Source organism: Arthrobacter sp. ISL-48 (assembly GCF_018613805.1).
Taxonomy (GTDB): Bacteria; Actinomycetota; Actinomycetes; order Actinomycetales; family Micrococcaceae; genus Arthrobacter.
Window position 1 is genome coordinate 1 of the sequence record NZ_JAGGPL010000009.1, and the last position, 57671, is coordinate 57671.

Genomic DNA, 57671 nt, shown 5'->3' on the forward strand with positions numbered 1-57671 from the left:
AACGGGGGGTGCGGAGCAAGGGTTACGGCGGTCATAGCGTGGGGGAAACGCCCGGTCCCATTCCGAACCCGGAAGCTAAGACCCACAGCGCCGATGGTACTGCACCCGGGAGGGTGTGGGAGAGTAGGTCACCGCCGGACAACCATTAGGCTCAGGCCCCGACAACGTCGGGGCCTGACCCATTTAAAACCACCACCCCGAACATCCTGCACCGAACCCGGGGGACGCTCTCTCACTTCCTGCACCGAACCGGGGGACATAAAGCCTCCCCGGCCGGCCGTCGTCAGCCTCAAACCCGGGAGAGCGTCGCGGAAAAAAGCCGGCAGGAAGTGAGAGAGCATCCGCTGTGGGCGCAATTCCCCGCGATATCCCCGGAAAACTAGTGATTTAAGTCAAAAAAACGCGGAAACACGCGGAATTTGCGGACCTCAAGGGCCCAAGCTGGTAAGTTTTCGAACAGTGGCTTGTACGCATGCCGCGTTCAGGCTCCAGAAATCATGACCGTCCAGGAGGACATAAATGGCTAAGAACCGTAGTGAACTTGTTTCAGAGGTAGCGGGCAAGGCTGGCACCAGCCAGGCCGCCGTCAACTCCGTCCTCGATGCACTGTTCGAAGTTTTCGAGACTTCTGTCGCCTCGGGCGAGAAGATCACCATCCCGGGCTGGCTCGCAGTCGAGCGCACCGACCGTGCAGCACGCACCGGCCGCAACCCGCAGACCGGCGAGACCATCCAGATCGCAGCAGGCCACAGCGTCAAGCTGACCGCTGGCTCCAAGCTGAAGGCTGCTGTCGCCAAGAAGAAGTGATCTTCTTCAACAGCAGCAGTGGAGCGGCAACCTGAGGGTTGCCGCTCCACTGCTTTAAGCCGATTCGCCGCGCGGCCACCCGTAGCGGACAATGGATAGGTGCCTTCCGCAGCAAAGTCCCCTTCCGCAGCACCCCGGCCAGCTCCCGATAAAGGAGCGAAGGGCGTGGCTGCCAGCGCCTTGGGGATTTCCCGGCCGTGGCAGGTCGCGGGGCTTGCGGCCCTGTTTCTGGGGCTCGCGGCAGCGCTGCTGTTTTCCGGGGCGGCCGCAGCACGTGCAGTCTCGGACCCGGGGTCGATGGTCCGCTGGGGCCTCCCCATCAGTAAGGCCATCCACAACGTCTCCCTGGCCACAGTGATCGGCGGCCTGATCTTCGCCGTCGCCATCCTGCCCCGAACCTCAGGCCCGCGCTCCCGGGTCACTAACACGGTCAGCGACGGTGAGGCAGCCGAACACCCCGCATTCTCCCGCGCCCTTGCCGTTGCGGCGGCGGCCGGAGCCGCCTGGACGCTATCCGCAGTCGCCGTGCTGGTGTTCAGCTATTCTGACGTCGCCGGCCAAGGGATATCCGGTGACGCCGAATTCACCCGGGCGCTGGTGTACTTCATGACGGACATCGATACCGGGCGTGCGTGGCTCGCAGTAACCATCATCGCGGCAGTGGTGACCACCGCTCTGTTCGGCGTGCGGTCCCAGGGCGGCCTCGCGCTCACGCTGGTCCTGGCCTTGGTGGGACTTGTGCCCACGGCGCTGATCGGGCACTCGTCCAGTTCCTCGGATCACGAGGGTGCCATCAACTCCCTGGGCCTGCATCTGCTGGGTGTCAGCTCCTGGGTGGGCGGCATCGTCCTGCTGGCCTTGTTGTCCGGGATACTGACAGGCTCCAAGCCCGGGGGCGCCGCCGATATCACTGAGCCCACGCTGCGGCGGTTTTCGTCCCTCGCTGGCTTCGCCTTTGTCCTGGTCTTTGCGTCAGGCGTGATCAACGCGACCATCCGCATCACCAGCTGGAGCGACCTCTTCGGCTCCGCTTACGGGCAGCTGATCCTGGCGAAATCCGCTGCCGCCATGGTACTGGGCGGGGTCGGCCTGATGCACCGGCAATGGGTTATTCCCCGGCTGGGACTCAAGGGGTCCACGCTGTCCTCACGGCGGGTTCTCTGGCAGCTGGTTCTGGTTGAACTCCTGGTCATGGGAGCCACCTCCGGCATCGCCGTCGCGCTGAGCCAATCGGCCCCGCCGCAGCCCACCACTTTTGCGCCGGACGCATCTCCGGCCTTCATCCTTACCGGCTACGAGCTGCCGCCGGAGCTGACTCCCATAAGGTGGCTCACGGAATGGCGCCTCGACTGGCTCTGGATAGCTGTGGCGCTCTTCGGGCTTGTTTCCTATTTCCTGGGCGTCGCGAAGGTGCGGCGCCGGGGTGACAAATGGCAGTGGTTCCGGTCGGTGAACTGGGTGATCGGCCTGCTGGTGCTGACCTACATCACGTCGGGCCCGCCGTCGGTCTATGGCCGGGTTTTGTTCTCCGCGCACATGGTGGACCACATGGCGCTGACCATGGTGGCTCCCATCTTCCTGGTTCTCGGCGCTCCCGTGACACTGGCCCTGCGCGCGCTGCCCGCCCGTGGGGATGGCTCCCGGGGACTCCGCGAATGGTTGCTGGTGTTTGTGCACAGTAAGTTCTCGCAGCTGGTCACGCACCCCATTTTTGCAGCCGGCAACTTCGCGGGCTCGATCGTCTTGTTCTACTACTCGGACGCGTTCGGCTACGCCATGCGCGATCATCTGGGCCACGAACTGATGAACCTGCACTTCGCGGTGACTGGCTATATATTCGTGCTGAGCATGATCGGCACGGATCCGTTGCCGCGCCGGGCGCCCTACCCGATGCGGCTGCTCCTCCTGCTGGCCACCATGGGTTTCCACGCGTTCTTCGGCGTAGCCATCATGGGCGGCACAGGGCTACTGGCCGCGGATTACTTCGGCAATCTTGGCCGAACCTGGGGACAGTCCGCTCTGCTGGACCAGCAGACCGGCGGCGCGGTGGCCTGGGGCATCGGTGAGATACCCACCCTGCTGGTAGCCATCGGCGTCGCGGTCATGTGGTCCCGGTCCGATGAACGTGAGACCCGGCGTACGGACCGCGCGGCAGACAGGAATAACGACGCCGATCTGACCGCTTACAACGATATGTTTGCCAAATTGGCCGAACGCGACGCCAAGCTGGCCGAACGCAAAACAAAGCTGGAAGGACGCTGATGAGCGAAACCGTACGCACCCAACTCCGGGTACGCGCCTCCGAACTGGTGGGCCGTAACTGGCTGAATACCGGCGGCAAATCGCTTGACCTGGAAGCGTTGCGCGGCAAGATCGTGCTGCTGGACTTCTGGACCTTCTGCTGCATCAACTGCCTGCACGTCCTTGATGAGTTGCGACCGCTTGAGGATCAGTATTCTGACGTCCTGGTGACGGTGGGTGTGCACTCGCCCAAGTTCGAGCACGAAGCGGATCCGGTGGCGCTGGCTGCAGCCGTGGAACGCTATGAGATCCACCATCCTGTTTTGGACGACCCCGAACTGGACACCTGGAAGGCCTACACGGCCCGTGCCTGGCCGACCCTGGTGGTCATCGACCCCGAGGGCTACATCGTGGCGCACCTCTCGGGTGAAGGCCACGCGGACGGCCTGGCTGTGCTCGTCCCGGAACTGATCGCAGAACACGAGGCGAAGGGGACTCTGCACCGCGGTTCCGGCCCTTACGTTGCGCCGGAAGCCACCTCGGGAACGCTGCGGTTCCCTGGCAAAGCGCTGTACCTACCGGACGGGCGCGGTTCGGCGGGGGCTGCGGATGCGGGACGCCACGGTTCGTGGCTCGTGACGGACACCGGCCATCACCGCCTCGTGGAGTTGGCCACCGACTTCCAGACCGTATTGGGGACTTATGGTTCCGGCACGAAAGGATACTCGGACGGCCCCGCCGCCGGTGACGCAGCGACCGCCCGGTTCAACGAGCCGCAGGGCCTGGTCCTGCTGCCGGAGGACGTGGCTGCCAAGGCTGGCTACGACGTCGTGATTGCCGACTCGGTCAACCACCGCCTACGCGGACTGTCGCTCGCGGACGGGACAGCCACTACCCTTGCCGGCAACGGCGTCCAGCGGCTGCTGGAAACCGGGCCTGCCCGCGTGGACGAGGACGCCGTCGGCTTCACGGGCCAGCTCAGTGAGCACCCGCTGGAGGTTTCCCTCAGCTCACCCTGGGACGTTGTGTGGTCCAAAAAGCTCAACGCCGTGGTGATCGCCATGGCGGGCGTGCACCAGATTTTCAGCTTCGATCCCCTGACCGGCGCCGTGGCGATTGCTGCCGGCAACGGCCTTGAAGGCCTGCTTGACGGTGCGGCCCACGAGGCCTGGTTCGCCCAGCCGTCCGGCCTCGCCGAGGACGCAGACGGCAACATCTGGGTGGCGGATTCCGAAACGTCGGCGCTCCGCAAGCTGGTGATCGGCGACGACGGCACGGTCACCGTGGAGTCCGCCGTTGGCAAGGGCCTGTTCGACTTCGGCTTCCGCGACGGGGAGGCCTCCGAGGCAAGGCTCCAGCACCCGTTGGGCGTCACGGTTCTGCCTGACGGTTCCGTGGCGATAGCGGACACCTACAACGGGGCGGTCCGCCGTTACGACCCGGCTGCCGGCACGGTCTCCACCCTGGCCAGGGGCCTGTCCGAACCATCCGACGTGATCGTGGACCACACCGAGGCGGCCGGCACGGAGCCGCTGCTGGTGGTGGTCGAGGCGAACCAGCACCAGCTCGTGTACGTGCCCATTCCCAAGGAAGCGCAGCAGGTGGACGAGGGCGCAGTCCAGACCCACCGGCCCAAGAGCCCGGTTGCCCCCGGGCCGCTGGAACTGGCCGTCCGCTTCACGGCGCCCACGGGCCAGAAGCTGGACGACCGCTGGGGCGATCCCACGCAGCTGAAGATCTCTTCCACACCGCCCGAGTTGCTCGTGGCCGGTGGCGGCACGTCGGTGGGCCTGCTCCGGACGCTGGAACTCGCGCGGGACATTCCCGAAGGCGTGCTGCACATTACCGCCCGCGCTGCCGCCTGCGACGGACCCGAGACCGAGGACGGCGAGATCCCTGACCACGCCGCGTGCCACCTCTACCAGCAGGACTGGGGCATCCCGGTCTTGCTGACGCACGACGGCGACACGGAGTTGGTTTTGGACCTGCGCGGAATGGACTGATCACCGCCGTCGTACGTTCTTACAAAGGCTGCCGCCTGTGACCGACGTGTCACGGGCGGCAGCCTTTTGTGCGCTCGAACCGGGGCGGACCGCGGATTTCCGGGATTCTTGCTGCGGGTTGCCGGCAAAAGCCTGCCCGGCTTGACGCGGGTGCGGCGGGCCGCGCCTTCGGGGTTGTCCACATACACTGACGGCAGGATGACAGCGCATCCTGCCGCAGCGGCACGATGGCCACGTGGATGTTTTGAGGGCACTGGAGCACTGTGGCGGAGCAGCCCGCCGTCCTGCTTTGGCGCAGCTCGGGATCGACGACGCCACTCTGCGCCGGGCCGTCCGTGCTGGAATAATGCAGCCGGCACGCGGCCTGTATGCCCTTCCGACGGCGTCGTCCGAACTCGTCGCGCTCCTACAGAACCGCGAACTGCTGACGTGCGTCAGCGCCGCTCCTCATTATGGGCTCTGGTCGCTGCAGTCCCCCGGAACGCGGCATGTGTATCACCGCCGTGAGGAGGCAGCCCGGGACGCCGTCCACCACCCCGGCCTGCTCCTCCCGCCACAGGGCAGCCGGCCCGTGGCGGCGTTGGCTGACGTCCTCATTCACGCCCTGCGCTGCCTGCCGTTCGCTGAATCGCTTGTCATGGTGGAATGCGCGGTGTCGAGAGGCGACATGACGCTGGAATTCCTCCGGAAGCGACTTCCCGGCAGGCGCAACGGAAAGGAACGCGAAGTGTTGCGGTGGGTGGACCGGGGCGCCGAATCGCTGCTTGAAACGCTGGCACGCACCTACTTCCGCCAGGCCGGAATCCACGTGGAAACTCAAGCGCACCTGGATCGCGTTGGTTACGTTGACCTCCTCCTCGAGGGCTGGCTAATAGTGGAGTTGGACGGCCGGCACCATGCAGATTGGGCGCAGGTCAAGAAGGACCATCGCCGGAACAATGAGTCCGCGGTCCAGGGATTCACCGCGCTCCGCTATTACTACCAGGACGTTGTGTACAACCCCGCAGACATGGTGGCACAGGTCGTGATGGTCCTGGCCCGGCGGCGTTAGTTGCCGCCCGTCACCAGGAGCAGGGTTTTGGGCACATCGCAGGATCGAATCCGCGGGAATTCAAGGGTTTCCTGGGCTTGAGGACGTAAAAGTGTGCTGGGCGTGACGCCGGAGCCTGGGAGCCCGTGACCCAGCCGGAGCCTGGGCGCCCGTGACCCAGCCGGAGCCTGAAAGCCTAGTAGGTCAGGAGAGGGGTGACCTTGATGGTGTCACCGGCCACGTCCAGGCGAGTTGTGAAGCTGAAGTCCACCTCTGCGCTTAGCGGGAACCAGGCCCCTGTGAAGGAGTTCTGCTGGAGCGCCTCCACCTTCGCCTTGCCGTCCAGCGGTGAAACCACCCAGCGGCCGTCAAAGGGTTCGATGGATACCTCGGGGTAGGCCGTGACGGTCCACTTGATGGTCCCGTCCTTCACCACGTTGTTGCTGGCGAAGTAGAACGGGCAGTCTGGCTGGAGTTTCTGCTGCTTCACGGCGTCGGCCGCGCAGCCGTCCAGGAATTCCCTGACCTTCGCGGCCACGTCATCCTTCAGGTCCTTCGTCGCCTGCGTCAGCAGGTTCAGCGGAGCCACGGGGACGTCGCGGGACGTTACGGTGGCACGGGTAGCGGGGGCGGCGAAGTACTCGCCGTTCAGCGACGCTTCATACTCGCCCGGATAAAACACGGCAAAGGAGTTCCGGCCGCTGGGCATGTTCACGGCTACCCCGTTGACCGTGGCCTCACTGGAATTCACCACAGTGATGTCCAGGGTGGGCAGCCGCGACGGCACGAAAGCCCAGGTGTTGAAGAAAAGCCACTCCGTGCCGGTCTTCTCCAGCAGGAACTCGGTGCGCAACCGGCTGCCGTCGATGGTGTATTCCACGGGCACCACCACCTGGTTGCCGGAGCGTTCCTCGGCGTCGCCGAGGTTCACATTCGCAAGGCGCGAAGAGGCCGTTTTCAGTGCGGTACCGTCCAGCATGGCCGCGTTGCCGGGGGGAACCGCGGCGCGCAGGATGCCCAGAGCCTTACCCCCGTCGCCGTCGTGTAGTGCGTCCAGATATTCGCGGACCGGCTGCTGCGGACTGGCGACTGTGTTGTTCACCAGGTTCACCGCCACGATGGCTGCGGCCACTGCGAGCATGAGGCCCAACAGCCATCCGGCCGCTATCCTCACCAACGCTTGACTCATCTGCACGTCCCTTACGTTACCTGCAAGGCCGGCGAATGCTGATGTTGCCACCGGCCCCTGCGGCGTCGGGTGGCGGTTTCCGGAAGGTCCGACGCCGGCGGATGAAGCTCTCTCGTGTCGCCGGGTTTTGCTTAGCGGCGGCGCCGGGACGACGTGCCGAAGACGCCTCGGAGCAGTTCCCGGCCGAGCTGGGTGCCCATCGAACGTGCCATGCTTTTCAGCTCGCCGCCAAGTGCTCCACCAAGTGCCCCGGCGAGGTCGTCCATCATGCCGCCGGCCGCCGGCGCAGGCTGCTTTGGCGGCCGCCGTGTCCGGCCTGAGCGGGAGGGAGAAGTGTCACCTGAGGCAGCGTCGGACCAAGCAGCGTCCGGCGAAGAAGTCTGTGTTGGCCGGCTGCTGGGCCTGCCGAGGATCTCTTCCTCGATCCTGCGGGCCTCGGCGTCGACGTGGGCCTCGCTGGCACTCCCGGGCACCGGCGGTCCCCCCGGTGCCGCTGGCCCGGTCGGGGCAGCCGCCTTGCCCCTGAGTTCCTCGTAGGCCGAGACATTGTCCACGGCCGTTCCGTACTTGGCCAGCAGAGCTGATCCGGCCACCGTGCTTTTGACGAGTTCGTCGGCACTGGGTCCCATGACTGATTCGGGCGCCCGGAGCCTGGTCAGCGCCACGGGGGTGGGGGCGCCTTTCTCGTTCATGACGGTGATGACTGCCTCCCCGATTCCGGCGGATGTCAGGGTTTCCGCAAGGTCGTAGTCGCTGACCGGGAAGGTGGACACGGTGGCTTTGAGAGCCTTGGCGTCCTGCGGGGTGAAGGCGCGGAGGGCGTGCTGGACCCGGTTGGCGAGCTGGCCAAGGACGTCCGCCGGTACATCCTTGGGCGTCTGGGTGACAAAGAAGATGCCCACGCCCTTGGACCGGATGAGCCTGACCGTGGTGGTGACGGCGTCGAGGAATGCTCTGGAGGCGCCGTGGAACAAAAGGTGGGCCTCGTCGAGGAAGAACACCAGCTTGGGTCTGTCCAAATCGCCCGCTTCGGGCAAGTCTTCGAAAAGGTCCGCAAGCAGCCACATGAGGAACGTGGAAAAAAGCATGGGCTTGGTCTGGAGGGTCGGAAGCTCCAGGCATGTGATCACGCCGCGGCCGTCAGGGGCCGTTCGGAGCAGCTCCGCGGTGTCGAACTCCGGCTCCCCGAAGAACCTTTCCAGGCCCTGGGCCTCCAGGTTCACCAGTTCGCGCAGGATGACCCCGGCGGTGGCCTTGGACAGGCCGCCGAGTTCCTCCAGCTCATCCTTGCCTTCCTCCGAGGTCAGGAACTGGATCACCGCGCGGAGGTCCTTCAGGTCGATGAGCTCCAGGTTCTTTTGATCCGCGAAGTGGAAGACCAGCTGAAGGCTGGATTCCTGGGTGTCGTTGAGCTCCATGACCCGGGACAGCAGAAGGGGGCCGAAGGACGTGATCGTGGCGCGGACCGGAATGCCATTACCGTCGCCGCCCAGGGCAAGAAACTCCACGGGGAATGTCTTTCCGGCCCAGGCCTGGCCGATGCTATCTGTGCGGGCACGGAGTTTCTCGCTGCCCACGGCGGCCGTCGCCAGGCCCGAAAGATCGCCCTTGATGTCAGCGAGGAATACGGGGACCCCGGCGGTGGACAGCTGCTCCGCCATCATGTGCAGAGTGACGGTCTTGCCGGTGCCTGTGGCGCCAGCCACCAGTCCATGCCTGTTCATCATGGCCAGCGGCAGCCGGACCTGGGCTTCCTTATGGAGTTCGCCGTCAATGATGGCTGCGCCGAGCTCGATGACTGCGCCTTCCAGGGCGTAGCCCTGCTGGATGGTGGCAAGTTTCTCTGCTGTGGTTTTTGAGGCCATGCCGCCAGCTTAGCTGGGGCCCCGGCAGATCCTTCGTGAACGCCAGCCGCCCCTCGACACAGTTCGGGGGCGCCGCTAGGTTGTTGAGGAGACCGAAGATCCCGGAATCCCCAACGCTGGAGGCTCCCATGGCTGAACGACTGGTAGCGGACCTGATCGTTGATCGGCTCAAGGCCTGGGGCGTGGAACGCGTCTTTGGCTACAGCGGCGACGGCATCAACGGTTTCATGGGCGCGCTGCGGCGGGCGGGAGCAGACGTTGAATTCGTGCAGGCCCGGCGTGAGGAGACAGCCGCGTTCATGGCGGTGGGGCACGCAAAATACACAGGGAGGGTCGGCGTCGTAACCTCCACCCAGGGCCCGGGCGCCGTCCACCTGCTCAACGGCCTCTATGATGCCAAGCTCGACGGCGTGCCAGTGGTGGCGATTGTGGGCCAGCAGTCCCGCAGCGTGCTGGGTTCGGCCTACATGCAGGAGATCGATCTGGCCACGTTGTTCAAGGACGTGGCGGCGCAGTTCGCCCAGCTGGTCAGCACCCCGGAGCAGCTGCCCATGGTGTTGGACCGGGCCTTCCGGACAGCCCTCTCCACCCGCTCGCCCTGCGTGGTGATCGTCCCGCACGACATCCAGTCAGCGCCCGCCCCGGACCTGGAGCAGGGACACGGGATCGTGGTCACGGCGCCACGCTGGAGCCCACCGGTGGCCGTGCCGCGTGAGGAGGACCTGGCAGCCGCTGCTGACATCCTCAACGCGGGCCGGAAAGTGGCGCTGCTGGTGGGCCAGGGTGCCCGGCACGCCAGCGAGGAAGTACTGGCTATCGCGGAGAAGCTCGGGGCAGGGATCTCCACCAGCCTGCTCGGCAAGCCGTATGTGGACGAGACGCTGCCGTTCGCCGTCGGGACAATGGGCCACCTGGGCAGCACGGCAAGCGCCCACCTGCTCGCAAACTGCGACACCCTGCTGATTGTCGGCTCCAATGATCCCTGGACCGAGTTCTATCCTCCTCCCGGCGCAGCCCGGGCCGTCCAGATCGACCTCGACGAACGTAAAATCGGCAACCGCTACCCGGTGGAAGCCGGCCTGCCGGGCGATGCCGCACCGACCCTTCGGGCCCTCACCGACAGGCTGACGCCGCGTGATCCCGGGCCATGGAGGGAGGAGATTGAACATCAGGTCCGTCTATGGCGGGAACTGGCTGCCGAGCGGGCAGGGATAAAGGGGCAGGCCGTCAATCCCGAGCTCGTCGTGCGGGAGCTCAGCGGAAGGCTGCCGGACAACGCACAGCTCAGCGTCGACGTCGGCAGCTGCGTCTATTGGTACGCCCGGCAGTTGGTTCTGCCCCGCGGCGTGCCCGCCCACCTGTCCGGGACCCTGGCCAGCATGGGTTGCTCCATCCCTTATGGCATCGCGGCGAAGCTGGCCTGTCCGGACCGGCCGCTTGTGGCCCTGGCCGGTGACGGTGCCATGCAGATGGCGGGGGTGGCCGAGCTGATCACAGTGGCACACCGTTGGCGGCAATGGCAGGATCCGCGGTTCATTGTGTGCGTGTTCAACAACCGCGACCTGGCGGAGGTGACGTGGGAACAGCGCGAGACGGAAAGTGAACCAAGGTTCGGCGACAGCCAGGACATCCCGGACTTCCCGTACGCGGGCTATGGCGAGCTGCTGGGCCTGACGGGGATCAGGGTTGAAGCTCCCGAGCAGCTCGCCGCTGCCTGGGATCGCGCCTTTGCGGCGGATCGGCCGGTGGTGATCGAGGTGCTGACCGATCCGGACGTTCCGTTGCTGCCACCGTTTCCCGCGGGCGCGGAGAAAGCCGAGAGCATGCGGGCCGCCCTCGCCGCAGAGGGTGAGGGCGGCCGCGGAGCTTCCCGGCTGCTGGACATCTACACCGCCCAGGAAGGGAAAGTCTAGCTACTTTTGATGAGCGGCTCACGGATGCACAGGCATTGCCTCAAGCAAAAAAGCAGCCTGCAGAAATAACCCGGGTGCCGGCGTCGTTGTCTACATTGTGCCCGCCCGACCAGGCAGGCACAGACGACGCAACGCTTTGAAAGGCCGGCACTGACGTGACGCTTCCCCTCTCCATTCTTGATCTGGCAACCATCGGCAAAGGCCAGACGGCGGCGGAGAGTTTCGCGGGCAGCGTTGCCATGGCGCAGCGCGCCGAGAAGCTGGGGTACCGGCGGATCTGGTACGCCGAGCACCACAACATGTCCTCCATCGCGTCCTCGGCCACCAGCGTGCTGATCGCCCACGTGGCAGCACATACCGAGAGCATCAGGCTGGGCGCCGGCGGAGTGATGCTGCCCAACCACTCGCCGCTGACCATCGCCGAGCAGTTCGGCACCCTGGAGACCCTGCACCCGGGGCGGATTGACCTCGGCCTGGGCCGCGCCCCCGGGAGCGATCAGAACACCATGCGTGCCCTCCGCCGGGATCCGATGTCCGCGGACAGCTTCCCCCAGGATGTCCTGGAACTGCAGGGATACCTCACCGGCCCCACCCGGATCCAGGGCGTGGAGGCAACGCCGGGCAAGGGCACCAACGTGCCCCTTTACATCCTGGGATCGTCCCTGTTCGGCGCGCGCTTGGCGGCCCAGCTTGGCCTGCCTTATGCCTTCGCCTCCCACTTCGCGCCCAACGCCCTGCAGGAGGCCGTCGCCGTCTACCGCCGCGAATTCAAGCCTTCAGCCCAGTTGGAGTCTCCTCACGTGATCGCCGGAGTGAACGTCATCGCGGCGGATTCCGCGTCCGAAGCGCAGGAAACCTTCCATGCCACCAAGCGCGCCCGTGTCTCCCTGTTTTTCGGCGGCGGGCGGGAGTTCACCGACGACGAGGCGGACATGGTCCTGGACTCCCCGCAGGGGCAGCACGTGTCCCAGATGATGACGTATTCCGCCGTCGGAACCCCTGATGTGGTGATGGATTACCTCGACGAGTTCGCCAAACACTCCGACGCGGACGAGCTCATCGTCGCGCACCAGAGCACCGGAACCGCCGACAGGCTTCGTTCCGTGGAGCTGCTCGCACAGGCCGCCGGGCTCGCGCGGGTCTAGAAACCGGCCGGCCAGCGCGCCCTGCCGTCACGCCCGGCATGCTTTTGGAAGGCACGACGGCGGTCGGCCGCGGATTGTTCCGGCCGGCACCACCGGGCGGCGCAAAACCCTGCTCTGCGTGACGCGCCCCCGGCCGCACCGAACATCCCGCCGCCGGACTTAACACCCCCGCAATCACCGGGACACTCGGGTGAAACTGCCTGCCCGGAAAATGAACAGTGCCCCCTCCGGAGCGCCGTTACGGAATTCCGGAGAGGGGCACCACCCGGTAGTCCGCCAGGAAATCCAGCGGCTGCTGTCCCGGGCAGGTTCTGCCTCGAGGGGTGTAAGGGATGCCAACTCCGTTGAACCAGAGCGTTGCGGACTCCGCGCTGCTGACCAGATCGCTCCCGCTCGGCCTGCTCCGGGCGTTCGTTCAATCCGATGCGGCCGACGACGGGCTCACCCCCACGCTCCTGGCGGAGCTGAAGGTGCTGGCCCGAGTGCCTGGCCTGCTGGTGGCGTGCAACTACGGCGGAACCCTGTGCGACGCCGAAGGAATTTCCACTGAAACCCTGCCATTGGGGAGCGCCGCCATTGCCCTGCGCGCCCTGGCCGCGCTGCCGAACACCCATGCCGCCGTCATTTCCGGGCGCTCGCTACGAGACCTTGCTGCGGTGTCACGCCTGCCGGCGGAAGTGCACCTGATCGGATCGCACGGCTCGGAGTCGGACATGGGCTTTGCCCACGTGCAGTCCCTGGCCACCGAAGCGGCCCTCCAGAAAGTGGCCACGGCATTGTCCGAGGCAGTCGGCTTCCAGAAGGGCATCTGGATTGAACGAAAGCCCGTGGCCGTCTCGGTGCATACCCGCCCGGCCACGGCGGACGTGGTGGAAGCCGTGACAGCGACCGCGCGGGAAATCGCCCGCGCCCATGGGTTGTTCTTTATCGTGGATGGCTCCGTCCTGGATCTCTCGGTGGTGGAACCGTCCAAGGCCGAGGCGCTGGAGAACCTCAGATCCCGGCTCGGGGCCAGCGCGGCGATGTACGCCGGGGATGCCTACAGTGATGAGCTGGCGATTGGAACGCTGCGGGGCCCTGATATGGGCCTGAAAGTCGGCCATGGGGAGACAGCCGCCGCCCACCGGCTCCGCGACCCGGAATCCTTCGCCCGGGTCCTTGCCATCCTGTTTGAACTGCGCCGCGCCTGGCTCTTCGGCGAGGACGCGGTGGGCCTGGAGCGGCACTCAATGATCGGCAACGGTTCCTCAACGGCCCTGGTCACGCCCGACGCCAAGATCTGCTGGATGAGCCATCCTCTGCCGGACTCGGGGTCCCTGTTCGCCCATATCCTGGGCGGCGACGCGGCAGGGCACTTCTCAGTGGAACCGGTCAAGACTTCCCAGGTGCTGGGCCAGCGCTACGTGGACAGCACCATGATCGTGGAAACCAGATGGGCGGATGTGACCGTGACGGACTACCTGGAGCCGGCACCGGATGGCATCACCAGCCTGGTCCGGGTGCTCTCCGGCAGTGGAGCCGCCAGGATCGTGTTTGCGCCCAGGCCGGACTACGCCAACGCCCCGTTCAGCATGGAGGTCCGGGGCGGCGAACTGCACGTGGTGGGTACGTCCGATCCCATCATCCTGCTGGCCCCCGGCGTCCGCTTTGCCATTGCCTCGGACGGCCGGCATGCCACGGCCACGGCTGTCGTGAACCTGCAGGACGGTCCCGTGGTGCTCAACATGCGCTGCGGCGACACTGAGCCGCAGGAGGCTGACCCTGGAGGGGAGACGGAACGGCGCGCCGAGGTGGCACACCATTCGCGCCGTTGGGTACAGGACCTGGAGCTGCCCGGGGTCAAACCGTCCCTGGTCCGCCGCTCCGCGCTGGTGCTCCGTGCCTTGGTCCACGAACCCACCGGCGCCGTGCTCGCCGCGCCTACGACGTCCCTGCCCGAAGGGATCGGCGGGACCCGGAACTGGGACTACCGCTACTGCTGGCTGCGGGACGGCTCCATGACCGTGAACGCACTGGTGGATCTAGGCTCCACCGGGGAGGCTACGGGGTTCCTCAGCTGGCTGGGCCGGATTCTGGAACACGCCCCGGGCCCCGAATGGCTGCACCCGCTGTACTCCGTTACGGGGGCGGCGCTGTCCACCGAGGCCGTGATCGACAGCCTGCCAGGCTACGCCGGATCCCGGCCCGTCCGGATCGGAAACGCCGCGGACCACCAGGTCCAGCTTGACGTCTTCGGGCCCGTCGCCGAGCTGATCCACGCCCTCAGTGAGCGGGAGGGCAGCCTCGCCGATGACCACTGGGAGCTCATGGTGCAGATGGCTTCCGCGGTGCTGGCCCGCTGGCACGAGGCTGACCACGGCATCTGGGAGGCCCGGCGGGCACCGCGCCATCACGTCTACACCAAGGTGATGTGCTGGGTGACCCTGGACCGGGCGCTGCGCACCGCCGCCCGGCACGGCAGGGCTCCGGAACCTTCCTGGGAAACCACGGCCACCACCATCCGGGACGAGGTGCTGCGCGAGGGGTGGGACGAATCGGCGTCGTCCTATACCGTCGCGTATGACAGCCCAGACCTGGACGCCGCCGTCCTGCACATCGGACTCTCCGGCCTGCTGGACGTCACGGACCAGCGCTTCCTTGACACCGTCACCGCCGTGGAACGGGAACTCCGGGTGGGGCCCACCGTTTTCCGGTACAGGTACGACGACGGCCTGCCGGGACTGGAGGGTGGCTTCCATATCTGCACCACGTGGCTCATTGAGGCGTACGTTGCGGTGGGCAGGATCGAGGAGGCCTGGGACCTGTTCGACCAGCTGGTGAACCTCTTCGGGCCCACGGGCCTGCTGCCGGAGGAATACGACCCCGGCACCGAAACGCACCTGGGTAACCATCCCCAGGCCTACTCGCACCTGGGGTTCATCCGCTGCGCGCGCATCCTCGATCAACACCAGCCCATGGTCAGGCCGGCGCGGTCCTGAGCTCCCGGCCACCGGCGTCGAGCTGGCCATCCGAGATGAGCCACTGCAGACCCTCCGCAATCGCCTGGAGCGAGGTCTTGCGGGGGGAGTAGCCCAGCTCCCGCTGCGCCTTTGCGATGCTCATCGAAGGGCTTCGGCTGATGTGGTCATAGGAGGCCTCGGCATTGCCGGGGGAGGTGCTGGACCTGAACTCCTCGAACGGCAGGAACCGGAGGTGCGCCTCCTGCCCGAACCACGCGGCTGCCGCTGTGGCGATGCCCCGCAGCGTCAGCGCTTTTTCGGAGACAACGTGATAGCTGTTGCCTACGCACGCCCCGGGACGATCGAGCGCCCGCTGGAATGCCTGTGCAACGTCATCGGCGTGCACGTGGTGCACCGTTTCCAAAGCCGAAGTTCGGTACGTCCACGGGCTGCCCTGTCGCTAGCCTGTGCCAGACGTCGAGGTCGAAGTTTCCGGCGGCGTTGACCATGGCCCATCCTGGTCCGGTGATGTGCCCGGGATGGAGCACCGACGCCGGGAGGCCTCCCGGCGTCCGCGATTCCGCCAGCAGCAGTTCCTCGATCCGGGCCTTCTGGATTCCGTAATCACCGAATGGATTCCGCGCATCCTCCTCGCGGGTGGGAACCTCCGTTCCCGGACCGTGCACCCAGATGGTGCCGCAGCTGAGCAGCAGCTGCACCCGGCCCCGGAGCGCGGTGATGAGCTGTTCGGCCGAGTCCGGCGTGAAACAGAGCATGTCAATGACGATGTCGGGCCGTAAGTCGGCGATCATGCCGGCGAAGGTTCCCGCCGCATCGCCCTCGGCGCGGTCGATGGCAATGAGCCGGATATCCTTCCAGGCAGGATGCTCCCTGTAGGGCCGCCTGAGAGCGCGGCTGACGGCTATGACTTCATGCCCTGCATCCGCCAGCCGCGGCACGAGGTACCCGCCGACGTGGCCGGTGGCTCCGATAATGACTACGCGGGACATGGGGTTCCTTTTATTTGGAGGTGTTATTTGGAGGTGCCTTGGGAGACCGATCCCTGGAGTTGCCGTTGGAATATCACGTAGATGATAAGCACCGGCACGACCGTGATGACGACAGCGGCGAACAGGGCACCGAAGTCGACTGCGTACCCGGCCTGGGAGGCGAAGGCTGCGAGCCCCTGGGACAGGACGTAATTCTTGGTGTTGGTGTTCAGCGCCACGGGAATAAGGAACTGGTTCCAGAGTCCGAGGAAATTGAAGATGAGCACGGAAGCCAGTCCCGGCTTGGCCATCGGCAGCATCACCTGGAAGAAGGTCCGCCATTCCCCGGCCCCGTCCAGTGCCGCGGCTTCGGCGATTTCGTTCGGGAGTGCCTTGAAGAAGGAGAAAAGGAAGAAGACGGTGAACGGCAGGGCGAATGCGACGTAGGTGATGATGAGCCCCGGCAGCGTGTTAAGCAGCCCCACGTTTTTCAGGATGAAGAACAAGGGGACGATGGCCAGGAAGATCGGAAACGTGAGCCCGGCCAGCATGAGGTAGTAGATGGCCCTGCTGCCGGGGAACGCGAAGCGCGCCAGCACGTAGGCGCACATCGCTCCGAGCATCATGACGATGATCAGGGCACAGCCGACGACGATCACGGAGTTGAGGAAGTAGCTACCGATGCCGGCAGTGGTCCAAGCCTTGAAGTAGTTGTCGAAGCTCCAGTTCGACGGGAGCGCGAACGGTGAAGAGAAGATTTCCGTCGTCGTCTTGAACGAGGTCATGATCGTCCAGAGCAAGGGCAGGATGACGATCAGGGACCAGATGGTCAGCATGGTGTGCGATACGGTGCCCACTATCCTGTCGTTGGTGGTTGCCTGCGGCTTCCGCTCGACAGCCGTTGCTTGGGTCGCCGGCCGGTGTCCTGCGGTTCTGATCGAGGTCATTACTGGGTGTCCTTGCTTCCGCCGGTGAGTTTGTTGACGAGGAACACCAGCGCGGAAAATGCCAGGGTGATTATTGCCAGGACAACGCCCATGGCGCAGGCGAGGCCGAACTGGCCTTTGTTGAACGCGGTGGAGAACAGTTGCTGGGACATCACCAGGGTCGAGTTGTTGGGGCCGCCGCCCGGATTAAGCGCGACCATGTACACGAAGGCGTCCAAAGCCAGGATCCCCATGTAGATATAGGCCGTCTGGATATTGTCCCGGATGAGGGGGATGGTGATGCTGGTCGCGGTGCGGAACCTGCCGGCGCCGTCGATCCGGGCTGCTTCGAAGAGCTCTGCGGGGATGCCCTTGATCGCGGCGACAAAGAGCACCATGTAGAAGCCGACGAAGCCCCAGATGATGACGAACATCGATGCGGCCATGGCTGTGTTTTCGCTGCCCAACCAGGCGAAGGACCTGAACTGTTCGAGTCCGGCGGCCGTGAGGATCCCGTTCAGCAGACCGTTGCTGGGGTCGTAAATCTGGCCCCACATGATGCCGATGATGATCGCCGGGATCACGTAGGGGAAGAAGGAAACGACCCGGTAGAAGCTGGAGTTCCGCAGGCCCTTAACCTGGCCGCGGCTGCTTCCGCCCACCGTGACGAGGGACGCGAGGACGAGGCTGAGGACGATTGTCACGGCCGGCAGTGCCAGGGCTAGGAGAATGTTGTTGCCCATGGCCTTCATGAAGATATCGTCGGAAAAGAGCCTTCCGTAGTTGGCCAGCCCGGTGAAGTTCATCTTTTGGGTGAACCCGGACCAGTCGGTCATGGAGTAGTAGAAGGCCTGCACGAACGGGGAAACCACGAAGATCAGATAGACGGCCAGCGGGACTCCCAGAAACACCGCGATGAAGCTGATCCTGTCAAAACTCCATTTCGATCGACGCCGTGTCCCTCCGGCAGGCGCCGTGCCCGCCGGAGGAACACTCGTTCCCAACAGGCTCATTTCACTTCGACCTTGCTGACGGAACTGTCGTTGCGGACCTTGTCCGTGATCTTCTGCATGTCCGAGGTCAAGGTGGCCACGTCTGACTTTCCGTCCAGGAACGTGTTCCAGACGACGAGCAGGTCCTTGTTCATCCCGTAAACGTCAACAAATCCCCACGTGAAGATGTTCTTCCCGGCCGCATCGAGCATCTTGGTCTGCGATACCAGGGCCGTTGATCCGAAGCCGTCCTCCGGAATTGTTCCCTTGACGATCGTCGAGGCCAGCTGGTTCTTGGCGAAATTGGTGGCAGCGTCCTTGGACAGCATGGTGCGCAGCATTTCCTTGCCCCCGGCAACGTTCTTCGCCTGAGAGGGAACGATGTACGCTTCGGCCGCCGCACTGTGCAGGGCTTCATAGGGGAATTTCGATCCGCTGGTAACGGTGGGCGCTGGAGCGCCGGTGAGTTTGAAGCCGGCCAGAGTCTGGTCCTTCATTTCGTTTTCGATCCAGGAACCGGACGGGTATAGGACAGCGGACTCGTCATGGATCCACTGCGCCTGGGCGGCGGTGAAAGCGGTGCCTGACCCACCGGGCTTCATGTATCCGGCTTTGACGATCTTTTCCATGCCGGCGAGCACGCTTTGCATCGCGGGATGGGACCAGCAGTTCTCTTTGAGGTTGTCCAGAGCAAGGCGCACGTCGTCGCCGCCTTCCTTGATTGCGGAGGCGATGGCCAGTTCAAGGTAGTAGGTTGCGGCTTCCTTGCCCCAGCAGAAGAGGTACTTGCCTTGGCCTTTTGCTTTCTCGCCGAGGGCAAGCATTTCATCCCACGTCTTGGGGACCTTCCAGCCGTTCTGCTCGAACAGCGACGCTGAGTACCAGACGGCAAAGACGGTCAGAACATAGTTGATGGAGGCGAGCTTGTCGCCGAAGGTCCCGGGGGCGAGGACACCGGGGTACAAGGTGTCCTTGATGACCTTGCCCTCAAGGTTTTTCGCGTTCACCACCGAATTGAGGTCTTCAAGCTGCGAAAGGATGGTGTTGATGCCTATCAGGTTGGCACCGGAGTCATCGATGAGGTCCGGCGGGTTGCCGCCGACGAAGCGTGGCTGCAGTTCCTGGGCGATGTTCGTTGACGCGGCCACCTTGGCCGTGGTTCCCGCGTGGTTCTTTTGGACCAGGTCCCCGGCGAACGTCGCATAGTCGATGCCGTAGCCGCCCTTGAAGATTACGGCATCGATTGTTGAATTGTCGGCCATGCCGAACGGGTTCGCGTCCGACACCGTTCCGCTGGGCCCGGACGTTGTTCCGCCACCTCCTCCGGCGCAGGACGCGAGGGAACCCCCCAGCGGTACGAGGACTGCGGCGGCGAGGACGCCGCCGAGGAAGCGACGGCGTTCCAAGGGTGTCTGTTGAATGTTCATGTTGATCTGCTGCCTTTCTTGTTACCGTTGCCCGCACCGCGGTGACGGATGGATTCTCTTGTTGTCGGCCCCGGCTCAGGCGTCGCGCCGGATCCGGTCCTTGTAGAGGTCTTCGAGGGCGTGGTTGTGCTCATCGCCGCCGGGGATGTTGGCGGAGATGTAGACAGGGGGCTTCTTGCCTTCTTCGGCGATCCGGTTCGCGGTGCCAATGGTGAGCAGCTGTGCGATGAAGGCCGCCGTGATGGATGAGACCGCACCGACGTCGATGCCGCCCGGGAGTTCGAGCACGGCGTCGCCGAAAGGTGCGGTGTTATCGATGACGACGTCGGCAACGTCGCACAGGCGCTTGCCGCTGGGGTGTTTCGGTTCGACCTTCAACGTATGCGCCATGCTGGTGACGGCGATCACCTTATGTCCTTTCTCCTTCGCCAGGAGAGCGAGGCCCACGATGGAACCGTTGACTCCCGAATTGGAAGCGATAACGAAAACGTCCTCGGGTCCCACCGGGGAAAGGGCGAAAAGTTCGTTGACCACTGACGGATTGCGCTCGAGCGAGGATCCGGTGAGGACCTCGACGTCGTACGTGCCGCGCAGGACCACATCACGTAAGGCGATCCTGTTGGTGGGGATCAGGCCGCCCGCCCGGCCGGCGATCTCCATGGCGAAGGCCTCGGAATGCCCCGTGCCGAAGGCTTGGATGACACCCCCTTTATCGATCGCGGATTTGAGCAGCTCGATGGCGTCGTCAAGGCTTCCCGACATCGCCTGGCCCGAGAGCTCCTGGATGCGTGAAGTGACCTCCCGGGTGTAGGCCCGGACGAGGTCGGATGTGGGGGTGGAAACAGACAAAGCGGCTCCCTAGCTTCGATCGTGAGGCCCAGACAGCGCCGGTGCCGGCCTGCGGTTTGTAGTCGGCCCCCGATGCGGCCGTCGATGTGCGGCGACAGCTTGGGCGGAGGCGGCCAGATTGGCTGTGGATCGTTCGAAGTCGTACTGGGCGATCAACAGGTACAGCAGGTCCAAAACCAGCAGTTGGCCGTGTTTGGCGGACAAATCGTCCGGCTGCAGGAAGTGTTCGTGGACGGACGTAATGATCTGGAGGTCGGCGGCCTCAGCGAGCGGCGACGACTGGTTGTTGCTCAGCGCCACGGTCAGGGCTCCGGACAGCCTTGCCTGGCGGAGCATCTGGATGGTTTCTTCTGTGCGTCCGGTGTTCGATATACCGATCGCAACACAACCCTCGTCCTGGATGGCGGCACTCGTCAGGCCGACGTGCACTTCTGACCAGTGATGGCTGTTGATGCCGATCCGGTACAGCCGCGCGTGCATTTCCTCGGCGAGCATCGCGCTTCCGCCGACTCCGTAGATATCCACATGTCTGCTGGTCGCAATCCGTTCGGCAATCTGCTTCAACAACTGCAGATCCATCATGGAGGCGGTTTCCTGCAGCGAGCGGGTGTGGGCGTTCATGAGCGTGCTGAGGACTTCGGCCGGCGAATCGTCAGGGCCAAAGGCGCGCCCGATGTCGATCTTCCACGAATCCCGGGCCGAGACGCGGCCCACTTCAGTGGCGATACTGACGCGGAACGGGGCATAGCCGGTGTAACCAATCAGACGGCAGAAACGGGTGATCGTGGCCGGAGACGTTCCAGTCTGCTTGGCCAGGTCCCCGATCGTGCCATCCAAAGGCGCGTTTGGGTGCTCCAAAAGGAAGTGGGCAATCTTCACCATGGCGCCTGACATCTCCGGCAGGCGTGTTCGGATTCGGTTCACGACGCCCACAGCCCGGCCCGCGGACGATGGTGCTGTAGGGGTGGACGTCACGATAATCCTTTTCTTGTCCGCCGACGTTTTACAAAAAGTATTCTCACCGTCTAACGTGTGTGTCAAGTCACAATTCGGGATGGAGCTAGCTATAACGGTGCAGAAGATTCTCGCGGTAGACGCCGGCGGCACAACGACCCGGGCCGCGGTCATCGACGCGTCCGGGCTGTGCCTCGGTTACGGAACCGCAGGCGGGGGCAACCCCGTATCGGCCGGATACGACGGCGCGCTCGCCGCGGTCGCCGCCGCGGCTGAAGCTGCGGTCGCCGGGTCCGGGCTTGAGCACCACACGATTTCCTCAGCCCTGGTGGCGATGGCTGGAGTCACTCTCCGGATGCGGCCGGCCGCAATTGCCCAACAGCTTGTGGCGCTCGGTCTTCACGGGGCCGTGGAGATCGAGGCCGATCTTCTGGCCATGTTCCACTCCGGCACCCACAGGTCCTACGGATCCGTTCTCATTGCCGGTACTGGCTCTGTTGCGGCGCGGATCACCGATGGGCGGCTCGACCTGGTCGCCGATGGAACCGGCTGGCTGTTGGGCGACACCGGCTCCGGATACTGGATCGGCCACCGGGTGGCCCGGGCCGTCGTCGCTTCCCTCGACGGACGGGGGCCCCCAACGGCCCTGACCGCTCTGATGCTTGCTGAACTGCACATGGAGGTGAGGCCGGCGCGGCTGCACGGCCGGCCCCTCGTGCTGCTTGACCTGATAGACGCCCTGTACAACTTGCGGCCCGTAGAGCTCTCGCGCTTCGCACCGCTCGCGTTCGAGGCGGGCGGCCAGGATCCAGTGGCCGCGCGGATCGTGACGGCGGCCGCTTCCGCCCTTGCGGGTACCCTCGACGCAGTCAGGGACCAGCAGGTGCAAGGGCCCGTCGTGATTGGGGGAAGCGTTGCCCGCGCAGTCCTGGCGGCCCCGCCCGCCGTGGCCGCCCCGCTGCACGCTGCCTTGGGGCATGACGAAGTCATCCAGGTGGAGGACGGCCTCATCGGAGCGGCCGTGCTTGGCCTGCGACGGGCTGGAATACCAGTGGACGGCGACGTTTTCGAACGGCTGCAAAAGACCGTGGCGCGTTTTCGGGATGCCGCCCGTTCAGCTACGAAAAAAGCCCCGACGAAATGAAAGAGGACTCAGCACGATGGAGATCGTGATCGTCAAAGACCGTGCCATGGTCGGTCAACATGCCGCCGGCCTCATCGAAAGAACGGTGCTCGGCAAACCGGCCGCCGTGCTGGGCTTCGCCACCGGGTCGTCCCCACTGCCCGTCTACGAAGCCCTCGAGGGCAAAGACCTGGACTGGACGGACGTGTCCGGATTCGCACTCGACGAATATGTCGACATTCCGGTCCATCACGCCCAAAGCTACGTGTCCGTCATCCGGCGCGAAGTGGTGGACCGCCTCGGACTCGACGAACGCCGCGTCCGTGTTCCGGACGGACGCGCCCGAGACCTCGATGTGGCGGCCCGCCTATTCGACGAGGCGATTCGCGAAGCAGGGGGAGTGGACTTGCAACTCCTGGGAATCGGGACCAATGGCCACGTGGGGTTCAACGAGCCCGGCTCCTCATTCGCCTCCCGCACCCGGGTGACGGCTTTGACGGCAAGCACCCGGGAGGCCAACTCCCGCTTCTTCGACTCGGTGCATCAGGTCCCCATGCACTGCATCACCCAGGGCCTGGGCACCATCCTCGAAGCCCGGCGGCTGGTGCTCGTGGCCGACGGCACGCGCAAGGCCGACGCCGTGGCACGTGCTGTGGAAGGACCTGTCACCAGCAAGTGCCCCGCATCGGCGATCCAGTTGCACCCCTGCGCGACCATCGTGATCGACGAACTGGCGGCGGCAAAGCTGACCCTGCGGGACTACTACCGCTACTCGGCGCGGCGCCCTGCCCGGGCTGAAACCGGTGCCTTGCTATGACGGCATCAGCCCGGACACTGATCGCCGGCCGGATCCTGAGCGGAAGCATGGCCCTGGACGAGGGCCTACTTGCGATCGAAGAAGGCCGCATTGTGTACGCGGGCCCCGAAAAGGACTATGGATACCAGGGGCCGGCGGACATCCACCGCCTGGACCCGGACATGATGGTGCTGCCAGGGCTTGTCGATCTGCACTGCCACGGTGGTTTCGGAACCGACTTCCCTTCCGCCGATGAGGAAGCCGCGAGGAAAACCATCAGTTCCCTCCACCGCAGCGGGACCACAACCCTGCTCGCAAGCCTCGTGACGGCGTCGAGGGAAGACCTGTTGCGCGCCATATCATCGTTCACGGCCCTGGCAGCTGAAGGCATGATCGCTGGCATCCATCTTGAGGGGCCGTTCCTCTCCACTGACCGGTGCGGTGCGCAGAACCCACGATGGATCCGCAACCCCGATCTTGCCCTGGCAGATGAGCTCCTGTCGGCCGGGCGTGGCGCGGTAAAGACCATGACGTATGCCCCTGAGCTGCCCCGCGCCGTCGAACTGGTCGATCTCCTGATCTCCCGGGGCGTGGTCCCCTCGGTTGGGCATACCGACGCCGACACTGTCACCACGCGTAAGTTCCTGCTCCACGCCCACGGACAGCTGTCCGACGTCGACGCTGAGGTTGGCACCGGGAGGACCGGGACGGTAACCCACCTGTTCAACGGGATGCCTCCCATGCATCACCGCTCGCCGGGCCCGGTACCCGCTTGCCTCCAGGCGGCGAAGGCCGGCAAAGCTGTCCTCGAACTGATTGCCGACAACACCCATCTCGATCCCCAGATGGTTTCCACCGTCTTCGACCTCGTCGGCGCCGGCAACATCGCCCTGGTCACCGACTCCATGGCCGCCGCCGGGTTGGCGGACGGCACATATGCGCTCGGACCGTCAACAGTCCAGGTCCGGGAGGGGGTGGCACGGTTGAGCACCACCGGCGCCATCGCCGGCGGCACCGCCACCCTGCTCGAAGTCCTTCAGCGGACCATAGCAGGAGGCGTGGCGCCAAGGGAGGCTGTGCGCGCCGCATCGGCCACGCCGGCCCGCATCCTCGGACTCTCCGGCGACGTCGGTGACCTGCGGCCCGGACTGCGCGCAGATCTCATTGCGGTCAGCAGGGAATTCCAGCTTCAAGCTGTCATGCGGTCCGGAACCTGGCTCGAACCGCTTCTTCCCCGAAAGCCCTAGTACGGGACTTCCCGGATCCACCCGCACAGGCTGCCTCGAAGAAAGCGAGCACAGGATGAATGAAAACTCCCGGGCCACCACAAGCGTGAAGGTTGAGCAACGGACGGTGATGATCTCCGATCCGGGACCGGCTAACCCCCTCCCGATGCTCGGCGCTGTGCCAGAGAGCCCCTACAAGATCACCGGTGACGTGCCCCGGGAAATCCTCGACGGCGCTGCTTACGGATATCCCCGCAGCCTCTACCCGTACCAATTGCAGGACGGTTACGGCCGGACAAGGTCAGAATGCAGTCTTCAGACGGTGGTGCTTGAGAATGAGCGGCTGCGGGCCGTGTTCCTCCCCGGGCTCGGTGGCCGCCTCTGGGAACTGGTCGACAAGGGCACCGGCAAGAACCTGCTCTACACTCCGTCCTGCATCCAGCTCGCGAATCTGGCCTTGCGCAGCGCGTGGTTCGCCGGCGGAATCGAATGGAATATCGGCACCCGCGGACATTCGCCCACCACCTGCAGTCCACTGCACGCAAGCATCCTGACCAACGCAGACGGTCAGGAAGTGTTGCGGATGTGGGAGTTCGAACGGCTGCGCGAGGTCGTTTTCCAGATCGACGCGTGGTTGCCGCCCGACTCGCCGGTACTGTACGTGGCCATCCGTGTGAGAAACCCGAACCATGCCGATGTGCCGATGTATTGGTGGACGAACGCCGCAGTTCCGGAAAATCCCGGCAGCCGCGTGGTCGCCCCCGCAGATTCGGCGTTTGCCAGCAGTTACACCGACGGCATATCCCGGGTGAACCCCGCCGACGATGGCGGCGTGGACTGCACGTGGCCCGTGAATAACGCGCGTGCCCGCGATTTCTTTTTCGACATCGCACCGGAAACGCAGCCGTGGATCCTCCACGCGGACCGGGACGGCGACGGTCTGGCGATGCTGTCCACCGGAGCGCTGCGCGGACGCAAGCTCTTTGTCTGGGGCCAAGGTCGCGGCGGACGGCACTGGCAGGAATGGCTTAGCCCTGATGGGGGAGCGTATGCCGAAATCCAGGCAGGATTGGCGCAGACGCAATTCCAGCATCTCGTGATGCCGGGCGGAGCCGAATGGTCCTGGGTGGAAGCCTACGGCAACGCACGGGTTGACCCGGAAAGCGCGCACGCTTCGGACTGGGCCGCGGCTGTGGACCATTGCAGCAGCCGCGTGCGGGCATTACAGGACGAGGACTCGCTGGCTGCCGCCCACGAGGCTGCCTCCGGCTGGGCCGACCAGCACCAGCAGCGAAGCATCGCGACGGGAAGCGGTTGGGGCGCAGTCGAATCCATCCGCAGGCGGCGACGCCGGACCCCCTGGCTGGAGGAATCCGGGACGCCGTTCGGCAAGGAGTCCATTACCGGGGATCAGCGGCCGTGGCTTGACCTTCTGGAAGGAAAGGGGTTCGTCGCAGCAGACACGTTCGTTAACGGGACAGACTGGGCAGAACTGCTGGAGCAGTGCCAGCACAATGCCCAGGCCTACTTGCACCGTGCTTTCATGAAGCACGCGTACGGCGAGCTTGAGAACGCCCGCGTCCTCTACCTCGAATCGCTCAAGCTGCAGGAAACCGCCCAGGCGCACCGGGGCATGGCGCTGGCAGACCTCAGCGAGGGCCGGGCCGGCGAGGGTCTGGAGCAGTACGTCGCCGCCTGCGCACTGGAACCGGCGAACACAGCGCTGCTGACCGAAGCGCTCACGGCATTCCTCGCGGCCGGCAACGCCCAGGGGGCCCTTGACCTGCTTAGGCAGATCGGCCACCCGCCCACCCGTTCCGGGCGCATCGGCTTCCTTGAGGCAGCTGCCCTGGCGCAGGTCGGCAAGAGGGAGGAAGCGGCAGCATTGCTGAATTCCGGCGTGGAGGTGGCGGACCTGCGCGAGGGGGAGAACCCCATCTCGGATCTTTGGCAGCAGGTCTGTCCCGGCGAAGACGTTCCTGCCCGCTACCAGTTCAGCATGGCCTGAGGGGGCCCGCAGGAATGACGAGGCTCCCATGATCACCCTTCTCGGTCTGTTCGCCGGGTTGCTGACGACAGGCTGCTGGTTTCCCCAGCTCATACGCTCCTGGCGCACCCGCTCAACCGGTGATATTTCCTGGGCGTACCTCGCCGCCCTGACTGTTGGGATAGGCCTCTGGCTCGTCTACGGAAGCTTGACCGGTGACCTTGCCATCATCTGTTCCAACGCTGTCACGCTGGCAGCATTGCTCACCCTCGGAGCTTTCAAAGCAGTGTTCGAACGGGGCGCCGCCCGGCTGATCCCGCCTGAGACAGAAGGAGTGGATCCTCAATGACACAGACCTCCCCGAAGCCGCAGCCGGTACTCGGCGCGCATATGGAGGCCGAATTGTCTTCCCAGCCCGACGTCTGGCAACGGGCCGTCCGGCAGGCTGAAGCGGAAGCAGGGACGGTGTTGCCGTCCGCCGGGCAGAAGGTCGCCGTGATCGGCTGCGGCACGTCCTGGTTCATGGCGCAGTCCTACGCCGTGCTCCGAGAGGGATCCGGCCAGGGCATCACCGATGCCTTCGCGGCCTCGGAAGCATTCGTAGACCGCGGCTACGACGCCCTCGTGGCGATCACCCGGTCCGGCACAACCACCGAAGTGCTGGAGGTGCTGGACCGGCTGAGGGGCAAGGTCCGGACCACAGCCATCATCGGGGACACCACGTCGCCGGCGTCAGGCTCCGCGGACAACGTAGTTGAATTGCCGTACGCCGATGAGCAGTCAGTCGTTCAGACACGGTTCGCGACCACAGCGCTCGTCTACCTGCGGGCGTGCCTGGGCATCGAGAACAGCCCTGCCATCGAGGACGCAAGGACCGCCGTCGCGGACGACGTTCCCCAGGCGCTCATCGATGCCGAACAGTTCAGCTTCCTGGGCCGGGGATGGACTATCGGACTGGCGCACGAGGCCGCCTTGAAAATGCGGGAAGCCTCGCAATCCTGGACGGAGTCATACCCGGCCATGGAGTACCGGCACGGTCCCATCTCAATCGCAGCCCTGAACAGGGTTACATGGCTTTTCGGCGAAGAGCCGCCGGGCCTGGCCGAAGACGTCTCACGAACGGGCGCGCTCTACGTCCACCGCGCCGCCGACCCCCTGGCCGAGCTTGTGCGTGCCCAGAAAGTAGCCCTGGAACGTGCCCGTGCCCGCGGACTGGATCCCGACCAGCCGCGCAACCTCAGCCGCTCGGTCATCCTGGATTCCTGAACAATGCCTCCGGACATGGCTTGGCCTGCGGTAGGCCCTGTGCTCGCATTTGACGTCGGCGGAACCGACATCAAATCCGGGATCGTCCTTGCCGGCAACGAGATCATTGGCCTGAAAAGGAGCCCCACGCCGCGGAGCGCCCCCGATCCGGGTGAGGCCATCCTGGCCGTGATCGCCCACCTGACCACCCGCTATCGGACGGCATATCCGGAGTTGCCCTTCGACGCCGTCGGATTCGTCGTCCCTGGGCTGGTCGATGAGACCGCAGGGATCGGCATCCTCTCCTCCAACCTCGGCTGGAGGGACTTTCCCTTCGCCGCCCGGGCCCGGGCCCTGCTGGACACCCACGTCGCCTTCGGTCACGACGTCGCTGCGGCAGGGGAAGCGGAATTCCGCGGCGGAGCCGCCATGGACAGCGACGACGCAATCGTCATGGTTAACGGCACGGGGATCGCCGCGGCGGTGTTCTGCGACGGCCGGCGCATCAAAGGCGGAGGGTACGCGGGCGAGCTCGGACACGCCGTCGTACCCGATCCAGACGATCCCCTGCGGACGGTGATGCTCGAATCGGTGGGCTCCGCGGGCGCCATTGCCGCCCGATACAGCGCTGCTTCCGGCCAGGCTGTTGCCGGCTCCCGCGACGTGCTGCATCTGGCCAGCACGGGAGACAAGGTTGCCCAGCGCGTATGGGACCAGGCAATCGACGCGCTGGCCTTCAGCATCGCCCAATGCATCTGTATCCTCGGGACCGAAACGGTGGTGATGGGCGGCGGTATCTCGGGTGCCGGCGAATCTCTCCTGGCCCCGCTGCGCCGGGCAGTGGACGGCAGGCTGACCCTGCCGAAGCGCCCACGAATCGTCCCGGCACTCCTGGGAGAAAACGCCGGCCTGCTCGGCGCCGCGCTGAAGGCCCGTCAACTGCTAAACCAGCACCCGGGTGGCCTGGAATGAAGACAACCTCCGCTTCGGGGACAGCCCTGATCATCACCGTGACCCCGAACCCCGCGCTGGATGTCACCTACCACGTCGACGGCATCCGGTTGGGCGAAAGCCACCGCGTTCCAGCGGGTACGGATCGGGCGGGCGGCAAGGGCCTCAATGTTGCCAGGGTTGCCCACGAACAAGGCTGTCCGGTGCTCGCCATCGCACCTGTCGGCGGCCACAACGGACGTCTGCTCGCCGCCGAGCTGACAGCATCCGGAGTGCCCCACCGGCTTGTCCCAGTCACCGCTGGAACCCGGCGCACCATCACCTTTGTGGACACCCGAAGCGGCCAAACGAGCATTTTCAATGAACATGGGGCTGCCCTGACTGCCTCCGAATGGGATGCGCTCGCAGGCGAAATAGAACAAAGCCTCAACCATGCCGGCCGGGAAGCTCCTTTCCCGGGAGTGCTCGTAGGCTCCGGAAGCCTGCCCGCCGGGGCGCCGCCGCAGTTCTATGCGGCGCTGGTTCGGCTGGCGCATTCGCATGGGATTCCTGCCGTGATAGACACCTCCGGCCCCGGCATGCTCGCAGCCGCGCGGGCAGGGGCGGACCTTTTGAAGCCGAACCGGGAAGAACTCCACCAAGCCACCGGCATCCAGGACCCTGTCACGGCCTCACAGGAACTCCTGCGCCTCGGGGCCCGGCGGATCCTGGTGAGTGCCGGCGAGGACGGAATGCTCGCCTTCGACGCTGATGCACCGTCGGTATGCTGGGCCGCGCGCCTACCGCATCCGCTGCAGGGCAACCCGACAGGGGCCGGGGATGCTGCCGGCGCCGCGGCCGCCGTCGAACTGGCATCCGGAAGGGAAAGCATCCGCTCTATCCTTCGGAGCGCCACGTCGTGGTCAGCCGCAGCAGTACTGATGCCGGTGGCAGGCCAGATTTCACCCCGGTACCGGGAGCTCGAACAAGAACTCATCATCACGGAAAGGGCAGTGTGATGGCACTCACCCCGACACGCGACCTGATGGAAGCCGCCGCCAGGCGAGGCGCCGGCCTGGGCGCCTTCAACGTTATCCACCTCGAGACGGCGGAGGCTCTTGTCGCCGGCGCGGAGCAGGCCGGGCTCCCCGTCATCCTGCAAATCTCGGAAAACTGTGTCAAATACCATGGCGGCCTCGAACCTATCGCACTCGGTACTCAGGCGATCGCCCGGCAGGCGAAGGTTCCCGTCGCGCTGCACCTGGATCATGCGGAAGATGAAGAGCTGGCGCTCGACGCCGTCGACCTGGGTTTCGGATCAGTGATGTACGACGGCTCGCACCTCGAGTACTCCGCAAATGTTGCCGCGACCGCCCGCGTCACGCGCTATGCCCACGCCCGTGGCGTCTACGTGGAAGCTGAACTCGGCAAGGTCGGCGGCAAGGACGGCGCCCATGCACCGGGCGTCCGCACGGACCCGCAGGAGGCAGCGACCTTCGTGAAGGAAACGCTCGTGGATGCTCTCGCTGTAGCTGTCGGGTCGTCCCACGCAATGACTGAGCGCAGTGCCTCCCTTGATCTTCGGCTGATCAGTTTGCTGCGCGATGCGGTGGACGTACCCCTCGTCCTGCATGGGTCTTCAGGCGTGCCAGATGATGAACTCGTCGCCGCGATTGCCGCGGGAATGACCAAAATTAACGTCTCCACCCACCTCAGCGGCTTCTTCACCCGAGCGGTTCGCAGGTACCTGCAGGACCACCCGGCCGACGTCGACTCCCGGAGATACGTCTCCGCCGGCAGGGATGCGCTGGCCCCGGAAGCCGCGCGGCTCCTGGCGCTTTTCCATTCGGTCGAGCACGGCACACCTTAGCGGCGTCCGATCAGGCCAGGAGAAGGGCGAGACCGATCATGGCGGGCACTGCCACCACAGTTGTGATCAGCACGGTGTCCTTGGCTACCGCCAGCCCGGTCTTGTAGCGGCTGGCGGCCACAAACACATTTTGCGCCGTTGGGAGGGCGGATGTGACCACCACGGCGAAGAGGGCATGGCCGTCAAGGCCTAAGGCAAAACGTGCAAAGGCATAGGCAAAGGCAGGCTGGACCACCAGTTTGAAGCTGCTCGCCAACAGGGTGTCCACCCGCCGGCCCGCTGCCGCCTGCAGCGGCCTGGTCCCATTCAGGCTCATGCCGAAGGCGATCAGCATGGCCGGAATCGCCGCGCCACCAATCAAGTGGATGGGCTCCATGACGAGCGAGGGAACCTTCCAACCGCTTCCGGCCACCAACAGGCCCAACGCCGAACCCACAATCATGGGGTTCCTCAGGATCATCACCGCAAAACGTAGTGGCGTGGTCCTGTGCTGGCTGGTGCTGGAGTCCAGGATCATGAGGAATAACGGGGTAAAGAAGGCCAGCTGGAAGATCAGCAGAGGTGCCACGTAGCTGGCGTCACCCAGGACGTAGACCGCGATGGGGATGCCCAGATTAGCGGAGTTGGCCAGGGATGCGGCCATCGAGGACATCAGCGCATCGGGCAAGGCGCGCTTCAGCCAGAATTTGGCGATGGCAAAGAAAACGGTCGCGCTGGTGACTGCCGCCACGGCCGTTACCAGCAGTGGCTCCGCAAAGACCTCCTGCAGCCGGGCTTTGCTGAGTGTTTCGAACAGCAGCGCCGGGCTGGCCACGAAGAACGTGAGCGAGCTGAGGACTTGCCGCGCGTTCTCACCCAGGATTTTGCGCCTGCCCACGAACCAGCCCACCAGGATGATGCACCACACCACAAAAAAGCCCGCGAGCACGCCTAACAAGGAATTGCTCCGAAGACGCGGCGGCGGGAGGGGCTAGGACGCACGCTCCGAGCTACAGGGCGGCGTTATTGAGCGCGAAAGGGGGGCGCATCAGGCCAGGGGTAAGTCCCTCGGCGGGATCGTTGCCCAGCTGGATGATCCGGTTGTCCTGGTCCACATGGACCACCCGCGGCTGGTAGGCCTGGGCTTCCTCCGTGGTCATCTGGGCATAGGTGATGAGGATAACGACGTCGTTCTCATGGACCAGATGGGCGGCGGGGCCGTTGATGCCGATGACACCCGAGCCGCGCTCGCCGGCGATGGTGTAGGTCTCCAGGCGTGCGCCGTTGGTCACGTCCACGATGGCCACGAGCTCACCGGGAAGGATGTCGGCAGCGTCCAGCAGGTCAAGGTCGACGGTGACCGAACCTACGTAGTGCAGGTCAGCGTGCGTGACGGTGGCCCGGTGGATCTTGGATTTGAATATTGTGCGATTCATAACGGGTTCAGTCTAGCGCCGGGGTTAGGATCGCGCAGTGACGCAGGAAACACAGGCGCATGAGGGCCGTCACGGGCAGATGTGAAGGCCTACCCGGCGTCGTCCGTGTTTGCCACCGATTCGGCCGTGATGGCCAACATCTCGCGCGCCGCCAAGATGGCTGGCCGCTGGGCACTGGAGCGGCGCACCGACGTGAATACCGTCCGGCGGGGATTGCCGGGCAGGTCCACCAACTGCGCAGTGGTGCTCCGCCCGGTCCAGACGAGATCCGGCATCAGCGCAACGGCGTTTCCGGACTCGATGAGCCGGATCTGCGCCTGCAGGTCAGCCGTTTCAAAGCGCACATCCGGTTCGAACCCCGCACTGCGGCATGCCTGCTCCGCCCAATGCCTGGAGGCGGCGCCGCGCGGTTCCATGACCCACGCAAGCTCAGCCGTGTCCTCGAGGGAGGAGATGGGCGGCCGGGCTGCGGCCTCTGGCGGAACAGCGAGCCTGATGGCATCGGTGGTCAGCCTGATGCGGTCCAGTTCCGGATATCGGGGTGCGGCGTGGCCCGGATACTGCTCGGCAATCACCAGGTCGAAGTCCCGGGCCCAGGTTTCATGCAGCGCGGTTTCCGGCTCACGCTGGGTCATCTCGATCCGAACCTCAGGGTACGCCGTGGCCATCCGGGAGAGCGTGTCCGGCATGAGGGCCAGGGCGGCGGACTGGAAAACGGCTATCCGGACCGTCCCGGTGACGGTGGTCAGTGACGCCGCCAGGTCCGCCTCCGCCTGTTCCATGGTTTCGAGCAGCTGTGCCGCGTGGGCCACCAGGACCTCTGCCTGGGGCGTCAGCTGCACCCGGCGACCGGTCTTCCGGAGCAGCTCCACGCCCACCTCCTTTTCCAGCAAGGCCAGCTGCTGGGATACCGACGACGGACTGTACTGGAGTGCCTCAGCCACCTCCGCCAGCGTCCCCCGGATCTTCAATTCACGGAGCAGCCTGAGCCGGCGGACATCGAGCATGAGCTCATCCCTTTGTTGAATCTAATGAATAATGGTTAGAAGGAGTCACTTTATCTAACGCAACCAGCCTTGCATACTGTTGGGGATAAGTTACCCCCGTCACAGGCCATCCCCGGGCGCCCGAGATGGGACCGCACCCCAAGCAGGAGTTCCTGATGAGCACTAAAGATCTGTCCCAGTCGATCCTGAGGCGCAAGCCCATCGACGACATCGAGGAAGAAAACAAACACAGCGGACTGTTCAAGTCTCTCGGCCTGTGGCAGCTCACGGCCATCGGCGTTGGCGGCATCATCGGCGTCGGTATCTTTTCCCTCGCCGGGCTCGTTGCCGCCGGCAGCGGAGACAATCCGGGGGTGGGACCCGCAGTGCTGATCTCGTTCCTGATCGCCGGACTGGCCTCGGCGGCCGCCGCCCTGTCCTACGCAGAGTTCGCCGGAATGATTCCCCGGGCGGGCTCCGCCTACACCTATGGTTATGTCGCCCTTGGCGAGGTGATCGGTTGGTTCATCGGCTGGGACCTGCTGCTGGAATACATCGCCATTGTGGCCGTGGTGGCAATCGGCATCTCGGGCTACTTTGACGCCTTCCTCTCCGGAATCGGCATCCACATGCCCGCCTGGATGACGTCCACTGTGGACGAAGGCAAGGGAGGCATCATCAACCTCCCCGCCATCCTGGTCTGCCTCCTGGTCACGTGGATCCTCTCCCGAGGCACCAAGGCGTTCGGCAGGTTCGAACTTGTGGCGGTGGCCATCAAGGTGGTCCTGATCCTGTTTATCATCGGCCTGGGCGTCTTCTACATCGATACCAACAACTACAACCCGTTCATGCCCAGCGGCTTCGGGCCGGTTGTGGCGGGCTCGGCTACGGTGTTCTTCGCCGTCTTCGGCTACGACGCCATGAGCACAGCCGCAGAGGAGGCCACCGACGGCAAGAAGCACATGCCCAAGGCCATTGTCCTCTCCCTCATCGTGGCAATGCTCCTGTACGTTGCCGCCACCCTGGTCCTGACCGGAATGCAGAACTACAAGGACATCGACCCCAAGGCCGGCTTCGCCTCCGCGTTCAGCAGCGTGGGCCTGCCCGTGATCGCCACCATCATTTCGGTCTTCGCGGTCCTGTCCATCCTCACGGTGATGTTGACCTTCCTTCTTGGCGTCACCCGTGTCTGGTTCTCCATGAGCCGCGACGGACTCCTGCCCGGCTGGTTCGCCAAGACGGACCGTCACGGCACGCCGCAGCGCGTGACCTGGATCGCCGGCATCACGTCGGCGTTCCTCGCGGGCGTGTTCCCCATCAAGGAAGTGGCTGACCTGACCAATATCGGCATCCTGGCGGCGTTCGTCGTCGTCTGCCTTTCGGTGATCATCTTCCGTTACAAGAAGCCCGACGCCCCGCGCACCTTCCGGCTTCCGCTGATGCCCCTGGTGCCAGCTTTCGGCATCCTGTCCTCGGGCTTCCTGATGACCCAGCTTCCGTTCGCTACCTGGGTGCGCTTCGCCGCTTGGCTCGTCATCGGCCTGGCCATTTACTTCTTCTACGGCCGCAAGCATTCCCTCATGAATCCAAATAGCCCGCGCCACGAAGAAGCCGTGGAGATGCACCGCCCCGTCCGCTGACCCCGAGCCCAACGCTCTCGCAGATCCTGCCGGTATTGTCGTAACGCTCTCGCAGATCCTGTGCGATCCTGGCGAACCCTCCCACTCTCATGTGAACTGCCACATGTGCGTGGGAGGGTTCGCTTTTTAGGCGGCAGGAACTGAGAGAGGGTCGCAGGTAAGGCGGCAGGAACTGAGAGAGGGTCGCAGGAAACTCGACAGGATCTGAGAGAGGGTCGTAGGAAAGGCGGCAGGATGTGAGAGAGGATCTGCGGGATTTATGAACGTTCGGGCGGAAAATTAAAACATTGGGTTCTCTAATCTGTATTGCTTAGAAAACATCGCTTTATCTTATGTGATCGCGGGCTCATACTGATGAATAAGAGCCCGTACGTCCAGGAAAGAACGAGTACCAGCCATGACCAAAACTGCAATGGAGACCGGTGTGAACACCGCGCCGGCAAGCTCCACCGGACGTTCAGATGTTCCCCAGGCGCAGGCCCTGGCGCAGGAGACCATCGAGCTGGTGCGCCACTGGCTCACCGAGGCTTCGAAATTTGCTGTTGATGCTTCGGCCGAACAGCTCGCCGGTGTCCTGAAAGACCCGAACGGTTTGGACTTCACCGTAGGGTTCGTCGACGGCGTCGTCCGTCCCGAAGACCTCCACGTCGCCGCCCGCAACCTCGCCGCCCTGGCCCCCAAGGTTCCGGCCTTCCTGCCGTGGTACATGCGCAGCGCCGTCAAGCTCGGCGGCACCGTGGCGCCGGTCTTGCCCCAGGTGGTCATCCCGATCGCCCGGCGCGTGCTCCGCGAAATGGTGGGCCACCTGATCGTGGACGCCACAGACGCCAAGCTGGGCCCGGCCATCGCGAAGATCCGCAAGGACGGCATCAAGCTCAACGTGAACCTCCTGGGCGAGGCCGTGCTGGGCGAACACGAGGCCTCCCGCCGGCTCGACGGAACCCACACCCTGCTGGGCCGCCCCGACGTGGACTACGTCTCCATCAAAGTGTCCTCCACCGTGGCTCCGCACTCTGCCTGGGCGTTCGATGAAGCCGTGGAGCACGTCGTTGAAAAGCTCACCCCGCTCTTCGCCAGGGCCGCCTCTTTCGCTGGCTCCGCCTCGGGCGCTGGCGGCGGGCAGAAGGCCAAGTTCATCAACCTGGACATGGAGGAATACAAGGACCTGGACATGACCATCGCGGTCTTCACCAGGATCCTGGACAAGCCTGAATTCAGGGACCTCGAGGCCGGCATCGTCCTGCAGGCTTACCTCCCGGACGCGCTCTCCGCCATGATCCGCCTCCAGGAGTGGGCCGCTGCCCGCCGCGCCGACGGCGGCGCTGCCATCAAGGTGCGCGTAGTGAAGGGCGCCAACCTGCCCATGGAGCACGTCGAGGCCTCCCTTCACGGCTGGCCGCTGGCCACCTGGAACAGCAAGCAGGACTCGGACACCAACTACAAGCGGGTCATCAACTACGCCCTCCACCCGGACCGGATCAAGAACATCCGGATCGGCGTGGCCGGCCACAACCTCTTTGACATCGCTTTTGCCTGGCTGCTGGCCAAGCAGCGCGGCGTCGAATCCGGCATCGAGTTCGAAATGCTCCTGGGGATGGCCCAGGGCCAGGCCGAGGCCGTGAAGAAGGACGTCGGCTCGCTGCTCCTGTACACGCCGGTGGTCCACCCGGCCGAGTTCGACGTCGCCATTGCGTACCTGATCCGCCGTCTCGAAGAGGGCGCCAGCCAGGACAACTTCATGTCCGCGGTCTTTGAACTCGGGGGGAACTCCCCAACCAGCACCGCCTTGTTCGAGCGCGAGAAGCAGCGCTTCATCTCCTCCCTCGAAAAGCTCGACGGCGCCGTCCCGCCGCCCAGCCGGCAGCAGAACCGTGCGCTCCGGGCCAGGCAGATGCCCCACAACCACTTCGAGAACACACCCGATACCGATCCGTCCCTGCCCGCCAACCGGGACTGGGGCCGCGCCATCCTGGACCGCGTCCCGTCCTCCACCCTGGGCAACGCCTCCGTTGAGGCCGCAACCATCACCGACGCGGTCACCCTCAACAAGGTGATCGGCACCGCGGTCGAAAAGGGCAAGGCCTGGGGCGCCCTGTCCGGCGACGAGCGCGCCGAGATCCTGCACCGGGCCGGCGACGTGCTGGAGGCCCGCCGCGCCGACCTCCTCGAGGTCATGGCCAGCGAAACCGGCAAGACCATCGACCAGGGCGACCCCGAGGTCAGCGAAGCCGTCGACTTTGCGCACTACTATGCGGAATCGGCCCGCCAGCTGGAAAAGGTCGACGGCGCCACGTTCGTTCCAGCAAGGCTCACCGTGGTGACCCCGCCGTGGAACTTCCCCGTAGCCATCCCGGCAGGCTCCACCCTCGCGGCACTCGCCGCCGGCTCCGCCGTCGTGATCAAGCCCGCCAAGCAGGCCCGCCGCAGCGGCGCCGTGATGATCGAAGCGCTGTGGGAGGCAGGCGTCCCGAAGGACGTCCTGACCATGGTGCAGCTGGGCGAGCGGGAACTCGGCCAGCAGCTGGTCTCCCACCCTGCCGTGGATCGCGTAATCCTAACTGGCGGCTACGAGACGGCGGAACTGTTCCGTTCCTTCCGCAAGGACCTGCCGCTCCTGGCCGAGACAAGCGGCAAGAACGCCATCATCATTACTCCCAGCGCTGACCTGGACCTCGCGGCCAAGGACGTGGCATACTCCGCGTTCGGGCACGCCGGCCAGAAGTGCTCTGCGGCCTCACTGGTGATCCTGGTGGGCTCCGTGGCCACGTCCAGGCGCTTCCATAACCAGCTGGTCGACGCTGTCACCTCCCTGAAGGTGGGCTACCCTCAGGACCCCACCAGCCAGATGGGCCCGATCATCGAGCCCGCCAACGGCAAACTCCTCAACGCCCTCACCACGCTGGGCGACGGCGAAAACTGGGCGGTGGAGCCGAAGAAACTGGACGATACCGGCCGTCTCTGGAGCCCGGGCGTCCGCTACGGCGTCAGGCGCGGATCCTACTTCCACCTCACCGAGTTCTTCGGGCCGGTGCTCGGGGTGATGACCGCAGACACGCTGGAGGAGGCCATCGCCATCCAGAACCAGATCGAGTACGGCCTCACCGCCGGCCTCCACTCGCTGGCCCCGGATGAGCTGGGCATCTGGCTGGACTCCATCCAGGCCGGCAACCTGTACGTCAACCGCGGCATTACCGGGGCCATCGTGCAGCGGCAGCCGTTCGGTGGCTGGAAGAAGTCGGCCGTGGGCGCCGGAACCAAGGCAGGGGGGCCCAACTACCTCGCCGGCCTGGGGAACTGGGAAAGCAAAGCGAGCACGGCAGCTGCCGCAGTCACCAACCCTGGTGTCCGCCGGATCCTGAACGCGGCTGCCGTAGCGTTGGAGCCCGCCGGGCTGGAGCAGCTGCAGCGTTCGCTGGCATCGGATGCCCAAGCCTGGGCTGACGAGTTCGGCACCGCCAGGGATGTTTCCGGGCTCAGCGCGGAACGGAACATCTTCCGCTACCGTGCCCTGCCCGTGACAGTCCGCCTCTCCGAAGGCGCCCCGCTGGCCCATCTGGCCCGGACAGTGGCCGCCGGTGTGCTGGCGGGCTCCGTCCTGACGATCTCCACCGCCATCGAACTTCCCGCCCAGCTGCGCACGGTGTTCACTGGTCTGGATATCGACGTCACGGTGGAGTCCGACGCCGGCTGGCTGGCTTCGGTGGCACGGCTGGCCGCCGCCGGAAAGCTGTCCGGAGCGCGGATCCGGCTGATCGGCGGGGACACCGCGGCGCTGGCCGAGGCTACCGACGGCCGTCCGGATGTGGCTGTCTACGCCCACTTGGTCACGGAGGCCGGGCGGGTGGAACTGCTGCCGTTCCTGCACGAGCAGGCCATCAGCATCACCGCGCACCGCTTCGGTACCCCCAACCACCTCTCGAACGCGCTCATTTAGAACGCCTGGCCAGACATGTAGATGCAGGAAGGCCGGGCGGCCACTTCGAGTGGCCGCCCGGCCTTCTTTGCTGTTGTTCTTGGTTCGTGTGTTCTTGGTTTGTAGTGCAGTTGGCTCGCGCTGGCTGCGCGGCGACTAGAGACCTGTGGAAATCAGCCCAGATACCAGCCAGGGGGTGACCACGACATCGGCACACTGTGGGCGGAAAAATCTTCGCAGCGGGTGCACGTGTAGGCAACCTCGCCCAGAGTCCTCACCACGCCGTCACGCCGGAAGACAGGCGGGACATAGGACTCAAGGTAGATGAATTCATCGGTGCCGCACTTTTCGCAGGTGGGCTTGCCGACATATTCGGACTCCACGGTGGCGATGCCGGAGCCGAGGCTGGAATTTCGGGTAGACAGCGGGCGCCCCGTATTGAGCGGGCGTGCATGTGCTGTGTGGAATTGGGTGTTCTTGGCTGTCGTCATTGGCTGCCTATCCCGAGCACGGCCAGCCCATGGGCTGCAAGGCGTGCTCGTATCGTTGAACGGCCCTCTGCTTGACCCATGGGAAATCAGCATAGTTTATGCGGACATCTTCTTCAATGTTTTGGCTGGCCTCCGCCGCAGGCCGGACGCCCCACAGCTGAGGCACACACCTACTGCCGCTGCGTCAGGCAGACTTCTTCAGGTTCCTGCCGACAATGGCCTGGGTCAGGGCGTCGATTACCTCAGCGTTGGCCAGCGGGTTGCGGATCAGGGTGAAGTCGACGTCCCCTACCGGCGGCAGGTCGAACCGGCGGGTGATGATCTTGAGGTCTTCCGGCACCAGCGACGACGGCATGACGGCCACACCGATGCCCGCCCGTACCGCCGCAAGGACGCCACTGATCTGCCGGGTGGTGCACGTGATCCGCCAGGTCCGGCCGTGTGATTCCAAGGCGTCGATGGCCAGCTTCCGGCTGAGGCTGGGGGAGGGGTAGGCGATCAGCGGCACGGGATTTCCGGGCTCCAACGAGGTCTGCTCCAGGCCCACCCAGGAGAAGGAATCGTGCTGCACCACGGTGCCGTCCTTGACTCCGGCCACCCATTTCACAAAGACCAGGTCCAGCTGACCGGCGTTGAGCTTCTTGTACAGCTGATCGCTCTGGCCGACCGTGAGCTCAAGGTTGATCTGGGGGTAGATCTGCCGGAACTCACGCAGGATCCGGGGCAGGCCGGTGATGGCGAGGTCATCGGCGGTGCCGAACCGCAGCCGGCCGCGCATGGCGGAACCGGAGAAATATCGCGAGGCGGCGTCATGTGCCGAAAGGATGCTGCGGGCGAACCCCGCCATGGCGTCGCCGTTGTCCGTCAGCCTGACGTCCCGGGTATCCCGGGTGATCAGGACACGCTTGGCGGCTGCCTCGAGTTTCCGGACGTGCTGGCTGATGGTTGGCTGCGCCAGCCCCAGCCGCTCGGCCGCTTTGGTGAAACTCAGTGTCTCGGCCACGGCCAGGAAGGAGCGGAGCTGGGTAGGTTCAAACACGGTGGAACTCCATCGGCTGCCGGGACGGTGGACAGGTCTTGGTGCAGGTGTCATTGCATATTGCAATGCGAGTTATAGGCACAATACGCCTACATAATCGTGCGGGACCAGCTTAGCGTTAAGGGCATTCCAGCCCGCCCGCTTACTTGAGGACACCCCTGTGGCACCCCCACCGCCGTCGTCGGCAACCGTCAGCCAGCCCGTCATCGACTCCGCTTCCTCCCAAACCCAACCCCTGGCCGTCGTGAGTGAACACCTTCCATGGAGGCACACGTTCATCTCCCTGAGGGTTCCCAACTTCCGCATCTTCGCCATCGGGCATTTTGTGGCCGTGATCGCGGTCTGGATGCAGCGCATTGCCCAGGACTGGATGGTCCTGGAGCTGTCCGGCTCCGTCACAGCGGTGGGCATCACCGTGGCGCTTCAGTTCATGCCGTCGCTCTTCCTGGGACCGTGGGCAGGCATGATGGCGGACCGGTTCGCCAAGCGGAAGATCCTGATCCTGTGCCAGTGCCTGGCCGGAGTCCTCGCGGCAGCACTCGCCACCCTGTCACTCAGCGGCATGGTTGAAGTCTGGCACGTGTACGTCATCGCATTGGTGCTGGGCCTGGTCACCGTGCTGGACCAGCCGGCCCGCCAGGTGTTCGTCAACGAGCTCGTGGGACCCAAGTACCTGCGCAACGCCATCAGCGTCAACTCCACTACGTTCCAGCTGGGCGGCCTGATCGGTCCGGCCCTGGCGGGACTCCTGCTCACGGCAGTCGGAGCCGGCTGGGCCTTCGCCGCGAACGCCATCGCCTGCTGTTCCACCGTCACCATGTTGCTGATCCTGCGCAAAGACCAGCTGTTTGTCAGCACGCCCGCCCCCAAGCGGAAGGGGATGCTGCGCGAGGGCCTGCGGTACGCGCTGAGCAAACCCACGATTTACTGGCCGTGGCTGATGGCTGGCTTCATCGCGGTATTTGCCATGAGCCTTCCGGTCCTGCTGGCAGCCTATGCGGACCACGTGTTCGACGTCGGCGCCGGCGGGTACGGACTGCTCAACGCCCTGGTTGCCCTGGGGGCCCTGACCGGTGCGGTCGCGTCCACCAGGCGCCGGCAGCTGCGGCTCCGCTCCGTGGTGTTCTGTGCCGGGATGTACGGCGCCATGCTGTGCCTGGCCGCATTCGCGCCGTCCATGCCGGTCTTCGGCGCTGTGATGGTGCTGTCCGGATTCTGGTGCCTGATGTTCCTCACCGGCTCCAACCAGCTGGTCCAGATCAGCTCCAACATGGGGATCCGCGGCCGGGTCATGAGCCTGTACATCATGGTGCTGATCGGAGGGCAGGCCATCGGCGGACCGATGCTCGGCTGGATCGCCGAGCACGTAAACCCGCACGTGGCCCTGCTGGTTTCGGGCGGCGTGCCGGCGCTCGCTGCGCTGACTGTCGCCGTCGTACTCGCCCGGAAGGGTGCGCTGCTGCTCAAAGTCGATCTGAAGGATCGCCGCCGCCCGCTGAGGATCGTCAGCAGGGCGGCAGCAGCCTAAGAGTGCCTATTGAATGAGATGCGGGTACTCCGCCTCACGCCGCTGGAACTCCAGCACGTCCTTGTTGAGGACCACGCCGTCGCGGATCTCAATGGCCCGCGAGATTGTCTCGTTCCCATCCCAGGCCTCCGGACCGCCCACCACCACCTCCAGGAACGGCAGCAGTGCCTGGCTGATCTCCCAGCTTGAGGAATTCCAAAGATAGGACGGGCTGTGGTCCACCGCGTAGTAGCTGATGTGGTCGCCCACGGTAAACATCGGTTCGGCGAACGTGGTGGAGCGGGCCCAGCTGAAACCCATGCCCTCGTCGCAGGAAACGTCAACGATCAGGCTGCCGGGGCTGAAGGCCTCGAGGTCCTCGATCCGCAGGTACGTCAGCGGGTTGTTGGGATCCTGCAGGGTGCAGTTGACCACGATGTCGCTTTCGGCCAGGAACGGCGCGAGCGGAACCCGTCCCCGCTCGGTGATGACCTGGCTCAGGAAGGGGGCTTCGGCGTCGTGATCAAACTGGACGATGTTGACTGAGTGGATCGGGGCGCCGACGGCGGCAACTCCCCGGTTGGTCAGCACCTGGACATCGTGGATGCCATGCGCGTTGAGTGCCGTAACTGCGCCGCGGGCGGTGGCTCCGAATCCGATCACCACGGCACTGAGGCGCCGCCCGTAGTCACCTGTGGATCCGGTCAGTGCGAGGGCATGCAGGACGGAGCAGTAGCCGGCCAGCTCGTTGTTCTTGTGGAAGACGTGCAGCCCGAAGCCGCCGTCGCTGGCCCAGTGGTTCATAGCCTCGAAGGCAATCAGCGTGAGCTTCTTGTCGATGGCCAGCTGCGTGATGGCACGGTCCTGGACGCAGTGCGGCCACCCCCAGAGGACCTGGCCGTCACGCAGCTCAGCCAGGTCTGCCGGCTGGGGCTTGGGCAGAAGTACGACGTCTGCCTCCGCCACGAGAGTTTCCCGGCTGGCCATCCTGCCCACCAGGGTGGAGAGGTGCTCATCCGAGACGCCGAAGCTCTCGCCGTAGCCCTGCTCCAGGATGATGCGCTGACGCAGTTCCGGCGCAATGCGGTCAAAATGCCCGGGATGAATGGGCAGTCTGCGTTCGTCCGGCTTGCGGGTAGACGCCAGGACGCCCAGGGTCAGACTGTTCGGTTGGCCATTCACTTCTTTTTGGCGGCCTTGCTCGATGTGATGTCGAGGGAGCTGGCCGGAGCGGCAGCGGCCTTCTTATCTGCTCGTTTTTCCTTGATGGACTTGCCGGCTTTTTTGGATGCTGCTTGACGCGGGGACTTGTCAGCCATGATTGCTCCTGTAGCGGAACCGAAGGGGTTCCTGACTTCGAACGATACACGGCGGCACCTAACGGCCCCTTGGCCGGCGGCGCGCTTCGCAAAGCTGCGGGCTGGGGCGTGCGGGGGAGGCCTTTTACCATGGAGTGAAATGGAGCGGCTGACGGGAATCGAACCCGCGTATCGAGCTTGGGAAGCTAGCGCTCTACCATTGAGCTACAGCCGCGTGGCCCCCATATGCCGGGGGCAGAACTTAGCTTAGCGCAGATGTGACGCGCCACCGGCAACGGCGCCCGGAGTACGGACCGTGTCCATGGCAAGCCGGCCCAATGAGCCGCGTCATGCAGTAACTCTTCAATAACGTCCCCGCCCGTGGCTAGGTCCGGGCGAAGTCGACTGGCTACTCTGAACCGGATAGCCGCGGTGTCAGGGGGAGAGACGGGCTACAACAGCACGCTCGACGTCAAACAAAGGATTCCATGGCATTCGCAGAGCACGAGGTCCTGATCCGCCGTGACGCCATGGCTGTATACAGCTTCCTCATCGATGGAATGAACCTGCCGCAGTGGCGGGAAGGAATCCGCAGCATCTCACTGTCAACCGGGGCCGCCGGCAGCAGGGGGGCTGTCTACCGGCAGACCCTCGCAGGACGCTCCGGCAGGCCCATCCCGGCCGACTTCGAAATCACCCAGGCCCGGCCCGGCGCCGAAATCCAGTTCCAGGTGATCGCCGGTCCTGCCCGGCCCTCCGGCGGATACTACCTCAGCACGGAGGAGTCAGGGACGCGCGTCCGCTTCGCCCTTGACTATCAGCCCAAGGGCTTGTTGGGCCTAATGAACACCATGATTCAACGGACAATGAAGGCCGAAGTGGCTCAGTTGGAGAGGCTCAAGGACGTCCTGGAACTCCAGCCTGCCGCATAGGCTAGTGGGCTGGCCTTGCTCCTGCCCTACTGTGCCAGCCGCTGGCCGGACCAGCTTCCGGTGATGTTCGACGGCGCCGCCAGGCTCCCGGCGCTCAGGTCCCAGTACTGCACAACGTCGTTGGCCCGGCGAAGGGCCACCCCGGTCGAGTTCAGGCCGGTGACATCCTTTAACGGCCTGATCCCTGTCACATCCTGCCAGCCGGTTGCAACAGTGGGCCGTGCTTCCGCTCGCAGTGCCGTGGTGCCCCAGCCCCGATAAAGCTGGACACTGCCGTCGGCCTTCAGCGCCAGGATGTCCTGGAACCCGTCGGCGTCGTAGTCGACCATCGCCAGCCTGGTGGCCAAAACTCCCGTAGCAACGGTGGTCCGTTGGGACATGTCGCCCAGGCCCATGTTCGGATACAGGAAGAGGTTCCCTGAGGAGTCCAGCGCCAAAACCTGGGGCAACCTGTTGTTGGCGCACCAGCCACCGACCGCGAGTGTCAGGGACTGCCAACCGGACTGGCCCAGCGTGACCGGTGACTGGAAGCCTCCGCCGGCGATGCCCGGATGAAGCGTCAGCCGGCCGTCGGTCCACTGGGTCAAGAGATCGTAGGTTCCGTCGCGCTCCCAGTCGGTGATGAACACTTCCTTTGCCGTTCCGAACCCCGAGCCGATAACTTTGGCGGCCCCGTAGATCCTGTTCCCTGTGGCGGGGCGGTTGATGAGCTGACCGGAGGCGTTGACGGTGACAAGGTCGGCAGGGCCGGTGATGGCGGCATTGGTGAGGTCCAGTGTGGGCGGCATGTGCCTGACCGCGGGATCGCAAAGGGTTGGCGACGGGGCAGGCAGCTCAGGACTTCCGCCTGGGGAAGTGGTGGTTCCTGCCGGGAGGGTGGTGTAACCGAAGAAGTTCACCACACCCCACATCGTGTAACGGTTGGGGGTGGTCTGCCAATTGCCGTCCGTGTAGGTAATGCCGATGCCCATCACGTTGAAGCGCGGGTCGATCAGTATGGCGTTGTGGCCCGGGGAATTCTTCCACCACTCCACCAGCTGAGCGGCATCACGGTCCCAGCGGACGGCGATAATTTCACCGGCGCCGTTGGTGGGGTTCATCGCACGGGGGTCGGTCCAGAAACTGGAGCGGTGCTCGATAACCTCGCGGGTTGCAATGTTGTTGGACCACTCCTGTGCCATTCCCGCCACAGTGGCGTGGTACTTCACCGGGGCCAGGCCCTTGGACGCCCGGTATTCGTTGATTTTGTTGAACACCGTGAGAATAGCGGCTGTGTTGCTGTCCGGCACCAGTGCTTCCGGGGCCGGCACGGCCGTGCCGGACTCCGGTGCGGGAGGGTGGACCGGGGGCTGTGCCAGTTCGGCATCCGGTGCCCACAGCGGCGGCACAGATGGGGGCTCCGGCGGGGAAAGTGTCAGGGCTTCGGTGGCCGGTGGCGCAACTGACGCGGACGGCACCGCGGTCCCTGATTCGGCGGCCGGAGACAACGGATGGATTCCCGGCTCCACGGCTGGGCCGAGCGGGGATCCAACGCCGGTGTCCGCGCCCGCTGGACTTCCGGTGCCGTCCATTGTGGAGGCAGGGCCCAAGGCCACGGCGCGGGGGCCTGTGAGGTTGGCGGCCTGGCTGGCTGCAGGCCCCGCTTGGAAGCCCGCTGCCGGGACCGCATTAAGGCCGGCGGCCGGGGAGACCATTGCGAGGGCGCAAAGCACTGCAACGACGGCGGGCGGCACAAATCTACTCACAACTATCCCAGCTCCCCAGCTAAGTTGGGCCTTCCGGGCGACCATCCGGCGGCTGTCATTCTGAGGCAACACTAGCCCCGCTGAGCGGCGGCAACAATGCATACTGTATTTTGGGAGGCGTGCTGATCTCTGACCGCGATATTCGTGCCGAAATAGACTCCCGACGGATCGTCCTTGAACCGTACGACTCGGTGATGGTCCAGCCGTCGTCGGTGGATGTGCGGATCGACCGGTTCTTCCGGCTTTTCGACAACCACAAATACGCGCACATCGACCCCGCGGAGGAGCAGCCTGAACTGACACGACTGGTGGAAGTCGAGGCCGGGGAGCCTTTTATCCTGCACCCTGGCGAGTTCGTGCTGGGATCCACCTATGAGACGGTCACGCTGCCGGATGACATTGCGGCACGCCTCGAGGGCAAGTCCTCACTGGGCCGCCTGGGGCTGCTCACGCACTCCACCGCCGGATTTATCGACCCGGGGTTCTCCGGCCACGTGACGCTGGAGCTGTCCAACATGGCCACCCTGCCCATCAAACTGTGGCCGGGAATGAAGATCGGCCAGCTGTGCTTCTTCCGGCTGACCTCCGCCGCCGAACACCCGTATGGCTCCGGCCAGTACGGCAACCGCTACCAGGGCCAGCGCGGTCCAACAGCCAGCCGCAGCCACCTGAACTTCCACCGCACCGAGGTTTAGCGGCCAGCCCCTCAGCGCACGAAGCCGGCGTACGCGGGCCTGCATTACGCCTGTGTGGCCACCGCGGCTGTCCGTGTGACCGACTGGAGCAGCGGCTCCACGTAGCGCGCGGCCAGCGGACCGAGGATAGCCATGAGCAGTACGTAAGCGGTGGCGAGGGCCGCCAGTTCGTCGGGGACCACGCCGGAAGTCACTGCCAGGCCGGCAATGACGATCGAGAATTCGCCGCGGGCAATGAGGGCGGCGCCGGCACGGAAACGTCCACGGCGCGCGATTCCCGCGCGTTTGCCGGCCCAGATGCCGGTGATCATTTTGGTGACAGCCGTGATGACGGCCAACACCAGCGCCCACCCGAGCACAGGGGGGATGGTGGAGGGATCCGTATTCAGGCCAAACGCCACAAAGAAGATGGCAGCAAAAAGGTCCCTCAAAGGCTCCAGGATTCTGGTGGCGCTATGGGCGGTGGCCCCGGAAATGGCGATACCAAGCATAAATGCCCCCACCGCCGCTGAGACCTGCATGGCCGAGGCAACACCGGCCACCAGCAAGGCGGCCCCCAGCAGGTTGAGGAGGAAGACCTCCGAATTTTCACTGTGGACCGCCTGGGACACCCGGTGGCCGTGCCGAAGCGCCACCATCAGAACCAGCGTGACCACGGCAAGGGAAATTCCCACCGTGGTCAGCCCGCCGAGGAAACCCACGCCGGCGAGGGTGGCCGTGAGGATGGGCAGGTACAACGCCATGGCCAGGTCCTCAAAGACCAGGATGGACAGCACCACGGGAGTCTCACGGTTGCCGATCCTGCCCAGGTCCGTAATGACCTTAGCCGCGATGCCTGAGGAGGAAATGTATGTCACGCCGCCCATCACCATGGCCCCCACGACGCCCCAGCCCAGCAGGAGGGCGAGTCCCGCTCCGGGGAGGAAATTCAGGACCAGGTCAAGAACACCGGCCTGCCAGGATCTCCGCAGGCCGGTGACCAGTTCCGCCGCCGTATATTCCAAGCCGAGCATAAGCAGCAGCAGGATCACTCCGATTTCACCGGAGAGATGTGCGAATTCCTGCATGCCTTCAAGCTTGACCACTCCACCCGCGCCAAAGGCGAGTCCGCCCACGAGGTAGAGGGGAATGGGGGACATCCCGATCCGTCCGGCCAGCCTGGCCAAGAGGCCGAGGCAGAACACAACGGCCCCCAGCTCAATGAGGGTCAGGGCCAGCGGGTCCATTATGGTCAGCCGTTGCGCAGAATATCGGCGGCTGCGTCGAGCCCTTCTTGTGTACCGACGGCGACGAGCAGGTCACCGGAGTGAAGTACGGCGTCGGGTCCCGGCGACGGGAGCACCTCGCCTTCACGCATGATCGCTACGATCGAGACCCCGCAACGGGTGCGGATGCACGCCTTGCCCATCGGCTGGTTCTGGAACGGGGACTCCGGTGCAATCGAAAACTGCCGCGTGACGATGCCCGGGATTTCCTTGTGGGCTTCCGTGAGTGTCATAGCGAGGTGCTGCCCGCCCAGGAGGTTGCCCAGCGTGGCTGCCTCATCCCCGGTCAGGGGAATGGAAGCCTGGCACGTATCGGGATCGTCCCAAGTGGAAACGAAGAGCTCCGTCTGGCCTTCGCGCAACTCCACGACGCCGATGCGGCGGCCTGAGGCCGTCATGAAATCCTTCCGCCGGCCCAGGCCGGGGAGGTCCGTCTCGTCCACGTTCATACGTCAAGCCTAGTCCGCCAGAGCTCCGCCGGGGGCTAAAATGCTCGTCGGGCTAAACGGCGGGGACCACCGCGATGGCCGTCTTGTCCGGGGACTTCACTGGCAGCAGGACCAGGAGTCCGGCCAGGAGCACAGCCATGATGCCCAGGATTCCCCAGCGCTGGGCCTCGCCCGGGGCAACCAGCGGAGTGGCCAGCGTGATGCAGAGGGTGAACAGCGCCGGAGCCAGGAAGCTCACAGCCCGGCCCGTGGTGGCATACAGGCCGAAGAGCTCGCCCGACTCGCCGTGCGGCGCGAGCCGTGCCAGGTATGCCCGCGACGAGGACTGCGCGGGTCCCACGAAGAGGCACAGGAACAGCCCGAATACCCAGAATGTGGTGCTGCCGGCCCAGGCTGTTCCGAAGAAGACATAGTCGCCGTTGCCCAGGACCAGGATCATGGTGCCGGCGATGAGCAGCCCCGTGAGGGAACCGATGATCACTGCCTTGGGTCCAGTGCGGTCATCCAGGAATCCGCCGATCATGGCGCCTACTGCGGCCACCACGTTGCCGAAGATGGCGAAGAAAATGACCTGGGGCAGCTCAAACCCGAACGTCCCGGCGGCGATGATCCCGCCGAAGGTGAACACGGCGGCCAGGCCGTCGCGGAAGACGGCGCTGGCCAGCAGGAAGTAGATGGTGTGCGGGCTGGTGGCGTAGATGGCTCTGATCCTGCGCACCAGCAGGCCGTAGGAAGCGAGGAATCCCAACGGCCTGGCCTGCCTGGGCCTCGGAAGTTCGGGGACCGCGAACAGGACGGGCAGGGCGAAGACGAAGAACCAGAGGGCAGAGAAGACCGCCACCAGCCGGATGTTGAGGCTGTCCTCGGTGGAGGCCCCGAACCAGTCGAAGCTGGGCTGGACGAAGAGTTGCAGCACAATGAGCAGCGCAACGATGCCGCCCAGATAGCCCATGCCCCAACCGAATCCGCTGACCTTGCCGATGTTCTTCGGGGTGGAGATCTGGGCAAGCATGGCGTTGTAGTTGACGCCCGCGAACTCGAAGAACACATTGCCCAGGGCAATCAGCGAGACGCCAAGCAGCAGGAACTCCGGCCGTGGGAACACAAAGAAACACAGGGCGGTCAAAACCGCGACGGCAGCTGTGTTGACTCCCAGCCACAGCTTCCGGCGGCCGCCGTTGTCCGAACGTTGTCCGGTCACGGGGGCAAGCAGGGCGATGGCGACGCCTGCCACAGCGAGGGCGCCGCCCAGCACGGCCGAGGCCTGGTCCTTGCCGCCGAAGGCGTTTGAGGTCAGGTAGACCGTGAAAACGAAAGTGGTCATCACGGCGTTGAAGGCTGCCGATCCCCAATCCCAGGATGCCCAGGCGAGCACCCGGGCCTTGCTGGTGGCCTGGTTCCCGGACTCGAGTTCCGATGACGGCTGCATTGCCTCAGGAGCGCTGGCGGTGTTCATAGGCTGAATCGTATCCGCCTGTGGCGAACATCGGGCGAAGCGTATCCCGGACACCCGGTAATCTTGCGGGCCGGCCCGCCCAGGCGGCAAAAGTGTCGTGGGCGCCTTGGTAAACTTTGGCACTGAATCCTACCCATGACCGCCTGCTCTGACTTTTGACAATCGAATCCCTGACGTTGCGGAGATACCAGTGATCACAGTCCTTGCCGTGCACTTCACGGTGGCTGCTGTGGCGCCTTTCCTGTTCAGGGCTTGGGGGCGGAATGCGTTTTACGCGCTGGCCGCCGTGCCTGGGATGTCCTTCCTCTGGCTGCTGCTCCAGTACGGTGCCGTTTACTCGGACGCTGGGGCGGTCAGCGAAGTCTTCCCCTGGATTTCGGGGCTCAAGATTGAATTCGCCTTCCGGCTGGACGCGCTGGCCTGGGTTATGTCCCTGCTGGTCCTGGGCGTGGGCTGCCTGGTGCTGGTCTACTGCGCGAGGTACTTCAAAAAGAAGGACCCGGACTTGGGCGGCTTCGGATCCCAGCTGCTGGCCTTCGCGGGCGCGATGTTCGGCCTGGTGGTCGCCGACGATCTCCTCCTGATGTTCATTTTCTGGGAGCTCACCACCGTCCTGTCCTACCTGCTGATCGGCTTCGCCCGCACCAGGCTGGCCGCGAGGCGCTCCGCGCTGCAGGCGCTCATGGTCACCACCGCCGGAGGCCTGGCCATGCTTGTGGGGCTGGTCATGCTTGGCTTCAGCGCCGGCACGTACCGGATTTCGGCCATCCTGGAGCAGGCCCCCGCGCTGGTCACCGGGCCTTCCGGCGCAACGGTGGCGGCCGCCGTCGTGCTCATCCTGGTTGGCGCAATCACCAAATCCGCACTGGTTCCTTTCCATTTTTGGCTTCCCGGGGCCATGGCAGCACCAACGCCGGTCAGCGCCTACCTCCACGCCGCTGCGATGGTGAAGGCGGGCGTCTACCTCGTGGCCCGGCTCGCCCCCGGGTTCGCGGAAATCTCCTACTGGCCCCCGATAGTGCTCGGGCTGGGGCTCGCCACCATGTTGGTAGGCGGGTACCGGGCACTGCGCCAGACAGACATCAAGCTCATCCTTGCCTATGGCACCGTCAGCCAACTCGGTTTCCTCATTATGGTGGTGGGGCTCGGGACGCCGGACGCTGCGCTCGCCGCTCTTGCCATGCTCCTGGCCCACGGCCTGTTCAAGGCCACCCTGTTCCTGGTGGTCGGCATCATCGACCACCAGTCCGGCACCCGCGATGTCCGCAAATTGTCAGGCGTCTTCAGCTCGTCCCGTGCCCTGGGCATCGTGGCCGGAATCGGGGCCGCCTCCATGGCAGGCGTTCCGCTGCTGGCCGGGTTTGTGGCCAAGGAATCGGTACTGGAGGCCTTTGTCCGCGAGGCCTCCGACGGCGGGCCCTGGAGCCTTGCGCTGCTGGTGGGGATCGTGCTGGGTTCCGTCCTGACGTTCGCCTACAGCGCCCGCTTTATGTGGGGCGCGTTTGCCGTTAAGCCAGGCGTGGACCGGACTCCCTTCAGGGCGGTCAGGCCCTCCTTCCTCGCAGCCCCCGCCATCCTCAGCGTCCTCAGCATTGCCTATGGCGTGTGGCCGGCCCCAGTTGACAGCTGGGTCCAGCCGTACGCCGCGTTGTTCGCCGCAACCGGGCCCGACGCCGGGACTCCAGGTGCGCAGGCCGGTCACCTTGCGCTGTGGCACGGCTACACCCCTGCCCTGGCCCTGACCGCTGTCACCTTCGGGCTGGGCCTGGTCATGCACTTTGGGCGCAATCTGGTGGCCCGGGCACAGGACCGTGTGCCCGGCTGGATCGACGGCGACCGCGCCTACCAGAACACCATTGGGGCCCTGGACGACGCGGCGGTCTGGGTCACCGGCCGCACCCAGCGCGGCTCGCTCTACTACTACCTGGCCGTCATCCTCACGGTGGCTTTTGTGCTCCCACTGACGGCCCTGGTCGCTGCCAACAAGCCGCTGCCGGAGGGCCTGTACTTCATCGACCCCAACTCGCCACTCCAGCTCGTGGCCGGCGCTGGCATTGTGATCGGCGCCCTCGCCGCGGTGAAGGCCAACAAACGCTTCCTGGCTGTGCTGATGGTCTCCGTGACCGGCTACGGGGTCGCCCTGATGTTCGCGCTCCAGGGCGCGCCGGACCTGGCCCTCACCCAGATGCTGGTGGAAACCATCATCCTGGTGGCGTTCGTCCTGGCCATGCGCAGCCTGCCCGCCGAGCTCCGGGACCGGACCGGCGGAAAGTACCGCGTGGTTCGCGTCATCATCGGGCTGGCTTTCGGCACCACCATGGTCTTCGCGGCGATCTATGCCATGGGTGCCCGCGTCGCCACGCCCGTGTCCTTGGAGTTTCCGCGCCTCGCGTACGAGGGCGGCGGCGGGCTCAACATCGTCAATGTGACCCTCGTGGACATCCGCGCCTGGGACACTTTCGGTGAAATCTCGGTCCTGGCCCTGGCCGCCACGGGGGTCGCAAGCCTCATCTTCGTCCGCGGCAGAGGGGACCGCATCCGGGTGTCGTCCATCATCGCGGACGGAACTGTCGGCCGGCACACCGGCGTGGATCCCGGCTCACGGGATGCCGCCGCACTGGCCATCAGCCGCAAGTTTGCCGCGTCCACCCGCGATGCGTGGATCGTCGCTGGACGCACTTTGGCACCGGAAAGGCGCTCCATCATCTTTGAAGTGGTGACCAGGCTCATCTTCCACTCCCTGATCGTCTTCTCCCTCTACCTCCTGCTGGCAGGCCACAACTTTCCAGGCGGCGGATTCGCCGGCGGCCTGACGGCTGGGCTTGCCCTCGCCATCCGCTATCTGGCCGGTGGCCGCTTCGAACTGCGGGAGGCCACGCCGATCAGCGCGGGGACACTGCTGGGGATCGGACTCGCCACGGCAGCGGCGTCCGGCGTGGTACCCCTCCTGCTTGGCGGGCAGGTGTTCCAGTCCGCCATTATCGAGCTGTGGCTGCCGGTGTTCGGCGACATCAAGTTCGTCACCTCGACCATCTTCGACATCGGCGTGTACATCGTGGTCGTCGGCCTGGTGCTGGACGTGCTGCGCAGCCTGGGCGCCGAGATCGACGAACACTTCGAAGACCAGGAAACGGCGCCTGCCGAGGAGCAGGAGCCGCTGGGCGTCCCTGCCGAAACCACCGCAAAGGGCAAAGCATGAGCGTCAACCTGACCCTCCTCTCGGTCATGGGGGCCCTGTATGCGTGCGGTATTTACCTGATCCTTGAGCGCAGTCTTACCCGGGTGCTCCTGGGACTCATGCTGCTGGCCAACGCAACCAACCTGCTGATCCTCGCCACTGGCGGTTACGCCGGGCTCTCTCCCTTCTACTCGAAGGGCACCCCTGCCCAGGACTACAGCGATCCCCTTCCCCAGGCGCTGATCCTGACGTCGATCGTCATCTCCTTCGCCGTGACGGCGTTTATGCTCGGCATCATCTACCGAACCTGGGTCCTCGCACGGCAGGACGAGATCCAGGACGACGTGGAAGACCGCCGCGTCGCAGAGACCCCCAGCTTCGATGCTGAGGATGACGCGGAGATCCCGGCCGAGACGTCCGAGTTTCCGCTGACCATGATCGGCAGCGACGGACGCGCCGTCTCCGATTACGCCACCGTAGGCGCGGTGGAAAGCGCCGAGCCAACCATCGCCGCCGGAGGCAAAAGGATCCCTGCCGCGGATGCCGCCGCGGAAGAGCAGCCCGGATCGCAGAACACTACCCTTGACCCCGAAGGAGGTATGCGGTGAACATCGCAAGCCTCGCCCCGCTCGCCGTCGTACTTCCCATCCTGGGGGCCGCCCTGACCTTTGTCCTGATCCGGCACTCCCGGGCCCAGCGGGCCGTCAGCATCGCACTGCTCTCCCTCACGCTCCTGTTGGAGTGCCTGCTCCTGTCCTCCGTCTGGGAAGGCGGAACGGCGGCCGTCAACATCGCCGGCTGGCTGCCGCCCTGGGGCATCGTGATGGTGGTGGACCAGTTCTCGTCCCTCATGCTGGTGGTGTCCTCGGCGGTGAGCCTCGCCGTGCTTGTCTACGCCACAGGCCAGGGCATGGCCGACGGTGACCAGGACGCTCCCGTCTCGATCTTCCACCCCACCTACCTGATCCTGGTCGCGGGCGTGTCCAACGCTTTCCTGTCGGGGGATCTTTTCAATCTGTATGTGGGCTTCGAAATCCTGCTGACGGCAAGCTATGTACTGATGACGCTGGGCGGCACCGGGCCCCGTATCCGCGCCGGCGTCACGTATGTCGTGGTGTCCGTGGTGTCTTCTGTGCTGTTCCTGATTTCCATCGCCATGATCTATGGCGCCACCGGAACCGTGAACATGGCTGATCTGGCCATCAAGCTCGGTGACCTGGACCAAGGGACCAAGACCCTCCTGCACGTGATGCTCCTGGTGGCTTTCGGCATCAAGGCGGCCGTGTTCCCGCTGTCCTTCTGGCTCCCCGACTCCTATCCCACGGCGCCGGCACCGGTCACAGCCGTGTTCGCCGGCCTGCTCACCAAGGTGGGGGTGTACGCCATGGTGCGAACCGAGACCCTGCTCTTCCCCGGGGACACCCTGAACACGCCGCTGATGGTGGCGGCGTTGCTCACCATGGTGGTGGGAATCCTGGGCGCCCTGGCCCAAAGCGACATCAAGCGTCTGCTCTCGTTCACCCTGGTAAGCCACATCGGCTATATGGTGTTCGGCCTGGCCATGTCCTCCGCTGCCGGGTTGGGCGCCGCCGTGTTCTACGTGGCACACCACATCACCATCCAGACCAGCCTCTTCCTGGTCACGGGCCTGATTGAACGCCGAGGCGGCAGCTCCTCGGTGGACCGGCTGGCCGGCCTCGCCAAACTGTCACCAATGCTGGCACTGCTCTTCTTCATTCCGGCCATGAACCTTGCCGGCATCCCGCCCTTCTCCGGCTTCTTGGGGAAGGTGGGCTTGATGCAGGCAGGCATCGAACTCGGCACGCCACTGGCCTACACGCTGGTCGTCGGAGGGGTAGTCACGAGCCTCCTCACGCTCCTTGCCGTCGCCCGGGTCTGGAACCGCGCATTCTGGCGCAAGCCCACAGATGCGGACCACCCGGACCCCGTGCTGCTGGCGGACCACGCGGATTCGGACACCGGCCGCCGCGGCGGCCGCAACAACGTGGTCCTGTTGCCCCGCAGCATGGTGGGCTCCACGATGGGGCTGGTGGTGCTTGGGGTGGCGTTGACTATTTTCGCGGGCCCGCTGTTCAACGTGGCGGACCAGGCGGCAACGGACATGCTGGACAGGTCCTCCTACATCCAGGCCGTGCTCGGCGAGGATGCGCCCGTGCCCCAAGTCCTTACGTCGGGAGGCGGCAGATGAACCGACGCATCTCCCTGCGCCAGGAACTGCCGCTCCTGGTGTGGCTGGTGTTCGTCTGGGGCGCCCTGTGGCAGGACTTCAGCCCGGGCAATCTGCTGTTCGGCGCGCTGCTGGCGGTTGTGGTGGCGCGGATGTTCTACCTTCCCCCTGTGGAAGTCAGCGGGCGTTTCAATGTCCTCTACGCTATTCCGTTCGCCCTGGGGTTCCTCGGACGGGTGGCCGCCGCGAGCTTCCAGGTCATGTATCTCGCCGTCTTCCGCGGGCCCTACGTGAGCAACGCCGTCGTCGCCGTCCCGTTGCGGAGCCGCCAGGACCTGATGGTCACAGCCACTGGTCACGTCATCTCCCTGATCCCAGGCTCCCTGGTGGTGGAGGTGGACCGGTCAACGTCCACCCTGTACCTGCACGGGCTGAACGTCAGGAACGCGGAGGACGCGGCGAAACTGCGCGACGACGTCCGGGCCATAGAGGCCAGGCTGATCCGGATAATGGGTACCCGGGAAGAACTTGAATTGATCCGGCTGGAGGCCGCACCATGATGCAGACCGTCCTGGCTGTCACGGCAGTCATCCTTTCGCTGGCTGCCGCGGGTGCCATCATCAGGATCGCGCGCGGTCCTTCATTGCTGGACCGGGTGCTGGCCTCCGATGTCCTGCTGGCCATCCTGGGAGCGGCGCTGTGCATTGATATGGCCGTTAACCGGCACCTGGACAACCTGATGCTGCTTGTCGCGCTCTCCGTCATCGGCTTCATCGGCTCGGTGACGGTTGCCCGGTTCGTGGCAGACCGGCGGGAGCAGCCCCGTGATTCCTGATGCAGGCACGCTGGATGCCGTCATCGACGGCCTGTCCGCGGTGTTCATGGTGGTTGGTGCCCTGATGTCACTGGCCGCAGCGGTGGGATTGCTGCGATTCCCTGACCTCCTGAGCAGGATGCATGCCGCCACCAAACCGCAGGTCCTGGGACTGTTCCTGCTGTTGGCAGCCATGGGCCTGCAACTACGGACGTGGTGGGTGTGGCCCGTGCTGCTGGTGGCCTGGATCTTCCAGCTGCTGACGGTGCCAGTGTCCGCGCATATGGTGGGACGCGCCGGATACCGCACCAAGCACCTGCACAGGGAGCTGCTCAGCACTGACGAGCTGGAAGCCGTGGTGCAGAAAGCCGCCGCCAAAGCCGCCCGTGAGGACAGTTCCGACGGCGGACATTAGGCCGCGGCGGACCGCTGGGACCAGCAGGTCCTGTCAGACGATGTCCTGGCTCTTGGCGAAGCGTGTGATGGCCCGCTGCGTGCCACGGTTGGCGAGTACCTGGATGATTGTGCTGACCGAGGCAGAGATGAGTGCGAACGTCAGCGCCGAGCGGAGGCTGGTGGGGGTGTCATCCTTGCCCGTGGGCGCCTTCCTGCCGGTGGACTTTTCCCACACTGCGTTGACTACCTTGGTGCCGATGAACCCGGCGCCGATACTTACTCCAGCGCCAAGCAACTTGATGAAGAGGTTCATTCCGGGGACTCCTTGTGGGCGGAAACGGGACTCACATTAGCCTAACGTCATAAGGCGGGGCGCCGGTGCCAGTGCTACCCGGCCCGCATCGAGCCCAGGATCTCCCGCAGCGCCTCCACCACCAGGTCGTGGTCCTGCTGTTGGGGCAATCCGGACACTGTGACGGTGGCCACCGCGCCTACCCCGGCCACGTAGACCGGAAAGGAGCCGCCGTGGGGAGCATACCGGGACTCGTCGAACCAGCCGTGATCCTCAATCCGCCCGCCATGACGCCGGCCCCGGAGCCCCACCAGGAGCGAGGGAACCTCATACCGGGCGGCAGTGCGCTGCTTCGCCCGGATCCATTGCTCGTTGTCCGGTGTGGCACCGTCGAGGGCCACGTGGAACAGAACCTGCTCGCCCTTGGTGATGTCGATCGCGATGGGCAAGCGCCGGCTCTTTCCCAGCTCCACCAGAAGCAGGCCCAGGTTGAGGGAGTCGTCTTTGCTGAAATGCGGGAACTGCAGCTCCCCGATCTCCGCTTCAATCCGGCCGATCAATGCCTCAAGCAACCCTGCGGGCTGGCTCGCGCGGGAGTCGGGATCGAACGCTGTCACAGGGGAGGATTCGGCTGTCATGGCCCACAATCTACCGCGCCTGCGGTGTAGACTGGACCACGCCCACAAGGGCAGATTTATTTACGACAGGGGAGCGCCGCCGTCGGGCATCACTGGCAATGCCAGGAACCGCAGGTGGGCGCTGAGAGTGCGGACAGCCGCAGACCCTCGAACCTGATCCGGTTAGTACCGGCGCAAGGGAGTCGAGTTCTCGAAGTGTCCGGCAAAGGCGGCCAACGCCGACCGCCGGGTGCACTTTCCCCTCCTGTTCCTCAGGAGGACCACATGACAACTGCAGCAATCAAGAAGACCGGCAATACCTGGCGCGTCGTGGACATCGTGGTGGCGGCCCTCATCGCCATCGCCGGCGGCGTGATCTTCTGGGCCTGGTCCCAGGGCGCGGGAATCGTCTCCGCCCCCATGAACGCCGTCTACCCACCCATGACCGGCCTGATCGCCGGCGGCTGGATGATCCCCGCAGTGCTGGGAATGCTCATCGTCCGCAAGCCGGGCGCGGCGCTGTTCTGCGAAACCGTGGCCGCAACCGGCGAGCTCATCATGGGTTCGCAGTACGGCGCTACCGTCCTCATTTCCGGAATCCTGCAGGGTCTGGGCGCCGAGCTGGTGTTCCTCCTGCTGGTCTACGGCAACTTCCGGTTCAGGTCTTTCCTGTTCCAGAAGTACAACCTCGCCGCTGCCCTGCTGGCCGGTGCCGGCGCCGGGCTTTTCTGCGGCCTCAACGATTCCTTCCTGCCCTGGGGCTGGAACATCGCCTATGAAGCCGGCGACAAGCTCGCCTACATCCTGTTCTGCACGGTCTCCGGCGCCATCATTGCCGGCGCCCTGTCCTGGATCGCCACCCGCGGTCTGGCCAAGACCGGCGTGCTGAGCTCCTTCGCGTCCCGCAAG

50 protein-coding genes, 1 tRNA gene, 1 rRNA gene and 1 riboswitch (1 of these 53 running past the window's edge) are annotated in these 57671 nt (G+C 65.1%); of the genes, 29 read left to right on the top strand and 23 right to left on the bottom strand.

Going from position 1 to position 57671, the window contains the following annotated elements:
- Nucleotides 1-23 precede the first annotated feature (23 nt).
- The 5 genes from rrf (at nucleotide 24) to J7E83_RS10635 (ending at nucleotide 6102) form a co-directional block, all read left to right on the top strand.
- A 5S ribosomal RNA gene (rrf, locus tag J7E83_RS10615) occupies nucleotides 24-140 on the top strand.
- Nucleotides 141-519: 379 nt separating this feature from the next.
- Complete coding sequence (locus J7E83_RS10620; protein ID WP_214961838.1) at nucleotides 520-807, top strand: HU family DNA-binding protein; 288 nt, start codon at nucleotides 520-522, stop codon at nucleotides 805-807.
- A 99-nt stretch (nucleotides 808-906) separates the two neighbouring features.
- Entirely contained in the window at nucleotides 907-3069 is a 2163-nt protein-coding gene (locus J7E83_RS10625) for a cytochrome c oxidase assembly protein (RefSeq protein WP_214961840.1), read from the top strand.
- Nucleotides 3069-5051 (top strand): NHL domain-containing thioredoxin family protein, encoded by a 1983-nt coding sequence (locus J7E83_RS10630; protein WP_214961842.1) that lies wholly within the window; start codon nucleotides 3069-3071, stop codon nucleotides 5049-5051. Before J7E83_RS10625 ends, J7E83_RS10630 begins: the two co-directional genes overlap by 1 nt.
- A gap of 235 nt (nucleotides 5052-5286) precedes the next feature.
- Nucleotides 5287-6102 carry a DUF559 domain-containing protein gene (locus tag J7E83_RS10635; RefSeq protein ID WP_214961843.1) on the top strand — a complete coding sequence of 272 codons (816 nt, stop codon included), beginning with the start codon at nucleotides 5287-5289 and terminating at the stop codon, nucleotides 6100-6102.
- Between the two features lie 175 nt (nucleotides 6103-6277).
- Here the strand turns inward: J7E83_RS10635 and J7E83_RS10640 are convergent, their stop codons facing one another.
- On the bottom strand, nucleotides 6278-7270 hold the full coding sequence (locus J7E83_RS10640) for a hypothetical protein (RefSeq protein WP_214961845.1): 993 nt from the start codon (nucleotides 7268-7270) through the stop codon (nucleotides 6278-6280).
- A gap of 131 nt (nucleotides 7271-7401) precedes the next feature.
- Nucleotides 7402-9135 carry a helicase HerA-like domain-containing protein gene (locus J7E83_RS10645; RefSeq protein ID WP_214961847.1) on the bottom strand — a complete coding sequence of 578 codons (1734 nt, stop codon included), beginning with the start codon at nucleotides 9133-9135 and terminating at the stop codon, nucleotides 7402-7404.
- A 128-nt stretch (nucleotides 9136-9263) separates the two neighbouring features.
- On the opposite strand from J7E83_RS10645, the gene J7E83_RS10650 reads away from it, so the two are divergent.
- From J7E83_RS10650 to J7E83_RS10660, 3 genes are all read left to right on the top strand, one after another.
- A complete protein-coding gene (locus J7E83_RS10650; protein WP_214961849.1) occupies nucleotides 9264-11048 on the top strand; it encodes a thiamine pyrophosphate-requiring protein in 1785 nt (594 codons plus the stop codon).
- 155 nt (nucleotides 11049-11203) lie between these two features.
- Complete coding sequence (locus J7E83_RS10655) at nucleotides 11204-12193, top strand: LLM class flavin-dependent oxidoreductase (RefSeq protein WP_214961851.1); 990 nt, start codon at nucleotides 11204-11206, stop codon at nucleotides 12191-12193.
- 332 nt (nucleotides 12194-12525) lie between these two features.
- Nucleotides 12526-15171 (top strand): trehalase-like domain-containing protein, encoded by a 2646-nt coding sequence (locus tag J7E83_RS10660; RefSeq protein WP_214961853.1) that lies wholly within the window; start codon nucleotides 12526-12528, stop codon nucleotides 15169-15171.
- On the opposite strand, the gene J7E83_RS21155 is transcribed toward J7E83_RS10660, so the two are convergent.
- The 7 genes from J7E83_RS21155 to J7E83_RS10690 form a co-directional block, all read right to left on the bottom strand.
- Nucleotides 15152-15538, bottom strand: a complete 387-nt coding sequence (locus J7E83_RS21155) for an NAD(P)-dependent oxidoreductase (protein ID WP_251043744.1) — start codon at nucleotides 15536-15538, stop codon at nucleotides 15152-15154. The two genes, J7E83_RS10660 and J7E83_RS21155, sit on opposite strands and share 20 nt — an antisense overlap.
- Nucleotides 15525-16142 carry an NAD-dependent epimerase/dehydratase family protein gene (locus J7E83_RS21160; protein WP_251043745.1) on the bottom strand — a complete coding sequence of 206 codons (618 nt, stop codon included), beginning with the start codon at nucleotides 16140-16142 and terminating at the stop codon, nucleotides 15525-15527. The genes J7E83_RS21155 and J7E83_RS21160 overlap by 14 nt, the downstream gene beginning before the upstream one ends.
- 23 nt (nucleotides 16143-16165) lie before the next feature.
- Entirely contained in the window at nucleotides 16166-17068 is a 903-nt protein-coding gene (locus J7E83_RS10670) for a carbohydrate ABC transporter permease (RefSeq protein ID WP_214961855.1), read from the bottom strand.
- Nucleotides 17068-18060 carry a carbohydrate ABC transporter permease gene (locus J7E83_RS10675; RefSeq protein ID WP_214961856.1) on the bottom strand — a complete coding sequence of 331 codons (993 nt, stop codon included), beginning with the start codon at nucleotides 18058-18060 and terminating at the stop codon, nucleotides 17068-17070. Before J7E83_RS10675 ends, J7E83_RS10670 begins: the two co-directional genes overlap by 1 nt.
- Entirely contained in the window at nucleotides 18057-19466 is a 1410-nt protein-coding gene (ngcE, locus tag J7E83_RS10680) for an N-acetylglucosamine/diacetylchitobiose ABC transporter substrate-binding protein (protein ID WP_214961858.1), read from the bottom strand. Before ngcE ends, J7E83_RS10675 begins: the two co-directional genes overlap by 4 nt.
- Nucleotides 19467-19541: 75 nt before the next feature.
- Complete coding sequence (locus tag J7E83_RS10685; protein WP_214961860.1) at nucleotides 19542-20315, bottom strand: sugar isomerase domain-containing protein; 774 nt, start codon at nucleotides 20313-20315, stop codon at nucleotides 19542-19544.
- Nucleotides 20316-20324: 9 nt separating this feature from the next.
- On the bottom strand, nucleotides 20325-21290 hold the full coding sequence (locus tag J7E83_RS10690) for a MurR/RpiR family transcriptional regulator (protein ID WP_311379638.1): 966 nt from the start codon (nucleotides 21288-21290) through the stop codon (nucleotides 20325-20327).
- 97 nt (nucleotides 21291-21387) lie between these two features.
- Here J7E83_RS10690 and J7E83_RS10695 point away from each other — a divergent pair, with 97 nt between their 5' ends.
- The 9 genes from J7E83_RS10695 to J7E83_RS10735 all read left to right on the top strand — a co-directional run bounded on the left by J7E83_RS10695 (nucleotide 21388) and on the right by J7E83_RS10735 (nucleotide 30446).
- Nucleotides 21388-22413, top strand: coding sequence for a BadF/BadG/BcrA/BcrD ATPase family protein (locus J7E83_RS10695; protein ID WP_214961864.1), 1026 nt, complete (start codon nucleotides 21388-21390; stop codon nucleotides 22411-22413).
- 16 nt (nucleotides 22414-22429) lie between these two features.
- Nucleotides 22430-23209 (top strand): glucosamine-6-phosphate deaminase, encoded by a 780-nt coding sequence (locus J7E83_RS10700; protein ID WP_214961866.1) that lies wholly within the window; start codon nucleotides 22430-22432, stop codon nucleotides 23207-23209.
- Nucleotides 23206-24435: an N-acetylglucosamine-6-phosphate deacetylase gene (locus J7E83_RS10705; protein WP_214961868.1), complete on the top strand. Its 1230-nt coding sequence runs from the start codon at nucleotides 23206-23208 to the stop codon at nucleotides 24433-24435. Before J7E83_RS10700 ends, J7E83_RS10705 begins: the two co-directional genes overlap by 4 nt.
- Nucleotides 24436-24544: 109 nt before the next feature.
- Nucleotides 24545-26422: a DUF5107 domain-containing protein gene (locus tag J7E83_RS10710; protein ID WP_396020538.1), complete on the top strand. Its 1878-nt coding sequence runs from the start codon at nucleotides 24545-24547 to the stop codon at nucleotides 26420-26422.
- Between the two features lie 28 nt (nucleotides 26423-26450).
- Nucleotides 26451-26750, top strand: coding sequence for a SemiSWEET family sugar transporter (locus J7E83_RS10715; protein ID WP_214961870.1), 300 nt, complete (start codon nucleotides 26451-26453; stop codon nucleotides 26748-26750).
- Complete coding sequence (locus J7E83_RS10720; RefSeq protein WP_214961871.1) at nucleotides 26747-27667, top strand: SIS domain-containing protein; 921 nt, start codon at nucleotides 26747-26749, stop codon at nucleotides 27665-27667. Before J7E83_RS10715 ends, J7E83_RS10720 begins: the two co-directional genes overlap by 4 nt.
- A gap of 15 nt (nucleotides 27668-27682) precedes the next feature.
- On the top strand, nucleotides 27683-28618 hold the full coding sequence (locus J7E83_RS10725) for an ROK family protein (RefSeq protein ID WP_214961874.1): 936 nt from the start codon (nucleotides 27683-27685) through the stop codon (nucleotides 28616-28618).
- On the top strand, nucleotides 28615-29595 hold the full coding sequence (locus J7E83_RS10730) for a 1-phosphofructokinase family hexose kinase (protein ID WP_214961876.1): 981 nt from the start codon (nucleotides 28615-28617) through the stop codon (nucleotides 29593-29595). The genes J7E83_RS10725 and J7E83_RS10730 overlap by 4 nt, the downstream gene beginning before the upstream one ends.
- A complete protein-coding gene (locus tag J7E83_RS10735) occupies nucleotides 29595-30446 on the top strand; it encodes a class II fructose-bisphosphate aldolase (RefSeq protein ID WP_214961878.1) in 852 nt (283 codons plus the stop codon). The genes J7E83_RS10730 and J7E83_RS10735 overlap by 1 nt, the downstream gene beginning before the upstream one ends.
- A gap of 10 nt (nucleotides 30447-30456) precedes the next feature.
- Here the strand turns inward: J7E83_RS10735 and J7E83_RS10740 are convergent, their stop codons facing one another.
- The 3 genes from J7E83_RS10740 to J7E83_RS10750 form a co-directional block, all read right to left on the bottom strand.
- The gene (locus J7E83_RS10740; protein ID WP_214961880.1) at nucleotides 30457-31383 is read right to left on the bottom strand and encodes an AEC family transporter; all 927 of its coding nucleotides are present in this window, start codon (nucleotides 31381-31383) and stop codon (nucleotides 30457-30459) included.
- Between the two features lie 52 nt (nucleotides 31384-31435).
- Nucleotides 31436-31861, bottom strand: coding sequence for an aspartate 1-decarboxylase (gene panD, locus J7E83_RS10745; RefSeq protein WP_214961882.1), 426 nt, complete (start codon nucleotides 31859-31861; stop codon nucleotides 31436-31438).
- An 89-nt stretch (nucleotides 31862-31950) separates the two neighbouring features.
- Nucleotides 31951-32868: a LysR substrate-binding domain-containing protein gene (locus J7E83_RS10750; RefSeq protein ID WP_214961884.1), complete on the bottom strand. Its 918-nt coding sequence runs from the start codon at nucleotides 32866-32868 to the stop codon at nucleotides 31951-31953.
- Between the two features lie 155 nt (nucleotides 32869-33023).
- Here J7E83_RS10750 and J7E83_RS10755 point away from each other — a divergent pair, with 155 nt between their 5' ends.
- Both J7E83_RS10755 and J7E83_RS10760 read left to right on the top strand, forming a co-directional pair.
- Nucleotides 33024-34487, top strand: coding sequence for an amino acid permease (locus tag J7E83_RS10755; RefSeq protein ID WP_214961886.1), 1464 nt, complete (start codon nucleotides 33024-33026; stop codon nucleotides 34485-34487).
- Between the two features lie 397 nt (nucleotides 34488-34884).
- Nucleotides 34885-38421 (top strand): proline dehydrogenase family protein, encoded by a 3537-nt coding sequence (locus J7E83_RS10760; RefSeq protein ID WP_396020534.1) that lies wholly within the window; start codon nucleotides 34885-34887, stop codon nucleotides 38419-38421.
- A gap of 152 nt (nucleotides 38422-38573) precedes the next feature.
- On the opposite strand, the gene J7E83_RS10765 is transcribed toward J7E83_RS10760, so the two are convergent.
- Both J7E83_RS10765 and J7E83_RS10770 read right to left on the bottom strand, forming a co-directional pair.
- On the bottom strand, nucleotides 38574-38891 hold the full coding sequence (locus tag J7E83_RS10765) for a hypothetical protein (protein ID WP_214961888.1): 318 nt from the start codon (nucleotides 38889-38891) through the stop codon (nucleotides 38574-38576).
- 184 nt (nucleotides 38892-39075) lie between these two features.
- Nucleotides 39076-39930: a LysR family transcriptional regulator gene (locus tag J7E83_RS10770; protein ID WP_214961890.1), complete on the bottom strand. Its 855-nt coding sequence runs from the start codon at nucleotides 39928-39930 to the stop codon at nucleotides 39076-39078.
- A gap of 160 nt (nucleotides 39931-40090) precedes the next feature.
- On the opposite strand from J7E83_RS10770, the gene J7E83_RS10775 reads away from it, so the two are divergent.
- Nucleotides 40091-41458 (top strand): MFS transporter, encoded by a 1368-nt coding sequence (locus J7E83_RS10775; RefSeq protein WP_214961892.1) that lies wholly within the window; start codon nucleotides 40091-40093, stop codon nucleotides 41456-41458.
- Between the two features lie 6 nt (nucleotides 41459-41464).
- Here the strand turns inward: J7E83_RS10775 and J7E83_RS10780 are convergent, their stop codons facing one another.
- The 3 genes from J7E83_RS10780 to J7E83_RS10790 form a co-directional block, all read right to left on the bottom strand.
- A complete protein-coding gene (locus J7E83_RS10780) occupies nucleotides 41465-42619 on the bottom strand; it encodes a N(5)-(carboxyethyl)ornithine synthase (RefSeq protein WP_214961894.1) in 1155 nt (384 codons plus the stop codon).
- Nucleotides 42616-42756 (bottom strand): hypothetical protein, encoded by a 141-nt coding sequence (locus J7E83_RS10785; protein WP_214961896.1) that lies wholly within the window; start codon nucleotides 42754-42756, stop codon nucleotides 42616-42618. Before J7E83_RS10785 ends, J7E83_RS10780 begins: the two co-directional genes overlap by 4 nt.
- A gap of 140 nt (nucleotides 42757-42896) precedes the next feature.
- Nucleotides 42897-42970 (bottom strand) — tRNA-Gly (locus J7E83_RS10790).
- Nucleotides 42971-43223: 253 nt separating this feature from the next.
- Between J7E83_RS10790 and J7E83_RS10795 the strand changes: the two genes are divergently transcribed.
- Nucleotides 43224-43667 carry an SRPBCC family protein gene (locus J7E83_RS10795; protein ID WP_214961898.1) on the top strand — a complete coding sequence of 148 codons (444 nt, stop codon included), beginning with the start codon at nucleotides 43224-43226 and terminating at the stop codon, nucleotides 43665-43667.
- A 26-nt stretch (nucleotides 43668-43693) separates the two neighbouring features.
- On the opposite strand, the gene J7E83_RS10800 is transcribed toward J7E83_RS10795, so the two are convergent.
- A complete protein-coding gene (locus tag J7E83_RS10800; RefSeq protein WP_311379639.1) occupies nucleotides 43694-45412 on the bottom strand; it encodes a CAP domain-containing protein in 1719 nt (572 codons plus the stop codon).
- Between the two features lie 119 nt (nucleotides 45413-45531).
- Here J7E83_RS10800 and dcd point away from each other — a divergent pair, with 119 nt between their 5' ends.
- Entirely contained in the window at nucleotides 45532-46107 is a 576-nt protein-coding gene (dcd, locus tag J7E83_RS10805; protein ID WP_214961900.1) for a dCTP deaminase, read from the top strand.
- Nucleotides 46108-46151: 44 nt separating this feature from the next.
- On the opposite strand, the gene J7E83_RS10810 is transcribed toward dcd, so the two are convergent.
- The 3 genes from J7E83_RS10810 to J7E83_RS10820 are packed head-to-tail and all read right to left on the bottom strand — an operon-like array spanning nucleotide 46152 to nucleotide 49277.
- The gene (locus J7E83_RS10810) at nucleotides 46152-47333 is read right to left on the bottom strand and encodes a cation:proton antiporter (protein ID WP_214961902.1); all 1182 of its coding nucleotides are present in this window, start codon (nucleotides 47331-47333) and stop codon (nucleotides 46152-46154) included.
- Nucleotides 47334-47338: 5 nt separating this feature from the next.
- Nucleotides 47339-47821, bottom strand: coding sequence for a cation:proton antiporter regulatory subunit (locus tag J7E83_RS10815; RefSeq protein ID WP_214961904.1), 483 nt, complete (start codon nucleotides 47819-47821; stop codon nucleotides 47339-47341).
- Between the two features lie 52 nt (nucleotides 47822-47873).
- A complete protein-coding gene (locus tag J7E83_RS10820; protein ID WP_214961906.1) occupies nucleotides 47874-49277 on the bottom strand; it encodes an MFS transporter in 1404 nt (467 codons plus the stop codon).
- 190 nt (nucleotides 49278-49467) lie between these two features.
- Here J7E83_RS10820 and J7E83_RS10825 point away from each other — a divergent pair, with 190 nt between their 5' ends.
- Genes J7E83_RS10825 through mnhG form a run of 6 tightly spaced genes read left to right on the top strand, consistent with a single transcriptional unit; the run spans nucleotide 49468 to nucleotide 55872 of the window.
- A complete protein-coding gene (locus J7E83_RS10825) occupies nucleotides 49468-52476 on the top strand; it encodes a Na+/H+ antiporter subunit A (protein ID WP_214961908.1) in 3009 nt (1002 codons plus the stop codon).
- Nucleotides 52473-53063, top strand: a complete 591-nt coding sequence (locus J7E83_RS10830) for a Na(+)/H(+) antiporter subunit C (protein ID WP_214961910.1) — start codon at nucleotides 52473-52475, stop codon at nucleotides 53061-53063. The genes J7E83_RS10825 and J7E83_RS10830 overlap by 4 nt, the downstream gene beginning before the upstream one ends.
- Nucleotides 53060-54664, top strand: a complete 1605-nt coding sequence (locus J7E83_RS10835) for a Na+/H+ antiporter subunit D (RefSeq protein ID WP_214961912.1) — start codon at nucleotides 53060-53062, stop codon at nucleotides 54662-54664. Before J7E83_RS10830 ends, J7E83_RS10835 begins: the two co-directional genes overlap by 4 nt.
- Entirely contained in the window at nucleotides 54661-55203 is a 543-nt protein-coding gene (locus J7E83_RS10840) for a Na+/H+ antiporter subunit E (RefSeq protein WP_214961914.1), read from the top strand. The genes J7E83_RS10835 and J7E83_RS10840 overlap by 4 nt, the downstream gene beginning before the upstream one ends.
- A complete protein-coding gene (locus J7E83_RS10845; RefSeq protein ID WP_214961916.1) occupies nucleotides 55200-55478 on the top strand; it encodes a monovalent cation/H+ antiporter complex subunit F in 279 nt (92 codons plus the stop codon). Before J7E83_RS10840 ends, J7E83_RS10845 begins: the two co-directional genes overlap by 4 nt.
- A complete protein-coding gene (mnhG, locus tag J7E83_RS10850; protein ID WP_214961918.1) occupies nucleotides 55468-55872 on the top strand; it encodes a monovalent cation/H(+) antiporter subunit G in 405 nt (134 codons plus the stop codon). Before J7E83_RS10845 ends, mnhG begins: the two co-directional genes overlap by 11 nt.
- Before the next feature lie 33 nt (nucleotides 55873-55905).
- On the opposite strand, the gene J7E83_RS10855 is transcribed toward mnhG, so the two are convergent.
- A complete protein-coding gene (locus tag J7E83_RS10855) occupies nucleotides 55906-56166 on the bottom strand; it encodes a DUF4235 domain-containing protein (RefSeq protein WP_214961920.1) in 261 nt (86 codons plus the stop codon).
- 74 nt (nucleotides 56167-56240) lie between these two features.
- The gene (locus tag J7E83_RS10860) at nucleotides 56241-56783 is read right to left on the bottom strand and encodes a heme-degrading domain-containing protein (RefSeq protein WP_214961922.1); all 543 of its coding nucleotides are present in this window, start codon (nucleotides 56781-56783) and stop codon (nucleotides 56241-56243) included.
- A 57-nt stretch (nucleotides 56784-56840) separates the two neighbouring features.
- Nucleotides 56841-56981, top strand: a riboswitch (TPP riboswitch).
- Nucleotides 56982-57047: 66 nt separating this feature from the next.
- Here J7E83_RS10860 and J7E83_RS10865 point away from each other — a divergent pair.
- Nucleotides 57048-57671, top strand: the 5' portion of a protein-coding gene (locus J7E83_RS10865) for an ECF transporter S component (protein ID WP_214961924.1). The gene runs 27 nt beyond the window's last position; 624 of the gene's 651 nt are visible here — the first part of the coding sequence; the start codon lies at nucleotides 57048-57050; the stop codon falls past the right edge of the window.

Excerpts from the sequence above, each read along its gene's own strand:
- J7E83_RS10620 (WP_214961838.1), top strand. The coding sequence starts at position 520 with ATGGCTAAGAACCGTAGTGAACTTGTTTCAGAGGTAGCGGGCAAGGCT.
- J7E83_RS10630 (WP_214961842.1), top strand. The coding sequence starts at position 3,069 with ATGAGCGAAACCGTACGCACCCAACTCCGGGTACGCGCCTCCGAACTG.
- J7E83_RS10640 (WP_214961845.1), bottom strand. The coding sequence starts at position 7,270 with ATGAGTCAAGCGTTGGTGAGGATAGCGGCCGGATGGCTGTTGGGCCTC.
- J7E83_RS10645 (WP_214961847.1), bottom strand. The coding sequence starts at position 9,135 with ATGGCCTCAAAAACCACAGCAGAGAAACTTGCCACCATCCAGCAGGGC.
- J7E83_RS10650 (WP_214961849.1), top strand. The coding sequence starts at position 9,264 with ATGGCTGAACGACTGGTAGCGGACCTGATCGTTGATCGGCTCAAGGCC.
- J7E83_RS10660 (WP_214961853.1), top strand. The coding sequence starts at position 12,526 with ATGCCAACTCCGTTGAACCAGAGCGTTGCGGACTCCGCGCTGCTGACC.
- J7E83_RS21160 (WP_251043745.1), bottom strand. The coding sequence starts at position 16,142 with ATGTCCCGCGTAGTCATTATCGGAGCCACCGGCCACGTCGGCGGGTAC.
- J7E83_RS10670 (WP_214961855.1), bottom strand. The coding sequence starts at position 17,068 with ATGACCTCGATCAGAACCGCAGGACACCGGCCGGCGACCCAAGCAACG.
- J7E83_RS10675 (WP_214961856.1), bottom strand. The coding sequence starts at position 18,060 with ATGAGCCTGTTGGGAACGAGTGTTCCTCCGGCGGGCACGGCGCCTGCC.
- ngcE (WP_214961858.1), bottom strand. The coding sequence starts at position 19,466 with ATGAACATTCAACAGACACCCTTGGAACGCCGTCGCTTCCTCGGCGGC.
- J7E83_RS10700 (WP_214961866.1), top strand. The coding sequence starts at position 22,430 with ATGGAGATCGTGATCGTCAAAGACCGTGCCATGGTCGGTCAACATGCC.
- J7E83_RS10705 (WP_214961868.1), top strand. The coding sequence starts at position 23,206 with ATGACGGCATCAGCCCGGACACTGATCGCCGGCCGGATCCTGAGCGGA.
- J7E83_RS10710 (WP_396020538.1), top strand. The coding sequence starts at position 24,545 with ATGATCTCCGATCCGGGACCGGCTAACCCCCTCCCGATGCTCGGCGCT.
- J7E83_RS10715 (WP_214961870.1), top strand. The coding sequence starts at position 26,451 with ATGATCACCCTTCTCGGTCTGTTCGCCGGGTTGCTGACGACAGGCTGC.
- J7E83_RS10720 (WP_214961871.1), top strand. The coding sequence starts at position 26,747 with ATGACACAGACCTCCCCGAAGCCGCAGCCGGTACTCGGCGCGCATATG.
- J7E83_RS10725 (WP_214961874.1), top strand. The coding sequence starts at position 27,683 with ATGGCTTGGCCTGCGGTAGGCCCTGTGCTCGCATTTGACGTCGGCGGA.
- J7E83_RS10730 (WP_214961876.1), top strand. The coding sequence starts at position 28,615 with ATGAAGACAACCTCCGCTTCGGGGACAGCCCTGATCATCACCGTGACC.
- J7E83_RS10735 (WP_214961878.1), top strand. The coding sequence starts at position 29,595 with ATGGCACTCACCCCGACACGCGACCTGATGGAAGCCGCCGCCAGGCGA.
- panD (WP_214961882.1), bottom strand. The coding sequence starts at position 31,861 with ATGAATCGCACAATATTCAAATCCAAGATCCACCGGGCCACCGTCACG.
- J7E83_RS10750 (WP_214961884.1), bottom strand. The coding sequence starts at position 32,868 with ATGCTCGATGTCCGCCGGCTCAGGCTGCTCCGTGAATTGAAGATCCGG.
- J7E83_RS10755 (WP_214961886.1), top strand. The coding sequence starts at position 33,024 with ATGAGCACTAAAGATCTGTCCCAGTCGATCCTGAGGCGCAAGCCCATC.
- J7E83_RS10760 (WP_396020534.1), top strand. The coding sequence starts at position 34,885 with ATGACCAAAACTGCAATGGAGACCGGTGTGAACACCGCGCCGGCAAGC.
- J7E83_RS10765 (WP_214961888.1), bottom strand. The coding sequence starts at position 38,891 with ATGACGACAGCCAAGAACACCCAATTCCACACAGCACATGCACGCCCG.
- J7E83_RS10785 (WP_214961896.1), bottom strand. The coding sequence starts at position 42,756 with ATGGCTGACAAGTCCCCGCGTCAAGCAGCATCCAAAAAAGCCGGCAAG.
- J7E83_RS10795 (WP_214961898.1), top strand. The coding sequence starts at position 43,224 with ATGGCATTCGCAGAGCACGAGGTCCTGATCCGCCGTGACGCCATGGCT.
- J7E83_RS10810 (WP_214961902.1), bottom strand. The coding sequence starts at position 47,333 with ATGGACCCGCTGGCCCTGACCCTCATTGAGCTGGGGGCCGTTGTGTTC.
- J7E83_RS10815 (WP_214961904.1), bottom strand. The coding sequence starts at position 47,821 with ATGAACGTGGACGAGACGGACCTCCCCGGCCTGGGCCGGCGGAAGGAT.
- J7E83_RS10820 (WP_214961906.1), bottom strand. The coding sequence starts at position 49,277 with ATGAACACCGCCAGCGCTCCTGAGGCAATGCAGCCGTCATCGGAACTC.
- J7E83_RS10830 (WP_214961910.1), top strand. The coding sequence starts at position 52,473 with ATGAGCGTCAACCTGACCCTCCTCTCGGTCATGGGGGCCCTGTATGCG.
- J7E83_RS10840 (WP_214961914.1), top strand. The coding sequence starts at position 54,661 with ATGAACCGACGCATCTCCCTGCGCCAGGAACTGCCGCTCCTGGTGTGG.
- J7E83_RS10845 (WP_214961916.1), top strand. The coding sequence starts at position 55,200 with ATGATGCAGACCGTCCTGGCTGTCACGGCAGTCATCCTTTCGCTGGCT.
- J7E83_RS10855 (WP_214961920.1), bottom strand. The coding sequence starts at position 56,166 with ATGAACCTCTTCATCAAGTTGCTTGGCGCTGGAGTAAGTATCGGCGCC.
- J7E83_RS10860 (WP_214961922.1), bottom strand. The coding sequence starts at position 56,783 with ATGACAGCCGAATCCTCCCCTGTGACAGCGTTCGATCCCGACTCCCGC.